Source organism: Pseudorhodobacter sp. E13 (genome assembly GCF_003991405.1).
GTDB lineage: Bacteria > Pseudomonadota > Alphaproteobacteria > Rhodobacterales > Rhodobacteraceae > Pseudorhodobacter.
This window is the reverse complement of record NZ_RPEN01000158.1, coordinates 1-57671: the sequence shown is the minus strand read 5'-3', so window position 1 is coordinate 57671 and position 57671 is coordinate 1. Positions and strand designations below refer to the sequence as shown.

Annotated in this window: 50 protein-coding genes and 1 tRNA gene (1 of these 51 running past the window's edge); 19 read left to right on the top strand and 32 right to left on the bottom strand. The window is 61.6% G+C overall.

Annotated features, from left to right (window positions below):
* The 4 genes from EGN72_RS14055 to bcp form a co-directional block, all read right to left on the bottom strand.
* A protein-coding gene (locus tag EGN72_RS14055) for a polymer-forming cytoskeletal protein (protein WP_127048643.1) crosses the window boundary here: on the bottom strand, window positions 1-146 show its 5' end (the start). Its footprint begins 391 nt before the window's first position; 146 of the gene's 537 nt are visible here — the first part of the coding sequence; its start codon is at window positions 144-146; its stop codon lies beyond the left edge, outside the window.
* Window positions 136-1473 (bottom strand): M23 family metallopeptidase, encoded by a 1338-nt coding sequence (locus EGN72_RS14050; protein WP_127048641.1) that lies wholly within the window; start codon window positions 1471-1473, stop codon window positions 136-138. The genes EGN72_RS14055 and EGN72_RS14050 overlap by 11 nt, the downstream gene beginning before the upstream one ends.
* Before the next feature lie 170 nt (window positions 1474-1643).
* Window positions 1644-2462 (bottom strand): ferritin-like domain-containing protein, encoded by an 819-nt coding sequence (locus tag EGN72_RS14045; RefSeq protein ID WP_127049372.1) that lies wholly within the window; start codon window positions 2460-2462, stop codon window positions 1644-1646.
* 51 nt (window positions 2463-2513) lie between these two features.
* Window positions 2514-2978: a thioredoxin-dependent thiol peroxidase gene (gene bcp / locus EGN72_RS14040; RefSeq protein ID WP_127048639.1), complete on the bottom strand. Its 465-nt coding sequence runs from the start codon at window positions 2976-2978 to the stop codon at window positions 2514-2516.
* A 125-nt stretch (window positions 2979-3103) separates the two neighbouring features.
* Between bcp and EGN72_RS14035 the strand changes: the two genes are divergently transcribed.
* The 9 genes from EGN72_RS14035 (at window position 3104) to EGN72_RS13995 (ending at window position 16877) form a co-directional block, all read left to right on the top strand.
* The gene (locus EGN72_RS14035) at window positions 3104-6646 is read left to right on the top strand and encodes a DUF3971 domain-containing protein (RefSeq protein WP_233587150.1); all 3543 of its coding nucleotides are present in this window, start codon (window positions 3104-3106) and stop codon (window positions 6644-6646) included.
* Window positions 6643-7701 (top strand): tRNA preQ1(34) S-adenosylmethionine ribosyltransferase-isomerase QueA, encoded by a 1059-nt coding sequence (gene queA / locus EGN72_RS14030; RefSeq protein ID WP_127048638.1) that lies wholly within the window; start codon window positions 6643-6645, stop codon window positions 7699-7701. Before EGN72_RS14035 ends, queA begins: the two co-directional genes overlap by 4 nt.
* 82 nt (window positions 7702-7783) lie before the next feature.
* Entirely contained in the window at window positions 7784-9064 is a 1281-nt protein-coding gene (locus EGN72_RS14025; RefSeq protein ID WP_127048636.1) for an MFS transporter, read from the top strand.
* Between the two features lie 84 nt (window positions 9065-9148).
* Window positions 9149-9724: a DUF924 family protein gene (locus tag EGN72_RS14020; RefSeq protein ID WP_127048634.1), complete on the top strand. Its 576-nt coding sequence runs from the start codon at window positions 9149-9151 to the stop codon at window positions 9722-9724.
* 95 nt (window positions 9725-9819) lie between these two features.
* Complete coding sequence (lpdA, locus tag EGN72_RS14015; protein WP_127048633.1) at window positions 9820-11214, top strand: dihydrolipoyl dehydrogenase; 1395 nt, start codon at window positions 9820-9822, stop codon at window positions 11212-11214.
* Window positions 11215-11305: 91 nt separating this feature from the next.
* On the top strand, window positions 11306-12484 hold the full coding sequence (locus EGN72_RS14010; RefSeq protein ID WP_127048631.1) for an MFS transporter: 1179 nt from the start codon (window positions 11306-11308) through the stop codon (window positions 12482-12484).
* A gap of 98 nt (window positions 12485-12582) precedes the next feature.
* A complete protein-coding gene (gene uvrA / locus EGN72_RS14005; RefSeq protein WP_127048629.1) occupies window positions 12583-15435 on the top strand; it encodes an excinuclease ABC subunit UvrA in 2853 nt (950 codons plus the stop codon).
* Window positions 15436-15452: 17 nt separating this feature from the next.
* Window positions 15453-16445, top strand: a complete 993-nt coding sequence (locus tag EGN72_RS14000; protein WP_127048627.1) for a DUF4105 domain-containing protein — start codon at window positions 15453-15455, stop codon at window positions 16443-16445.
* Window positions 16446-16502: 57 nt separating this feature from the next.
* Entirely contained in the window at window positions 16503-16877 is a 375-nt protein-coding gene (locus EGN72_RS13995) for a hypothetical protein (protein ID WP_127048625.1), read from the top strand.
* 18 nt (window positions 16878-16895) lie between these two features.
* Here the strand turns inward: EGN72_RS13995 and EGN72_RS13990 are convergent, their stop codons facing one another.
* The 6 genes from EGN72_RS13990 to EGN72_RS13965 all read right to left on the bottom strand — a co-directional run bounded on the left by EGN72_RS13990 (window position 16896) and on the right by EGN72_RS13965 (window position 22528).
* Entirely contained in the window at window positions 16896-17105 is a 210-nt protein-coding gene (locus EGN72_RS13990; RefSeq protein WP_127048624.1) for a DUF2892 domain-containing protein, read from the bottom strand.
* An 82-nt stretch (window positions 17106-17187) separates the two neighbouring features.
* Window positions 17188-17835: a Crp/Fnr family transcriptional regulator gene (locus tag EGN72_RS13985; RefSeq protein WP_127048622.1), complete on the bottom strand. Its 648-nt coding sequence runs from the start codon at window positions 17833-17835 to the stop codon at window positions 17188-17190.
* Window positions 17835-18707 (bottom strand): 3-hydroxyisobutyrate dehydrogenase, encoded by an 873-nt coding sequence (gene mmsB / locus EGN72_RS13980; protein ID WP_127048620.1) that lies wholly within the window; start codon window positions 18705-18707, stop codon window positions 17835-17837. Before mmsB ends, EGN72_RS13985 begins: the two co-directional genes overlap by 1 nt.
* Window positions 18704-19744, bottom strand: coding sequence for an enoyl-CoA hydratase/isomerase family protein (locus EGN72_RS13975; protein WP_127048618.1), 1041 nt, complete (start codon window positions 19742-19744; stop codon window positions 18704-18706). The genes mmsB and EGN72_RS13975 overlap by 4 nt, the downstream gene beginning before the upstream one ends.
* Window positions 19741-20886, bottom strand: a complete 1146-nt coding sequence (locus EGN72_RS13970) for an acyl-CoA dehydrogenase family protein (protein ID WP_127048616.1) — start codon at window positions 20884-20886, stop codon at window positions 19741-19743. The genes EGN72_RS13975 and EGN72_RS13970 overlap by 4 nt, the downstream gene beginning before the upstream one ends.
* Window positions 20887-21028: 142 nt before the next feature.
* Complete coding sequence (locus EGN72_RS13965) at window positions 21029-22528, bottom strand: CoA-acylating methylmalonate-semialdehyde dehydrogenase (RefSeq protein WP_127048614.1); 1500 nt, start codon at window positions 22526-22528, stop codon at window positions 21029-21031.
* Window positions 22529-22634: 106 nt separating this feature from the next.
* On the opposite strand from EGN72_RS13965, the gene EGN72_RS13960 reads away from it, so the two are divergent.
* Window positions 22635-23552, top strand: coding sequence for a LysR family transcriptional regulator (locus EGN72_RS13960; RefSeq protein ID WP_127048612.1), 918 nt, complete (start codon window positions 22635-22637; stop codon window positions 23550-23552).
* 12 nt (window positions 23553-23564) lie between these two features.
* Here EGN72_RS13960 and EGN72_RS13955 read toward each other — a convergent pair whose 3' ends face one another.
* Complete coding sequence (locus EGN72_RS13955) at window positions 23565-23873, bottom strand: hypothetical protein (protein WP_127048610.1); 309 nt, start codon at window positions 23871-23873, stop codon at window positions 23565-23567.
* A 300-nt stretch (window positions 23874-24173) separates the two neighbouring features.
* On the opposite strand from EGN72_RS13955, the gene zwf reads away from it, so the two are divergent.
* The 3 genes from zwf to pgi are packed head-to-tail and all read left to right on the top strand — an operon-like array spanning window position 24174 to window position 27915.
* The gene (gene zwf / locus EGN72_RS13950) at window positions 24174-25628 is read left to right on the top strand and encodes a glucose-6-phosphate dehydrogenase (RefSeq protein ID WP_127048609.1); all 1455 of its coding nucleotides are present in this window, start codon (window positions 24174-24176) and stop codon (window positions 25626-25628) included.
* Window positions 25625-26296, top strand: coding sequence for a 6-phosphogluconolactonase (pgl, locus tag EGN72_RS13945; protein ID WP_127048606.1), 672 nt, complete (start codon window positions 25625-25627; stop codon window positions 26294-26296). The genes zwf and pgl overlap by 4 nt, the downstream gene beginning before the upstream one ends.
* A gap of 5 nt (window positions 26297-26301) precedes the next feature.
* Entirely contained in the window at window positions 26302-27915 is a 1614-nt protein-coding gene (gene pgi, locus EGN72_RS13940; protein WP_127048604.1) for a glucose-6-phosphate isomerase, read from the top strand.
* Here pgi and EGN72_RS13935 read toward each other — a convergent pair.
* From EGN72_RS13935 to EGN72_RS19590, 13 genes are all read right to left on the bottom strand, one after another.
* The gene (locus EGN72_RS13935; protein WP_127048603.1) at window positions 27888-29105 is read right to left on the bottom strand and encodes a nucleotide disphospho-sugar-binding domain-containing protein; all 1218 of its coding nucleotides are present in this window, start codon (window positions 29103-29105) and stop codon (window positions 27888-27890) included. The genes pgi and EGN72_RS13935 overlap by 28 nt on opposite strands.
* Before the next feature lie 5 nt (window positions 29106-29110).
* Window positions 29111-29494: a hypothetical protein gene (locus EGN72_RS13930; protein WP_127048601.1), complete on the bottom strand. Its 384-nt coding sequence runs from the start codon at window positions 29492-29494 to the stop codon at window positions 29111-29113.
* Window positions 29495-29618: 124 nt separating this feature from the next.
* Window positions 29619-29969, bottom strand: a complete 351-nt coding sequence (locus tag EGN72_RS13925; protein WP_127048599.1) for a RidA family protein — start codon at window positions 29967-29969, stop codon at window positions 29619-29621.
* 85 nt (window positions 29970-30054) lie between these two features.
* A tRNA-Gly gene (locus tag EGN72_RS13920) sits at window positions 30055-30128 on the bottom strand.
* A 70-nt stretch (window positions 30129-30198) separates the two neighbouring features.
* Window positions 30199-31833, bottom strand: a complete 1635-nt coding sequence (locus EGN72_RS13915; RefSeq protein WP_127048598.1) for a VWA domain-containing protein — start codon at window positions 31831-31833, stop codon at window positions 30199-30201.
* A gap of 197 nt (window positions 31834-32030) precedes the next feature.
* Window positions 32031-32582, bottom strand: coding sequence for a fasciclin domain-containing protein (locus EGN72_RS13910; protein WP_127048595.1), 552 nt, complete (start codon window positions 32580-32582; stop codon window positions 32031-32033).
* A 95-nt stretch (window positions 32583-32677) separates the two neighbouring features.
* The gene (locus EGN72_RS13905; protein WP_158623199.1) at window positions 32678-33334 is read right to left on the bottom strand and encodes an anti-sigma factor domain-containing protein; all 657 of its coding nucleotides are present in this window, start codon (window positions 33332-33334) and stop codon (window positions 32678-32680) included.
* Window positions 33331-33876, bottom strand: coding sequence for a sigma-70 family RNA polymerase sigma factor (locus EGN72_RS13900; RefSeq protein ID WP_127048590.1), 546 nt, complete (start codon window positions 33874-33876; stop codon window positions 33331-33333). Before EGN72_RS13900 ends, EGN72_RS13905 begins: the two co-directional genes overlap by 4 nt.
* Before the next feature lie 63 nt (window positions 33877-33939).
* Window positions 33940-35982: an ASKHA domain-containing protein gene (locus EGN72_RS13895; RefSeq protein WP_127048589.1), complete on the bottom strand. Its 2043-nt coding sequence runs from the start codon at window positions 35980-35982 to the stop codon at window positions 33940-33942.
* A gap of 200 nt (window positions 35983-36182) precedes the next feature.
* A complete protein-coding gene (locus EGN72_RS13890; RefSeq protein WP_127049368.1) occupies window positions 36183-37475 on the bottom strand; it encodes an HlyC/CorC family transporter in 1293 nt (430 codons plus the stop codon).
* A 66-nt stretch (window positions 37476-37541) separates the two neighbouring features.
* On the bottom strand, window positions 37542-38477 hold the full coding sequence (locus tag EGN72_RS13885) for a site-specific tyrosine recombinase XerD (RefSeq protein WP_127048587.1): 936 nt from the start codon (window positions 38475-38477) through the stop codon (window positions 37542-37544).
* Window positions 38474-40024, bottom strand: a complete 1551-nt coding sequence (locus EGN72_RS13880) for a hypothetical protein (RefSeq protein WP_233587149.1) — start codon at window positions 40022-40024, stop codon at window positions 38474-38476. The genes EGN72_RS13885 and EGN72_RS13880 overlap by 4 nt, the downstream gene beginning before the upstream one ends.
* On the bottom strand, window positions 40014-40148 hold the full coding sequence (locus tag EGN72_RS19590; protein ID WP_255417436.1) for a hypothetical protein: 135 nt from the start codon (window positions 40146-40148) through the stop codon (window positions 40014-40016). The genes EGN72_RS13880 and EGN72_RS19590 overlap by 11 nt, the downstream gene beginning before the upstream one ends.
* Window positions 40149-40420: 272 nt before the next feature.
* Here EGN72_RS19590 and EGN72_RS13870 point away from each other — a divergent pair, with 272 nt between their 5' ends.
* The 3 genes from EGN72_RS13870 (at window position 40421) to EGN72_RS19205 (ending at window position 47435) form a co-directional block, all read left to right on the top strand.
* Window positions 40421-40957: a shikimate kinase gene (locus tag EGN72_RS13870; protein WP_127048583.1), complete on the top strand. Its 537-nt coding sequence runs from the start codon at window positions 40421-40423 to the stop codon at window positions 40955-40957.
* 5 nt (window positions 40958-40962) lie between these two features.
* On the top strand, window positions 40963-42078 hold the full coding sequence (gene aroB / locus EGN72_RS13865; protein ID WP_127048582.1) for a 3-dehydroquinate synthase: 1116 nt from the start codon (window positions 40963-40965) through the stop codon (window positions 42076-42078).
* A 335-nt stretch (window positions 42079-42413) separates the two neighbouring features.
* Window positions 42414-47435, top strand: a complete 5022-nt coding sequence (locus tag EGN72_RS19205; RefSeq protein WP_158623198.1) for a hypothetical protein — start codon at window positions 42414-42416, stop codon at window positions 47433-47435.
* 36 nt (window positions 47436-47471) lie between these two features.
* On the opposite strand, the gene EGN72_RS13855 is transcribed toward EGN72_RS19205, so the two are convergent.
* From EGN72_RS13855 to EGN72_RS13830, 6 genes are read right to left on the bottom strand one after another with little or no spacing between them, the layout of a single operon-like run.
* Window positions 47472-48212: an ABC transporter ATP-binding protein gene (locus EGN72_RS13855; protein WP_127048581.1), complete on the bottom strand. Its 741-nt coding sequence runs from the start codon at window positions 48210-48212 to the stop codon at window positions 47472-47474.
* Window positions 48209-49066 (bottom strand): ABC transporter ATP-binding protein, encoded by an 858-nt coding sequence (locus tag EGN72_RS13850; RefSeq protein ID WP_127049364.1) that lies wholly within the window; start codon window positions 49064-49066, stop codon window positions 48209-48211. Before EGN72_RS13850 ends, EGN72_RS13855 begins: the two co-directional genes overlap by 4 nt.
* A complete protein-coding gene (locus EGN72_RS13845) occupies window positions 49066-49974 on the bottom strand; it encodes an ABC transporter permease (RefSeq protein WP_127048580.1) in 909 nt (302 codons plus the stop codon). Before EGN72_RS13845 ends, EGN72_RS13850 begins: the two co-directional genes overlap by 1 nt.
* Window positions 49975-49989: 15 nt before the next feature.
* Window positions 49990-51048, bottom strand: a complete 1059-nt coding sequence (locus EGN72_RS13840) for an ABC transporter permease (RefSeq protein ID WP_127048578.1) — start codon at window positions 51046-51048, stop codon at window positions 49990-49992.
* Window positions 51045-52643 carry an ABC transporter substrate-binding protein gene (locus EGN72_RS13835; protein ID WP_127048575.1) on the bottom strand — a complete coding sequence of 533 codons (1599 nt, stop codon included), beginning with the start codon at window positions 52641-52643 and terminating at the stop codon, window positions 51045-51047. The genes EGN72_RS13840 and EGN72_RS13835 overlap by 4 nt, the downstream gene beginning before the upstream one ends.
* A 53-nt stretch (window positions 52644-52696) precedes the next feature.
* Window positions 52697-53764 (bottom strand): dipeptidase, encoded by a 1068-nt coding sequence (locus EGN72_RS13830; protein WP_127048573.1) that lies wholly within the window; start codon window positions 53762-53764, stop codon window positions 52697-52699.
* 109 nt (window positions 53765-53873) lie between these two features.
* Here EGN72_RS13830 and EGN72_RS13825 point away from each other — a divergent pair, with 109 nt between their 5' ends.
* Complete coding sequence (locus tag EGN72_RS13825; RefSeq protein WP_127048571.1) at window positions 53874-54782, top strand: LysR substrate-binding domain-containing protein; 909 nt, start codon at window positions 53874-53876, stop codon at window positions 54780-54782.
* A 10-nt stretch (window positions 54783-54792) separates the two neighbouring features.
* Here EGN72_RS13825 and EGN72_RS13820 read toward each other — a convergent pair whose 3' ends face one another.
* Window positions 54793-56016 carry an FAD-binding oxidoreductase gene (locus EGN72_RS13820; RefSeq protein WP_127048569.1) on the bottom strand — a complete coding sequence of 408 codons (1224 nt, stop codon included), beginning with the start codon at window positions 56014-56016 and terminating at the stop codon, window positions 54793-54795.
* Window positions 56017-56204: 188 nt separating this feature from the next.
* Here EGN72_RS13820 and EGN72_RS13815 point away from each other — a divergent pair, with 188 nt between their 5' ends.
* Window positions 56205-56639 carry a CBS domain-containing protein gene (locus EGN72_RS13815; protein ID WP_127048567.1) on the top strand — a complete coding sequence of 145 codons (435 nt, stop codon included), beginning with the start codon at window positions 56205-56207 and terminating at the stop codon, window positions 56637-56639.
* Between the two features lie 112 nt (window positions 56640-56751).
* On the top strand, window positions 56752-57246 hold the full coding sequence (gene coaD, locus EGN72_RS13810; RefSeq protein WP_127048565.1) for a pantetheine-phosphate adenylyltransferase: 495 nt from the start codon (window positions 56752-56754) through the stop codon (window positions 57244-57246).
* A 21-nt stretch (window positions 57247-57267) separates the two neighbouring features.
* Here the strand turns inward: coaD and EGN72_RS19315 are convergent, their stop codons facing one another.
* Complete coding sequence (locus EGN72_RS19315) at window positions 57268-57429, bottom strand: hypothetical protein (protein ID WP_199743750.1); 162 nt, start codon at window positions 57427-57429, stop codon at window positions 57268-57270.
* Window positions 57430-57671 lie beyond the last annotated feature (242 nt).

Here is a 57671-nt window from a genome sequence, read left to right as displayed (position 1 = left end):
TCAGACGACAGCACCGAGGCGGCGGCCTTGGTTTTAGGCGCGCTGGAGGTAAACTCCATCGAGCTGCGGGCCGGTGTGGTCGGCGGGGTGGTCTTGTCTGCCTCGGCCTTGGGGCCGGGTTCGTTGATTTTGCTTTTAGAAAACATCTGTCGCTGCCTTGATAAAGGTCATCGGGTTAACAGGTTTGCCCCCGATCCGAACCTCGTAGTGAAGATGAGTGCCGGTAGACCGGCCTGAGCTTCCCATATCACCGATACGGTCGCCACGCGATACCCTTTGTCCAACTTTAACACGGATATTCGACATGTGGGAATAGCTGGTTTCAATGCCGAACTCGTGCTGCACCTTTACATGCCGACCATAACCGGAATTCCAGCCTGCATAGGTCACAACACCGTCAGCGGTGGAATAGATCGGCGTGCCCGTGCTGGCGGCGAAATCGGTGCCGTTATGCATGCGTGTGCCAGCACCCTTGGGGTCGCGGCGATAGCCAAAGCCCGATGTAAAGCGGAAGGCCGATTTCACCGGCATCGCAAATGGCGATTTGGCGGCGGCCAGACGATACATATTCATCCGGTCCAGCCCCTGCAAAATCGCATTGGCGCGAATCTCGTCATTGCTCAGGCTTTCACCCTTGGTGGACAGCGAGAAGGGGGTCAGCGGGCCGCCTTGGCCCGAATAGCCGCGCCGCACCGCTTTCAGCAGATCATCGGGCGACATGCCCGCCGAACGGAACATCTTGTCCAGCGGCGCCATCGAGATCGTCACCGCCTCTTCCAGCTTGGCAAAGATCACGTCATTCTTGGTTTCCAGCGCCCGTTTCTGGGCGGCAATCGCATCGGTCTGTTCCTTGGCGGCCATGGCGACCACGGCCATGCTGTCGCGCTGCTCGGCGGTGCCAGCCAGCGCCCCGGCCAGAATTTCAACGGTGGTGGCAGCGTCACGGGCGCGACCTTCCAGCGTGCTGCCGCCCGATTGTTCCTGCAAGGACGCGGTCAGCGCCTCTTTCTCGGCGCGGGCCTCATCGCGTTCCTTGATGGTGCGGCGCAGCGTGCTTTGGATCACGTCAACGCCGGTTTCCATTTCGCGGCGGCCATCTTCCGAGGCAAGCAGGCGCGCCTGCATCTCGCTGACTTCTTTCAGCGCGAGGTTGAAGCGTTCCTGCGCGCGGGCGGCTTCTTCGGCGCGCAAGTCGCGGTCAGCCGACAAGGCGTTCAGCCGCGCTTCATACAGCGCCTGTTGCCGTTGCGCCTGTTCGCGGCCCGAGCCTGCGGAAATGGATTCCATCATCAGAATCGAAGTCGCCAGAATCGTCCAACCCAGAAACAGCGCCGACCCGGTCAGCGCGATGGCTTGGGTCATCGGTTGCAACCGGATGAAACGCGTCTCCGTATCGGATTTCAGGAACAAGCGCTGCTCGGGGAAATAGCGACCCACTACGCCGTTGATCCGATAGGAAAGTCGTTTAAGCACTGGCTTGTTTCCGGTCTTGTTGATCCCTTAGCGGCACCCGCTTTCCCAAAAGCAGGCCGAGCCACCTCGGGCAGCAATACAAAGCCCAGCCACAGGGTGCAAGAATTTTGACCACTTCCGGGCAATCCGACGCAGCGGAAAGCCAAAACAGGCAGGAAACCGCCGATAAATCAGGGCGTTCCGGCTTGGTCCTCATCCGTGTTTCGTTCGGTCAAGGGCCAGTAAAAATCCGGCGGCAGGCCCGCTTCGGCGCGCTTTTCGGTGTTGAACGGCGGCTTGAGCGTGCCGTGAAAATAGCGCCGGACAAGGCTGTGAAAGGCATCCTTTGGGTCCAACCCATCGCGGCCACACAACCAGTTGAACCATTTGGAACCATAGGCCACATGGCTGACCTCTTCGGCATAGATGGTTTGCAGCGCGGCAATCGGCCCGGCCTCGCCTGCTTTTTCAAAGATGTCGATCATGCCGGGGGTCACATCAAGGCCGCGCGCCTCCAGCACCATGGGCACCACGGCCAGACGGCCAAACAAGTCATCCACCGTATCCTCGGCGGCCCGCCACATGCCGGCATGGGCGGGCAAGGCGCCGTAATGGCTGCCCGCCGCTTCCAGACAATCGCACATCAGGTTGAAATGCTTGGCCTCATCATCGGCCGCGCGCACCCAATCGTCATAAAAGCCCAGCGGCATTGGCACATGGGTATAGCGCGCGATCACGTCCCAATGCAGATCAACGGCGTTCAGTTCAATATGCGCCACCGCATGCAACAGCGCCAAGCGCCCGGTGGGCGACCCCGGCCTGCGGCGTGGCATATCGCGTGGCGACAAAAGTTCAGGCGTGGCAGGCCGGGCCGGGCGCAGTGGCGGGGCAGCCTGCCCGATGGGCAAAGGCGTGCCCGCCTCACGCGCGGCCAGCCATGTGGCTGCATGTTTGCGCCCCAGCGCGGTTTTGGCGCGGCCATCGGCGGTGGTCAGCACCTCCACCGCCATTTCGGCCAAAGTCAGTTCGCTCACACAGCCTCCAATCCCGACGCCCCGCCTTCAGGCTTGGGCTTTCACCGCGGCCAGCACCTCTTCTGCATGGCCCTTGGCTTTCACTTTACGCCAGACCCGGGCGATTTTGCCATCCGCCCCGATCAGAAAGGTGGCGCGTTCAATGCCGAAATAGGTTTTGCCATACATCTGCTTTTCCACCCAGACGCCGTAATCTTCGCAGGTGCTGCCGGCCTCGTCCGAGACAAGGATGACGCCCAGATCGTGCTTGGCGATAAACTTGTCATGCGCCTTCACGCTGTCCTTTGACACGCCGATCACCGTGACGCCTGCCGCCGCGAAATCCGCGCCAAGGCTGGTGAAATCCTTGGCCTCGATCGTGCAGCCGCTGGTATCATCCTTGGGATAGAAATACAAAACCACAGGGGCAGGGCGCAGGGCCGACAGGGTAACGGTGCTGCCGCCATCACGGGGCAAGGTGAAATCGGGGGCGGCATCTCCGGCGTTCGGCATTGTGATCTCCTTCTGGGAAGTTTCTGGCTGATGGTCTAAGTCTTTTGCGGTAAAGGTAAAGCCACTTGCCGTTTTGGCAAATGCAGGCAGGGCCGCGCAAGAGGCGTGGGTAAGGGTAAAGGCTGATGGCAGATCCGACCAAGGATCACACAGAAAGCGGGTCCGGCGATCAGGCAACAGCGCCTGCGCGCGCGACTGAGGTTGCGCCGACTGAGGGTGCCCAGACGGAGGCCGTGGACCACAGCCCGATTTTCATCGACCTGCCCGACAACCCGCCACCCGACCTGACAGACCCGGACAATCCCGAATTTCTGGAAGGCGAAAACGCGTTCAACGGGCCAGAGGCCCCGCATCACCACCCGACCAAAGACGCCGCACGCCCCAAGCCGCACCGCTTGGCCCGGCGGCGCAAACCTGTGCGGCGCGGCAGTTTCTGGCTGATGCCCACGGTGATTTTCCTCAGCCTTGCCATGCTGTTCGCGGCCCTCGCGCTGAGCGGCAAGCCCTTGCGCCTGCCGGTCTGGGCGGTGGTCGAGGCGGAAGCCCGGATCAATGACGTGGTGGGCGAGATTGCCGGGCCGGGGACGGCGCTGTCTTTGGGCGGTGCGGTGTTCGTGGTGGATGAAGATTGGGTGCCCCGCCTGCGGCTGGAGGATGTGCGCATCCTGCAACCCGATGGCACTTCGTTGCTGTCGGTGCCGGAAATGCGCGTGGCGCTGGACCCGTCTGCGGTGGCGCAGGGCCAGTTGCGGCTGCGCAGCCTGCGGGTGATCGGGGCCAATATGGGCCTGCGGCGGCTGGCGGATGGCCGCTTTGACCTTGCGCTGACCCGCGGCATCCAACCCCGCCCGGTCGAGGGGCTTTCGGGGCTGATCGGCTCGGCGGTGACGCTGTTCGAACAGCCCGCCTTGTCGCATCTCCGGCTGATCGAGGCGCAGGCCCTGACGCTGACCGTGCAGGATGATCTGCTGGGCAGGGTCTGGCAATTGGGCGATGGGCGAATGCAGCTTTCCAACCGCGAGGACGCTTTGGCGATGGAATTGGGGGTGTCGGTGACGGGGGGGCAAACCGCTGCCGCATCTGCCGTAATGACCCTGATCGCCGCCAAGGAAGATGCCAGCGCCCGCATGACGGTGACGGTGGACCGGGTGGCCGCTGCAGATATAGCCGCGCAGGCCGCCCCGCTGGCATGGCTTGGGGTGCTGGATGCGCCGATTTCGGGGCAGATCGCCTCGACCCTCGATCGGTTGGGCGCGTTGTCGGGGCTGGAGGCATCACTGACCATCGACCAAGGCGCGCTGCGCCCCACGCCGCAAACCGCCCCCGTGGCCTTTGACGGGGCCTCGCTGTTTTTCAGCTTTGATCCGGCCCGCGAGCGACTGGATGTCAGCGAATGGACGGTGCGCAGCGCCGATGTCACGCTGTCGGCCTCGGGCCATGCCTATTTGCCGGGGGTGACGGCGGGGCGGCCCAGCGAGGTGCTGGCGCAGATACAGGTCAACAGCCTGCAACTGGACCCGCAAGGCGTGCTGGAAGAACCCGTGACGTTTGAGCAAGGCGCGCTGGATTTCCGGGTGCGGCTGGCCCCCTTTGGCATTGATATCGGCCAGATCACCTTGTTGCACCAAGGCCAGCGCCTGCAAGCCTCGGGGCAGGTGGAACCAGAGGCAGGCGGCTGGTCGGTGGCGGTTAATGCCGATCTGGACCAAATCGCGCATGACCGTTTGCTGGCGCTCTGGCCTGCGGGCGTGGTGGGCAAAACCCGCATCTGGGTGGCGGATAATGTGCATGAAGGCTTGTTGACCAATGTGCGCGCGGGCTTTCGCCTGCGTCCGGGGCAAGAGCCGCTGTTTTCGCTGGGCTATGATTATTCCGGCGCGGATGTGCGGTTCCTGAAAACCTTGCCGCCCATCCAGAACGGTCGCGGTTATGCGGTGGTGGCCGGCAAATCCTACAAGATGGTGCTGGAGGCAGGGCAGGTCGCCGCGCCATCGGGGGGGCTGGTTGATATTGCCGGATCGGTGTTTTCGGTGGTGGATGTCACCGAAAAACCCGCGCGGGCCGAAATTGGCGTGAAGGCCAAGGGCGATATGTCGGCGGCGCTGTCGCTGCTGGATGAACCGCCGTTCCAGTTCATGACCAAGGCCAAACTGCCGACCGATCTGGGGCAGGGGCAGGTAGAGGCTTCGGCTGATCTGCGATTACCGCTGAAAAAGGGCAACAAGATTGCCGATGTCGATTTCGACGTGACCGGTGTGATTACGGGCTTTCGGTCTGACCGGTTGGTGCCGGGGCGCGAATTGCGCGCGGATCGTTTGGCCCTGCGGGTGACGCCGGAAAAGCTGGAAATCAGCGGCAAGGGCGCGCTGCAATCGGTGCCCTTCGATGTGACCTATGCCAAGCAGTTTGCGCCGGAATTCAAAGGCAAATCCACCATCACCGGCACGGCAGAGCTTTCGGCCAAGGCCGCCAGCAATATGGGTGTCAGCTTGCCCGATGGGCTGCTGGCGGGGCGGGGTGTGGCCAATATCACGGTGGATTTGCAGCAAGGCCAAGCGCCGAAACTGGTGCTGCGCTCCTCCCTCGCGGGGGTGCAGATGGCGATACCCTCGCTGGGCTGGTCCAAGGGGTCGGCCAGCACCGGGCGCCTGGCGCTTGATCTGACGCTGGGCAAGCCCGCGCGGGTGGACAGCGTGGTGCTGGAGGCCGCCGGGTTGAAGGCCACGGGCAGCATCAGCCTTGCAGCGGATGGCGGCTTGGAATTGGCGCGGTTTACGTCGGTCACGCTGGGCGGCTGGTTGAATGCCCGTGCCGAATTGCGGGGCCGGGGCAAGGGGCGGCCCCCTGCGGTCGCGGTGACGGGCGGGCGGGTGGATATGCGTGGCCTGCCCGGCGCGCGCGGCGGGGCGGGAAGCAGCAGCGGCCCGATCAGCCTTGCGCTGGATCAGCTGACCGTGACCGACGGCCTTGCCCTGACCGGCTTTCGCAGCACCATCACACCGGGGCGCGGCGGCGTTTCGGGCGATTTCACCGGCCGCGTCAACGGCCAAACCCCGATCAAGGGCAGCCTTGCCCCTTCGGCCAATGGCACAGCGGTGCGCCTGCGCTCCGAGGATGCGGGGTCGGTGTTTTCAGCGGCCAAGGTGTTTCCCAATGCCCAAGGCGGCAGTATGGACCTGATCCTGCGCCCGACCGGGGCCAAGGGCACCTATGACGGCAACCTGACCATGCAAGGCATCCGCATCCGCAAAGCCCCAGCACTTGCCGAATTGATCAACGCGATTTCGGTGGTGGGGCTCTTGGAGCAGATGAACGGCTCTGGCCTGTTGTTCAACGAGGTGGAGGCGCAGTTCCGCCTGTCGCCCCGCGCGGTGCAGATCGGGCGGGCCTCGGCGGTGGGGGCCTCGTTGGGCGTGTCGGCCTCGGGGTTGTATGTGTTGCAGGGCGGGCGGCTGGATGTGCAGGGCGTGATTTCGCCCATCTATCTGCTTAACGGGATTGGCGCGTTTCTGACCCGCAAGGGCGAAGGGTTGTTCGGCTTCAACTACACCGTTAAAGGCACCGCGAAAGAGCCCAGCGTCTCGGTCAATCCCTTGTCGCTGTTTACCCCCGGCATGTTCCGCGAGATTTTCCGCAGCGCGCCGCCGCAACTGGACCCGAATGAATGAAACTGGATGATTTCGACTTTGATCTGCCCGAAACGCTGATCGCCACGCGGCCTGCGCGCCCCCGCTCATCGGCGCGGATGCTGGTGGTGCGCCCGGATGGGATGCAGGATTTGCACGTTTTTGATCTGGTGGATCAGTTGCGCGCAGGCGATCGGTTGGTCCTGAACAACACCCGCGTTATCCCGGCGCGGTTGATGGGGGCGCGGCACCGCGCGTCCGCGCAAGGCCCGGTATCGGCCAAGATCGAAGTGACCCTGATGGAACCCCATGCCGCCGGGGGCTGGCGGGCGCTGGCCAAACCCCTGCGCAAGCTGGCGGTGGGAGAGGAGATCCTGTTCAACGGCGGGCTGACCGCAACCGTGGCCGAGAAATCCGAAACCGACCTGCGGCTGGTCTTCAACGCCGAAGGTGACGCGTTTGAGGCCGCCTTGCAGGCAGCAGGCACCATGCCCTTGCCGCCCTATATCGCCGCCAAACGTGCCCCCGATGCGCAGGATAATGACGATTATCAAACCGTCTTTGCCCGCAGCCCCGGTGCGGTGGCAGCGCCCACTGCCTCATTGCATTTCGATGCGGAACTGCTGGCCGCCTTGCGCGCCAAAGGCGTAGAGATGACGGAAGTAACGCTGCATGTCGGCGCGGGCACCTTTCTGCCGGTGAAGGTCGAGGATGTGACCACCCATAAGATGCATGCCGAATGGGGCGAAGTGACCCAGCAAGCCGCCGCCGAAATCGCCGCCACCCGCGCGGCGGGCGGGCGCATCATTCCGGTCGGCACCACTGCGCTGCGCCTGATCGAATCGGCGGCGCGCGCGACCGGGCAAGTGACGCCATGGGTCGGAGAGACGGATATTTTCATCTATCCCGGCTTTGCCTTCAAAGCCACAGATGCGCTGATGACCAATTTCCACCTGCCGAAATCGACGCTTCTGATGTTGGTTGCGGCGCTGATGGGGCAGGACCGCATGAAAACCGCCTATGCCCATGCTGTTGCCCAAGGCTATCGCTTCTTCTCTTACGGAGATGCCTCTTTGCTGATACCCAGCGGCGCTTAACGCTTGCGAAATGTCGCAGGATGACCCGCGCCTGCGGGGGCGAACAGGGCAGATTGCCCGAAAGACTTGAAAGGCCAATGTGATGATATCGGTATTACGGAACTCTTGGGCGCTGCTGCTGGGCATGATGCTGTTGATGCTGGGCAACGGGATGCAGGGGTCTTTGCTGGGTATCCGCGGCGGTCAGGAAAACATGTCGACGTTTGAGCTTTCAATCGTCATGTCCTGCTACTTCCTTGGCTTTCTGTTCGGCTCGCGCATGGCACCGGATATGATCCGGCGGGTCGGCCATGTGCGGGTGTTTGCGGCCCTTGGCTCGATGATTTCGGCGGTGCTGATCATGTATGCCGTGGCCCCGAACTGGATCGCCTGGTCCTTGATGCGGGTGCTGATCGGGTTTTCGTTTTCGGGTGTCTATATCACCGCCGAAAGCTGGCTGAACGATGCCTCCACCAATGAAAACCGGGGGCAGGCGCTGTCGCTTTACCTGATCGTGCAGATGATCGGCATCATCGCGGCCCAAGCCTTGTTGAACCTTGGCGATCCGGGCGGGTTCATCCTGTTCGTGATCCCGTCGATTCTGGTGTCGCTGGCCTTTACCCCGATTCTGCTTTCCGTCAGTCAGGCCCCGGCGTTCGAATCCACCAAACCGCTTAGCTTTCGCAAACTCTATGACGCCTCACCGCTGGGCTGTGTGGGCATGTTCATTCTGGGCGGCGTGTTTTCGGCGCAATTCGGGATGGCGGCGGTCTGGGGCACGCAGGCCGGGCTGTCGGTGCGCGATATCTCTATCTTTATCGCGGGCATCTATATTGGCGGCATGGTGTTCCAATATCCCATCGGCTGGCTGTCTGACCGGATGGACCGCCGCAAGGTGATTCTGGGCGTGACCGCGCTTGGTGCGGTTGGCCTGATGATCCCGGTGATCTGGGATGTGCCGTTCTGGGCGCTTTGCCTTGTGGGGGCTTTGGGCGGGGCGGTGTCCAACCCGCTTTATTCGCTGCTGCTGGCCTATGTGAACGACTATCTGGATAAATCCGACATGGCGGCGGCCTCGGCGGGGTTGCTGTTCATCAATGGTTTGGGCGCGATTACCGGCCCGGTCATTACCGGTTGGATGATGGGGATGGTTGGCCCGCGCGGGTTCTTTCTGTTCATGGGGCTGTTGTTTGCCACCTTGGCGATCTATGCCGTCTGGCGGATGCAGCGTCGCCGCCATACCGCGGATGCCACCTCCAGCTTCACTGCCGTCTCGCCTTCGGCCACGGTGGTCTTTGTCGAAGCGGCCATGACCGAGGCCGATGGCGAAGGCCCGGAAGGCGCGGGGCATGCCCATGCCCCTGAGGCTGCGCCCAAGGTTTAGCGCGGCTTTGCGCATCAGCCCATTGAAACGCTTAGGGAAACCTGCCACGCTCCTCCATAAGGGCGCAAAGCCGGGAGGGGCGTGATGGCAGACCGGGACGAGGTGCTGGAGTTTTGGTTGCACAAGGTCGGCCCGCAGGGCTGGTATGCCGTTGACCCGGCGGTTGATGCCGAAATCGTCGCGCGGTTTCGGGCGCTGTGGCAACGGGCGGCAGATGGCGGCCTGCAAGACTGGCTGGGCGACGCGCGCGGTGCGCTGGCCTATCTGATCCTGACCGATCAATTCCCCCGCAACATGTTCCGCGGCGATCCGCGCGCCTTTGCCACCGATCCGCAGGCGCGGGCGGCCGCGCGCAAGGTCCTTGCTGCCAACTGGGATCAGCAGATTGCCACGCCGGAACGGCAATTCTGCTTCCTGCCCTTTGAACATTCCGAGGACCCGGCCGATCAGGCGCTTGCGGTGGACTGTTTCACCACACGGATGGATAACCCCGAAACCGCCCTGCATGCCCGCGCGCATCAGCAGATCATCGCCCGCTTTGGCCGCTTTCCCTTTCGCAACGCCGCCCTTGGCCGACATTCCACCGAGGCGGAAGACAGTTTCATGCGCAACGGCGGCTATGGCGCGATTGTGCGGGAATTGCAGGGGGAGGGCGCATAGCTATGCGCTGAGTGCATAGCCCCGGGGCGGCGATGTCATTGCTGGGGCGAAAAAAATAGTTTAATGGCAAACTACTTTTTCTGAGGAGGGAAAACATGGCAGCCAAGACGTTTGATGTGGTCGTAATCGGTGCAGGGCCGGGGGGCTATGTTGCCGCTATTCGTGCCGCACAACTGGGCAAATCCGTTGCGATCGTGGAACGCGAGAACCTCGGCGGGATTTGCCTGAACTGGGGCTGTATTCCGACCAAGGCGCTGCTGCGCTCTGCTGAAGTGTTCCATCTGATGCACCGCGCCAAGGAATTCGGTCTGTCAGCAACCGGCCTGTCCTATGATCTGGATGCCGTCGTTGCCCGCTCACGCGGGGTGGCCAAACAGCTTTCGGGTGGCATCGGCCATCTGATGAAGAAGAACAAGATCACCGTGTTCATGGGCGAGGCCACCTTGCCCGCCAAGGGCAAAGTATCGGTGAAAACCGATAAGGGCGTCGAGGAGCTGTCCGCCCCCGCCATCATCCTTGCCACCGGCGCGCGGGCCCGCACCCTGCCGGGGCTGGAGGCGGATGGCGATCTGGTCTGGACCTATCGCCACGCGCTGCAACCCAAACGGATGCCGAAAAAGCTGCTGGTCATCGGTTCCGGCGCAATTGGCATTGAATTTGCCAGCTTCTTCAACACCTTGGGCGCAGATACCACGGTGGTAGAGGTGATGGACCGGGTGCTGCCCGTGGAAGATGCCGAAATCTCGGCCTTTGCCAAGAAAGCCTTTGTCAAGCAAGGCATGAAGATCCTTGAGAAAACCACCGTCAAAAAGCTGGACAAGGCCAAGGGCAAAGTCACCGCCCATCTGGAAAGCAACGGCAAAACCGAGACGATGGAATTTGACACCGTGATTTCCGCCGTGGGCATCGTGGGCAATGTTGAAAACCTTGGTCTGGAAGCCTTGGGCGTGAAGATTGACCGCACCCATGTTGTGACCGATGAATATTGCCGCACCGGCGTCGACGGGCTTTACGCCATCGGCGATATCGCGGGCGCGCCGTGGCTTGCGCATAAAGCCAGCCATGAAGGCGTGATGGTGGCGGAACTGATCGCGGGCAAACATCCGCATCCGATCAAGCCGAATTCCATCGCAGGCTGCACCTATTGCCACCCGCAGGTCGCCAGCGTCGGCCTGACCGAAGCAAAGGCGAAAGAGGCGGGCCACAGCATCAAGGTTGGCCGTTTCCCCTTTATCGGCAACGGCAAAGCCATCGCCTTGGGCGAGGCGGAAGGCATGATCAAGACCATCTTCGACGCCAAGACAGGCGAATTGCTGGGTGCCCATATGATCGGTGCCGAGGTGACAGAGTTGATCCAGGGCTATGTCATCGGTCGCCAGTTGGAAACCACCGAAGAAGACCTGATGCACACCGTCTTCCCGCATCCGACCTTGTCGGAAATGATGCATGAGGCGGTGCTGGATGCTTACGGCCAAGTGATCCATATGTGATCTGACCAACAGGTCAAAAATCTTGCCCGGCCCCTTCAAAAGGGCCGGGTTTTGCATGGTAAAGCCGAAAACCTTGCGCTAAGCCTTTGACATGCGCGGCGCTTCTCCTCTTGTTATCGTTCTGATCCTCTGGGGCGCAGGCCTTGGGGCTGCCGCGCAATTTGGCAAAATCTCTATCCTGTTTGACCGGATCGCCGCGCATTATGCGGGCGCGGGTGATGTGACGGTGGGGCTGATCGTCTCGGTCGTCGGCTTTGTCGGGCTGATCTTTGGCACCACGGCGGGGCTGTTGGTGCAGCGCTTGGGCTATCGGCGGGTGCTGCTTTGGGCGCTGGCGGCGGGGGCTGCGCTGTCGGCGGTGCAGGCACTGTTTCCACCGCTGCCCGTGCTGCTGGCCCTGCGGGTGGTCGAGGGCTTCTCGCATCTGGCCATCGTGGTGGCCGCCCCGGTGATGATCGCCCAAACCGCCAGCCTCCGCTATCAGGGCCTTGCGATGACGCTATGGTCCAGCTTTTTCGGCCTGTCATTTGCGCTGACGGCAGCGCTTGGCCTGCCTTTGGCGCGGGCCTATGGCGATGGCGCGCTGTTTCTGGCCCATGCCGCCTATATGCTTGTTTTTGCTGGTTTTATCTGGTTGGCCTTGCCCAAAGATAGCCCGCAAGAGACATCCTTTCCGCGCCTGTCCAGCCTTGTTGCGCAACATGGGGTGATCTACCGCTCGCCCCGCTTGTCAGCCCCGGCGATGGGCTTCTTTTGCTACACGCTGACCTATGTGGCGCTGCTGACGCTGCTGCCCCCGATGATCGGCGGGCCGCATCAAGCACTGATCGCCACGGCGATGCCGCTGGTCAGCATTGCCGTTTCGCTTAGCTTGGGGGTCTGGCTTTTGTCGCAGGCCCCGGCGGTGCGGATTGTGCAGGCAGGGTTCGCGGTGGCCGCAGGGGCGACGCTTTGGCTGTGGGCGGTCTGGGGGCAGGGCTGGCCCGTGGTTGCCGCCGCCCTGACGCTGGCGGCCAGTTTGGGCGTGGTGCAAGGGGCCAGTTTCGCCGCGATTGCCCAGTTGAACCCCACCGCCGATGGCCGCGCCCGTGCCGCAGGTGCGATTGCGCAATTGGGCAACCTTGGCACCACCAGCGGCACGCCTTTGCTGGCGGCGCTGATCGCCGGGCAAGGCGTGGCCGGGATGGCGCTTTTCGTGCTGATCCCCAGCCTTGCGGGCATCGCCTTGCACCAGTATCAGGCCCATCGCCGCCGCATCCTGCCAAATTAATCCGGCTAAATCGGCGATGTTCACCAATCGTTCACCTTTTTCGATTGGAGACTCATCCGCAATCGCCTATCTATACCCGGTCAAACCGGGGGCGACTTATGGCCGAGCAGAAATTTATCGAGGTGCGCGGCGCGCGCGAGCATAACCTCAAAAGCGTCGATGTGGATATTCCGCGCGATCAGCTGGTGGTGATCACCGGGCTGTCCGGCTCGGGCAAATCCAGCCTTGCCTTTGATACGATCTATGCCGAAGGTCAGCGCCGCTATGTTGAAAGCCTGTCGGCTTATGCGCGGCAATTCCTTGATATGATGGGGAAACCCGATGTTGATCACATCTCGGGCCTGTCGCCTGCCATCTCGATCGAACAGAAAACCACCTCGAAAAACCCGCGGTCCACCGTTGGCACCGTGACCGAGATTTACGACTATATGCGCCTGTTGTTCGCCCGCACCGGCACGCCCTACAGCCCCACCACGGGCAAGCCGATCACCGCCCAGCAGGTGCAGGACATGGTTGATATCATCATGGCGATGGAGGAGGGCACGCGCGCCTATCTGCTGGCCCCGATCATCCGTGACCGCAAAGGCGAGTATAAGAAAGAGTTTCTGGACCTGCGCAAGCAAGGGTTCCAGCGCGTGAAAGTGGATGGCCAGTTCTATGAGCTGGAGGATGCGCCCACGCTCGACAAGAAATTCCGCCATGACATTGACGTGGTCGTCGACCGGATCGTGGTGAAAGAGGGGATTGAGACGCGGCTCGCCGACAGCCTGCGCACCGCGCTCAACCTTGCGGATGGTATCGCCATTCTGGAACTGGCGAATGAGGAGGCAACGCGCACCACCTTCAGCGAGAAATTCGCCTGCCCGGTGTCTGGCTTCACGATCCCGGAAATTGAGCCGCGCCTGTTTTCCTTTAACGCGCCCTTTGGCGCTTGCCCGGTTTGCGATGGTTTAGGGGTTGAACTGTTTTTCGACGAACGCCTGATCGTGCCCGATCAGAACCTGACATTGGCGCAAGGCGCGCTGGCCCCCTGGGCAAAATCCAAAAGCCCGTATTTCATTCAAACCATTGATGCGATTGCCAAACATTACGAGTTTGACAAAAAGCTGAAGTGGAAAGACCTGCCCGCCTTTGCCCAGCAAGTGTTCCTGCACGGCTCTGGCGAGGAAGAAATCAAGTTCCGCTATGACGAGGGCGGGCGGATTTATCAGGTCAGCCGGGTGTTCGAAGGTGTCATTCCGAATATGGAACGCCGCTTCCGCGAAACCGATAGCAATTGGGTGCGCGAGGAGTTTGAGCGTTACCAGAACAATCGTCCCTGCGGGGCCTGCAACGGCTATCGCTTGCGCCCTGAGGCACTGGCCGTGAAAATCGGCGGCCTGCACGCGGGCCAAGTGGTGCAAATGTCGATCGCCGAGGCGCATGACTGGATCAGCGGCGTGCCAGAGCATCTGACCAACCAAAAGAACGAAATCGCGCGGGCCATCCTGAAGGAAATCCGCGAACGCCTTGGTTTCCTTGTGAATGTTGGTTTGAACTACCTCAGCCTGTCGCGCAATGCGGGCACGCTGTCGGGCGGGGAATCGCAGCGTATCCGGTTGGCCAGCCAGATCGGGTCGGGGCTGACGGGGGTGCTTTATGTGCTGGACGAACCCAGCATCGGCCTGCATCAGCGCGACAATGACCGCCTTCTGACCACGCTGAAAAACCTGCGCGATCAGGGCAATTCGGTGCTGGTGGTGGAACATGACGAAGACGCGATCCGCGAGGCGGATTATGTGTTCGACATGGGGCCGGGGGCCGGGGTGCATGGCGGCACGGTCGTCTCACACGGCACGCCCGCGCAGGTGATGGCCGACCCGGCCAGCCTGACCGGGCAATATCTGCAAGGCACGCGCGAAATCTCGGTGCCGAAGGTCCGGCGCAAAGGGTCGGGCAAAAAGGTGACGGTGGTGGGGGCCACGGGCAACAACCTGCAAAACGTCACCGCCGATTTTCCGCTGGGCATGTTTGTCTGCGTCACGGGCGTTTCGGGCGGTGGCAAATCCACCCTGACCATTGAAACCCTGTTCAAAACCGCAGCGACACGTTTGAACGGCGCCCGCGAAACCCCCGCGCCCTGCGAGACGATCAAAGGCTTTGAACATCTGGACAAGGTGATCGACATTGATCAGCGCCCCATCGGGCGCACGCCACGGTCCAACCCTGCGACCTATACCGGGGCCTTCACCCCGATCCGCGACTGGTTCGCGGGCCTGCCCGAGGCGAAGGCGCGCGGCTATGCGCCGGGGCGGTTCAGCTTCAACGTCAAGGGCGGGCGGTGTGAGGCCTGTCAGGGCGATGGCGTCATCAAGATCGAGATGCATTTCCTGCCCGATGTCTATGTCGAATGTGAAACTTGCAAGGGCAAGCGCTATAATCGCGAAACCTTGGAAATAAAGTTCAAGAACAAAAGTATAGCGGACGTTCTTGATATGACGGTTGAAGATGCGCAGGCGTTTTTCCAAGCCGTGCCAAGCATCCGTGAAAAGATGGATGCGCTGATGCGCGTGGGGCTTGGCTATATCAAGGTGGGCCAGCAGGCGACGACGCTTTCGGGCGGCGAGGCGCAGCGCGTCAAACTGTCCAAGGAGTTGAGCCGCCGCGCCACGGGCCGCACGCTTTATATTCTGGACGAACCCACCACGGGCCTGCATTTTGAAGATGTGAAAAAGCTGCTGGAGGTGCTGCACGAGCTGGTAGATCAAGGCAACACCGTGATCGTGATCGAACATAACCTCGATGTCGTGAAAACCGCCGATTGGGTGATTGATATCGGCCCCGAAGGCGGTGATGGCGGCGGCCATATTGTTGCCACAGGCACCCCCGAAGATGTCGCCAAGGTCGAGGCAAGCCATACTGGGCGCTACTTGCGGGATATGTTGAAACCTCGGAAACTGGCAGCGGAATAGGGCACAGGGGTTTAGGTTTGGAACGATTTTTCACGGGTATCGGCCGCGGGCTGCAATTGCTTTTGGCCTTTGGCCTGTTGTTCTGGGCCGCTATGGCGGTGCATTTCCAACTCTCCCCGCCGTTTCGGATTGCGGCGATTGCGGCGCTGGCGGCGGTGGCCTTGGTGATCTTGTTTCTGGCGGGGCGCGGCAAGTGGCGCGGCGTCTGGCGCTGGATGGGCTTTTCCGCCATCGTCATTTTCGGCTGGTGGTTCACCGTGCGCCCCAGCAATGACCGCGACTGGATGGTCGAAGTGTCGCGCGGCGTCACCGCCGAGGAGGTGCCCGAAGGCTTGCTGGTGCGCAATATCCGCAACTTTGACTGGACGAGTGAAACAGAGGCGACCCCGGCGTGGTATGACGCGGTGGTTGACCCCGACAAGATTACCTCTGTCGATATGTTGCTGTCGGTCTGGGATCATCCCGATATTGCCCACACGCTTGTCAGCTTTGGCTTTGAGGATGGTCAACATATTGTTTTCTCGGCTGAAACCCGCAAGGAAAACGGCGAAAGCTATTCCACTCTGGGCGGGTTTTTCCGGCTGTTCGAACTGTCGCTGATTGCGGCGGATGAACGCGACATTGTCCGCCTGCGCACCGATTTGCGGGGCGAGCAGGTGGGCCTTTACCCGATTGATATCACACCAGAGCAGCGCAAAACCCTGTTCATGTCTTTCATCGACTATGGCAATGGGCTGGCAGCACAGGCCGAATGGTATAACACGCTGACGACCAATTGCACCACGGTGCCCTATTTTCTGGTGGCGAAGTTTTCTGACCGGGTGACGCTGGATCGGCGCATGATGCTGCCGGGGCGTTTGCCGGAATATTTGCAGGATCTGGGCGTTCTGGCCAAAGGGCAGGATATGGCACAGGTGCGCAAACGCGCGCGGCTGGGCAGCCTTGGCCCCGCCGTGCCAGATGGCAAAGCCTTTTCCAAACAAATGCGCCGGGCCTGGGCCACGCCCTGATATTGCCCGATTTGCCTGCCAAAGTGCCGCCCATACCAGCAAGGGAAAGGGCATGACATGCGCAAACTGATCTATACGACTGCCTTGGGCGCGCTGGTCGCGGCCCCCGGTCATGCGGGCCAGCCGATCAAGGAAAGTCTGGTCGAATGTGCCGTTCTGGTTGAACTGCTGCTGGGCGAGCAAAGCTTTGTTCCCGGTCAGGATGAGATGTTGGACATCTATACCAAAGCCGCTGTTTCCATGCGGGCCGAGGCCACGCGGCAGGCCGATGCGGGCTATGTCTCGCAGGTGTCAGCGGTGAAGCGCGATCTGTGGCATCAGCGTTGGGACGAAGGCCAATGGGATGACCCGAACAATCGCGCCGATCTGGCCGAATGGTGGACCTATTGCTTCAAACTGGCCAAGCATCTGGATTTGAAGCTGGAGCCATAGGCCCCAGCCTCTGCCGTTTCAGCGTTTGCTCAGCGGGCAGCTTGAAATCCCGAAGATCGAATAAAGCGGGCAGGTTTTCATCAACCCGGTGCCAAGCGCGATGACGCCCAGCACGATGAACACCCAACGATAGCCCATCCCCGGCATCAGGAAATAAGCGGCCAGCAGGGCCACCCCAACTGCGATGCGCAGGATGCGGTCTATGCCGCCGACGTTGGTTTTGAACATGGTATCTGCCTTTCCATTCAGCCCGATTCTGGGCGGTATGGCGGCAGGTTACGGCCTGCGGGCGGCGCTGTCTGTGATCTGGTCACATGGCGGTTTGTGCAAGGCGGCGCAAAGCGGCGCTGTCGGTCAATTGCACCCGTCCGCGATCGGTTGTCACCCAACCTTTGCGGGCAAACCCGTCAAGCCTGCGCGAGATCACCTCGCGGGCGGAACCGATGCGCGCCGCCAGATCGGCTTGGGTCGCGGTCACGGCACCATCCACCGCAAGGTCCAGCAGCGCTTGCGCCAGCCGCGCCTCGACCCGCGCAAAGGCCACGCGTTCCAGCACATGGGTCATATCGGCCATGCGCTGCGCAAAGGCGCGAAAGACATAGTGGCGAAAGCCTGCATCCTCATCCATCAGGCGGCGGAACATCGGGGCGGGGATCATGGCGATGCGGCAAGCGGTTGCGGCCACTGCCTCGCCGGAATAGGGTTCATCGCCCATCAGGCCCAGCGTGGTTTGCACACAGCTTTGCCCCGGCTCTACGGCATACAGCAAAATTTCCCGCCCGGTGGGGCCTGTCAGATGCACATCAATCCGCCCCGAGAGCACCACGGCAAAGCCTTGAGGCGTCTCGCCGGGGTGGAAAATCGCGGTGCCTTGGGGGATGTCAGCGACAGGCAGCGCCTCCAGCCGGGCCAGATCACCTGCGTTCAGGCCGGGGAAACTGCTGGCCGCCCATCCCATCAACCGCGCCCGCGCGCCTCAAACCGGGGCAGCATGGCGGAAAAGTCGCGGCCCTTGCCATCCTCTTCCTCGACAAAGCGCGCGTAAAGCGCGGCGGCCATCTGGCCCATCGGGGTATCGGCATCCACGGCCTCTGCCGCTTGCTGGCTCAGCCGCAAGTCCTTCAGCATCAGTTCCGAGGCAAAGCCGGGCGCATAGCCATTGTCGGCAGGGCTTTTCGGCCCCACACCGGGGGCAGGGCAATAGGCGTTCATTGTCCAGCTATAGCCTGACGAGGTGCTGACCACATCAAACATCTTCTGCCGGTCCAGCCCCAATTTATCAGCCAAAGCAAAGGCTTCGCAGGTGGCGATCATGGTGACGCCAAGGATCATGTTGTTGCAGATCTTGGCCGATTGGCCCGCACCCGCATGGCCGCAATGCACGGCCTTCTGGCCCATGATGTCAAACAGCGGTTTGACCTTGGCAAAGGCTTCCTCGGACCCGCCGACCATAAAGGTCAGCGTGCCTGCAGTCGCGCCGCCAACCCCACCTGAAACCGGCGCATCCAGCGCGCCCAAGCCTGCCGCTGCCGCCTCGTCGGCCACCGCGCGGGCCGAGGCCACATCGACAGTCGAACAATCACACAGCACCGCCCCCGCAGCCATCGCCGGGATCACCTGAGCCGCGACGCTGCGCAAAATCGCACCATTGGGCAGCATGGTGATGACCACATCCGCGCCCTTGGCAACGGCTGCCGCAGTCTCGGCCTTGGCCACACCTGCGGGCATCGGGGCGGCAAGGTCAAACCCTGTGACCGTATGCCCCGCCGCAACCAGATTGGCCGCCATCGGCCCGCCCATATTGCCCAAACCGATAAATCCGATGTTCATGCCTCATCCTCCCATGTCCAGGCCTGCTTGCCCAAAGGCTTCAGCATGGCGGCAACCTCTGCCGTGCTGACGGCCTCAATACTGTCATGCAGCCAGTTCGGCTGGCGATCCTTGTCAATCACTGCTGCCCGGATGCCTTCCAGAAAATCGCCCTGTTCCTGCGCGCGGTAGGTATAGCGGAATTCCAGTTCCAGCGCGCGGGGCAGGGTGGGGGCATCGCCCAAGCGGTGCTGCATCTCAATCGCGGCGCAGGCGGCCAGCGGTGACACGCGCCCCAAGGCCTTGGCCGCCGCTTGGGCAAAGGCGCTGTCATCCCCGCGCAGCGACCGCAGAATATCGCCCAAAGTCTCACCGCCGAAATGCTGGTCGATCTGCGGCTGTTGCGCGGCCAAAACCCCATCAGGCGCCTGTGCTTGAAACGCCGGCAAGGCTTCGACGCCGTCTTGCACCAAAGCTGCGATCAGGCGCGGCCAATCGGCCTCGGGCACAAACACATCCGCAAAGCCCGCATAAATCGCATCCGCAGGCCCCATGCGGGTGCCCGTGGTGCCCAGATATTCGCCCAGACGCCCCGGCCCCAAAGCCAAAAGGAATGACCCGCCCACATCGGGCACCAACCCGATCCCACATTCCGGCATGGCAATCTGGCTGCTGCTCCCGACCACCCGGTGCCGCGCATGGCAGCCAACGCCCACACCGCCGCCCATGGTAAACCCCTGCATCAGGCTGACAATCGGCTTGTCATAGCCCGCGATCCGCAGGTTCATCCGGTATTCCTTGCGCCAGAACTCCTGCCCATGCGCAAAATTCCCGGCCCGGCCTGCGGCATAAAGTTCCGCAATATCGCCCCCGGCACAAAAGGCGCGCTCTCCCGCCGCGTCGATCACCACCAGATCAACCGCGTCATCCTTGGCCCAGGCGATCAGCGCCGCATCCAGTGCCACACACATCGGCTCGCTCAGCGCGTTCAGGGCGGCGGGCCGGTTCAGCGTGACCCGGCCACAGCGCCCCTCAACCCGGATATCAATATCGCTCATGCGCGCTCCGCCAACATCTGACGGCTGATGATCAGACGCATGATCTCATTCGTGCCTTCCAAAATCTGATGCACCCGCAAATCCCGCACAATCTTTTCGATCCCGTAATCGGCAAGGTAGCCATAGCCGCCATGCAGCTGCAAGCAGCCATTGGCCACCTCAAAACAGGCATCCGTCACATAAAGCTTTGCCATGGCACAGAATTTCGTGGCCTCCGGCGCGCCTGCGTCCAAAAGCCCCGCCGCATGGCGCAGGAAAACCCGTGCGGTTTGCAAACGCACCTCCATATCGGCCAGCCGGAATTGCAGCGCCTGAAACTGATCGATGCTTTTGCCAAAGGCCTTGCGCTCGCCCATATAGGTCAAGGTCGCATCCAGCGCCGCCTGCGCCCCGCCCAAGGCACAAGCCGCAATGTTCAAACGCCCCCCGTCAAGCCCGGCCATGGCATAGGCGAAACCGCGGCCTTCCTCGCCCAACAGGTTTTCTTGCGGCACCAGACAATCATCCAACTGCACCTGACGCGTCGGCTGCGACCGCCAGCCCATCTTGTCCTCAAGCCCGCCAAACGACAGCCCCGCCGCACCATCCTCCACGATCAAGGCCGAAATCCCCTTCGGCCCCGCATCACCCGTCCGGCTCATCACGATATAGGCGTCGGAATAGCCGCCCCCCGAAATGAACGCCTTTGTCCCGGTCAGCCGATAGCCCTCATTGCCCTTCACAGCACGGGTTTTCAACGCCGCCGCATCCGACCCCGATCCCGGCTCGGTCAAGCAATAGGAAAACACCGTCTCCATGCTGCACATCTTGGGCAACCAGCGCGCCTTGGCCTCGGCAGACCCGAACTTGTCAATCATCCCGCCGCACATGTTATGGATCGACAAGAACGCCGCCACCGACGGGCAGGCCATCGACAAAGCCTCAAACACCAAAGTCGCATCCAGCCGCGACAGGCCAGAGCCGCCGAAGTCCTCCGACACATAAATTCCACCCAAACCCAGCGCCGCTACGTCCGGCCAAAGGCTTTTGGGAATATCGCCCGCTTTTTCCCACGCCCGCGCAAAGGGCGCGATTTTCTCCGCGCCAAACCCCTGCGCCATTTCAAAAATCGCTTGCTGCTCTTCGGTCAGGGACGTGTTCATTGCGGGGCCTTTTCAACAGGGATCAGTCAGAATTGAACGTCTGTTTAATTCATAACTTTTTCAACACTGTTTCAAGCTTTTCATCTTGGTGAAAATACCTGCGGGGGGTCCGGGGGGCGGCGAAGCCCCCCGGCGCGCGTCATCAATCCATCGCTTTGAAGTTGAACGCCGCACCTTCCTTGATGCCGCTGGGCCAGCGCGAGGTCACCGTTTTCGTCCGCGTGTAAAAGCGGAAGGCATCCGGCCCGTGCTGGTTCAAATCGCCAAAGCCCGATTTCTTCCAACCGCCAAAGGTGTGATAGGCCAGCGGCACCGGGATCGGCACGTTGATGCCCACCATGCCCACATTGATCCGCGCTGCAAAATCGCGCGCAGTGTCACCATCGCGGGTAAAGATCGCGGTGCCATTGCCATATTCATGGTCCATGGCATAGCCGATGGCTTCCTCATAGGTCTTGGCGCGCACAGTCGACAGAACCGGCCCAAAGATTTCCTTGCGATAGATGTCCATATCGGTGGTCACATGGTCAAAAAGATGCGGCCCGACGAAATATCCCTGCTCATAGCCTTGCAGCTTGAAATCACGCCCGTCGACCACCAGCTTCGCCCCCTGCGCCACGCCGCTTTCGACCAGCTTCAGAATGTTGGCCTTGGCGGCGGCGGTCACAACCGGGCCATAATCAATATCATTGCCCGCCGTATAGGGCCCGACCTTCAGCTTCTCGATCCGCGGGATCAGCTTTTCGATCAGCGCATCGGCCGTGGCATCCCCCACAGGCACCGCCACCGAAATCGCCATGCAACGCTCGCCCGCAGCGCCATAGCCGGCACCGATCAACGCATCGGCGGCTTGGTCCAGATCGGCATCGGGCATGATGATCATATGGTTCTTGGCGCCGCCAAAGCATTGCACCCGCTTGCCGTTGGAACAGCCGCGCCCATAGATATATTCCGCAATCGGGGTCGATCCGACAAAGCCCACGGCCTGAATGACCTCATTGTCCAGAATCGCATCGACCGATTCCTTGTCGCCGTTAATCACCTGCAACACGCCATCCGGCAGGCCCGCCTCCTGGAACAGTTCCGCCAGAATCAGCGGCACCGAAGGGTCACGCTCTGACGGTTTCAGGATAAACGCGTTGCCGCAAGACAAGGCCGGGCCCATTTTCCACAGCGGGATCATCGCCGGGAAGTTGAACGGCGTGATACCGGCTGCCACGCCCAAGGGCTGACGCATGGAATACATGTCGATGCCGGGGCCGGCGCTGTCGGTAAACTCGCCTTTCAGCATCTGTGCGGCGTTGATGCAATATTCGATCACTTCCAGCCCACGCTGCACATCACCCTTGGCATCGGGGATGGTCTTGCCATGCTCGCGGCTCAGCGCCTCGGCCAGCTTGTCCATATCGCGGTTGATCAGGCCGACCATCGCCATCATCACGCGCCCCCGCTTTTGCGGGTTGGTCGCAGCCCAGGCCGCTTGGGCACGGGCGGCATCCGCCACCGCCGCATCCAGCTCCGCCTTGGAGGCCAGCGGAACCCGCGCCTGCACCTCACCCGTTGCCGGGTTGTAAACATCGGCAAAGCGTCCCGATGTGCCTTTGACATGTTTGCCGTTGATCCAGTGGGTCAGTTCTTGCATGGCATCCTCCCAAGAGTGAATTTTCCCCAGTGTAGCCTTGCAATTTTGCCCGATAAAGAGGCAATATTCCAAAAGCGTTTTGCAATTATGCAAAGGTGGGGCGGCTATGGATTGGGATGATCTGCGGATATTTCTGGCGGTGGCGCGGGCCGAAAGCCTGTCCGGCGCGGGCAAATCCTTGCGCATTGACCCTGCTACAGTCGGCCGCCGCATTGCGCGGCTGGAAGCAACGCTGTCGGCCCGCCTGTTCACCAAAACCCCGCAAGGCTATGCCCTGACCGCCGATGGTCAACGCCTGATGGACCCGGCCTTGGCCGCCGAGGCGGCCCTTGCCGCCGCCAGCGACAGCCTGCACACCCATACCGAGGCGCTGACCGGGCAAATCCGGCTGGGCGCGCCCGATGGCAGCGCCAATTACCTGCTGCCCCAAGTGCTGACCCAGATCAGCGCCGAAAATCCGGGGCTGGAGGTGCAGCTTGTGGCGCTGCCACGCGTTTTCAACCTGTCAAAGCGTGAGGCGGACATGGCCATCGCCGTCAGCCGCCCCGAAACTGGACGGCTGACCGTGCAGAAACTGACCGATTACCGCCTGCATCTGGCCGCCTCACGCAGCTATCTGGCGCAACACCCGCCGATCCAGCGGCGCGAGGATCTGCGCGCGCATCGCATTGTCGGCTATATCCCCGATATGATCTTTGACAAGGAACTGGATTATCTGGGCGAATTCGGTGCCTCTGCGCCCGATATCTCGTCAAACTCGGTGTCGGTGCAAACCCAGTTTCTGCGCGCGGGGGCAGGGGTGGGCATGGTGCATGACTTCGTGATGCCCTTCGCCCCCGAACTGGTGCATGTGCTGCCCGAAGCCCTTGCCCTGACCCGCAGCTTCTGGCTGGTGCGTCATGCCGATGACGCCAAGATCGCCCGGCTTAACCGCTTTGCCGAATTGTTGGCGACAGGCGTTCGAAAGGAAGTCCAAAAGCTGGAGGCAGGCGATGCGGCACCCCCCTCCAGCCAGTTTTTGTGATAGGGCGCGTATTTATCGCGTGATAACCGTCAGCGCGTCATTCAGGGCGGCACTTCGTTTCACCAGATCGGCAAGCGGTTTGACCTGCGGTCGCGGCAAGTCCCGCGATTGCGACAGCCGTCCGGCAAGGCGATTCAATTCGACATTGGTGCGCATCAGCTTCGCCGCGTCGCCTTGAATGGCGCGATATTGTCGCTCGAACTGAGTATAATGCTGCACCCATTTCCGCATTGCAGCTTTCACCTCTTCATCTTCAATTTCCGTAATTTCAATCGGCTTTTTATCATTTGTAAGTGGAAAACGTGGCAATCTGATCTCCATCCCGGGGGAAATCCCCGAAAGAAATATGCGCCTTTCCTCTGAGTCGCACAAAGAGATTGTTTGTCCGGTGTTCTTGCTGCGAAATCCTGACCTGACGAGACGGCCTATCCGCCGGATTTCCCGCTGTTTTGCGGGTTCAGAGGCCGGTTTGCGCGTCGGCACAGTTTTGCTGCATCCGCGAAATTCGGTTCAGTCTGTGACATCTGAGTGCTAGACATGTAAGGCATGAATGGGTAAACCCCTGCTCGTTAGCGCTAACAAAGCGGAATTGATACAGTCCGACACCCGGAGAGGAAGCCCATGGTCTCGCGCGTCATCCCAGTTGAACCCTTCGATCTTGTGGTATTCGGCGGCACGGGCGACCTGTCGCAGCGCAAAATCCTGCCCGGATTGTATCGGCGCTTCTGGGCCGGGCAAATCCCGGCGGACAGCATGATCATCGGGGCGGCCCGTTCGGAAATGGATGATGCGGGGTTCCGCGATCTGGCCCGCGCCGCGATCATGGAATTCGTGGCCGAGGACAAGCGCGACCCCGAGATGATCGAGGCGTTTCTGGCGCGTCTGGGCTATGTCGCGATTGATGCCAAAGGCACGGGCGGCTGGGCCGAGCTGAAAAAGCGGGTGCGCAAGGATGTTGTGCAGGCGTTCTATTTCTCGGTCGCACCGTCACTGTTTGGCGATCTGGCGCAGCGCCTGCACGATCACAAGATTGCCGATGCCAACAGCCGCATCGTGGTGGAAAAACCCTTTGGCCGCGATCTGGAAAGCGCCAAGGCCCTGAACGCGGGGCTGGCCAAGCATTTCAACGAAGCCCAGATTTACCGGATTGACCATTATCTGGGCAAGGAAACCGTGCAGAACCTGATGGCGGTGCGCTTTGCCAACATCCTGTTCGAACCGCTGTGGAAATCCGAATATATCGACCATGTGCAGATTACCGTGGCCGAAACCGTCTCGGTCGATGGGCGCGGGGCCTATTACGACAAATCGGGCGCCATGCGGGATATGGTGCAAAACCATATGATGCAGCTTTTGTGCCTGATCGCGATGGAGCCGCCCTATCACTTTGATCCCGATGCCGTGCGCGATGAAAAGCTGAAGGTCATTCGCGCGCTGGACCCGGTGCCTGCCGATGACATCGTGCGCGGGCAATATCTGGCGGGCAACGGGCAGGGCGGCTATCTGGAACATGCCGAGGACGCTGCCAGCAAGACCGAAAGCTATATCGCGATGAAGGTGCATATTTCCAACTGGCGTTGGAAAGGCACCCCGTTTTACCTGCGCACCGGCAAGCGGTTGCGGGCGCGGGCCTCGGAAATCGCGATCACCTTCCGCGAGCCGCCGCATTCGATCTTTGACGATGCCGAAGGCTGGCGCGAAAATGTGCTGGTCATTCGCTTGCAGCCGAATGAAGGCATGAACCTGATGGTGATGATCAAGGAACCGGGGCCGGGCGGCATGCGCCTGACGCAGGTGCCGCTGGATATGTCTTTTGCCGAAGCCTTGGGCGAAGATGGCGCCGATATTCCCGATGCCTATGAACGGCTGATCATGGATGTGATCCGTGGCAACCAGACCCTGTTCATGCGCGGCGATGAGGTCGAGGCGGCATGGGCCTGGACCGACCCGATCATTCAGGGTTGGGAAAAACGTGGCGACAAACCCAAAGGCTATGATGCCGGATCCTCTGGCCCCGAAGATGCGTTGATGCTGATGCACCGGGACGGGCGCCGCTGGCGGGAGATACGCGAATGAACCTGATCGAATACGCAGATCGCGAAATGATGATGATGGCGCTGGCAAACAAGATCGCCGGCGAATTGGGGACAGCCCTGCGCAGTCACGGGCGGGCAAGCCTGTCGGTGCCCGGTGGCACCACGCCCGGCCCGGTGTTTGACATGCTGTCGGCGGTTGATCTGGATTGGGCCAATGTCTCGGTCTTTCTGAACGACGAACGCTGGGTGGATGAAACCAGCCCCCGCTCCAACACCCGGCTGTTGCGGCAGCGCCTGTTGCAAAACAAGGCCGCAGTGGCGCAGCTTGTGCCGCTTTATGCACCCGCCGAGACGCCCGAAGACGCGATGGCGGCACTGTCCAAGGGCATTGCCCCGCATCTACCGATCTCGGTTCTGCTGCTGGGAATGGGGGCCGATATGCACACAGCCTCGCTGTTTCCCGGTGCCGACCGGCTGGAGGAGGCTTTGGCCGATGACGCGCCGCTGTTGCTGCCGATGCGGGCCGATGGCGCGGGAGAGCCGCGTATCACCCTGACAGCGCCGGTGCTGCGCGGGGCGCTGAACACACATATCCTGATCACGGGCGCGGATAAACGCGCGGCGCTGACCCGTGCGGCCAGCCTGCCTGCGCGCGAGGCCCCGGTGCGCGTGGTTCTGGATGACGCAACGATCCATTGGGCGGAGTAACCCTTATGAAACAGCATTGGCAGGCGCTTCGCGCCCATCACGCAACCCTTGCGGATGTCAGAATTTCTACCCTGCTGGAAGCCCCCGCGCGGGCGGCGGAATTTTCCGCCCGTCATGGGGAAATGCTGTTCGACTTTTCCAAAACCTCTTTGGATGCCAAGGGTTTGGCCCTTTTGCTGAATCTGGCGCAGGCTGCTGATGTCGAAGCCAAGCGCGAAGCGATGTTCCGTGGTGACAAGATCAACGTCACCGAAGGCCGCGCCGTTTTGCACACCGCGCTGCGCAATCTGAACGCCGCGGTGACGGTGGACGGCGAAAACGTCATGCCGTCTGTGCGCGCCACCTATGCCCGCATGGTCGAATTTGCCCGCGCGATCCGCGAGGGAGAGATCAAGGGGCAGGGCGGGGCCTATACCGATGTGGTGAATATCGGCATCGGCGGGTCCGACCTTGGGCCCGCGATGGCCTATCTGGCGCTGACCCCCTATGCCGACGGGCCGCGCTGCCATTTTGTCAGCAATGTCGATGGTGCGCACATCCATGACACGTTGCGCGGGCTGAACCCAGAAACCACGCTTGTTATCGTGGCCTCCAAAACCTTCACCACCATCGAAACCATGACCAATGCGGAAACCGCGCGGGACTGGATGGCGGCCAAGGTTGCCGACCCTGCTGCCCAGTTCGCCGCTGTCTCCACCTCGGCGGATCGCACGGCGGCCTTTGGCATTGATGCCTCGCGCGTGTTTGGCTTCGACGATTGGGTCGGCGGGCGCTATTCGATGTGGGGGCCGATTGGCCTGTCCTTGATGCTGGCCATCGGCCCTGCAGGGTTTGACGATTTTCTGGCCGGGGGCGCGGATATGGACGCGCATTTCCGCCATGCGGCCCCGGCGCATAACCTGCCGATCCTGCTGGCTTTGGTCGGCATCTGGCACAATCAGATTTGCGGCTATACCACCCGCGCCGTGCTGCCCTATGACCAGCGTTTGTTGCGCCTGCCCGCCTATTTGCAGCAGTTGGAAATGGAAAGTAACGGCAAGCGCGTTTCCATGGATGGCAGCGATCTGGAAGAACAGTCCGGCCCCGTGGTCTGGGGGGAGCCGGGCACCAATGGTCAGCACGCGTTTTATCAGTTGATCCACCAAGGCACCCGCGTTGTGCCCTGTGAATTTATCGTGGCCCGCCAAGGGCATGAGCCTGATCTGGCGCATCAGCATCTGTTGCTGGTCGCCAATTGCCTTGCCCAATCCGAGGCGCTGATGCGCGGCCGTTCCTTGGCCGAGGCGACCGGGATCATGGCAGCGAAGGGCCTGACCGGGGCCGAATTGGACCGCCAGGCCCGCCACCGGGTTTTCCCCGGCAATCGCCCCTCTACCACTTTGGCCATCCCGCAGCTGACGCCTTTCACGCTTGGTCAGATTATCGCGCTGTATGAGCATCGGGTTTTTGTCGAAGGGGTCATCCTTGGGCTGAACTCCTTTGATCAATGGGGGGTGGAGCTGGGCAAGGAACTGGCGGTTGCCTTGCAGCCGATCCTTGAAGGTCGCGCCTCGATTGAGGGCAAGGATGCCTCGACCAAGCTGCTGGTGGATTACCTGACCACCGCGCCAAAGGCCTGACGGATCGGGGCCAGATGGTCGCGCAGGCTTTGCGCCGGATCATCTGGCAAAGCGGTGCGCAGGGTCCGGGCCGTGGCCCGCGCCGCCGCTTGGGCCTGCGGGTCGGCATAGGCCGCGCGGATGGTATTTATCAGGCTGTCCGCACCGCGATCTTGCCATGCGATCACCCGGCACACACCTGCCTCCTTGGCGCGGCGGGCGTGGTAAAGCTGTTCCAGATGTTGCGGCATGGCGACCTGCGGCAGGCCCGCAAACAGCCCAAGGCACAGAATGCCATGCTGCCCGGAATGTAGCAAAAGCCGTGACTTCTCGGCAATCCGGCCCACCGGAACAGGCGCGCTTTCCACAATGATTCCAGCGATTTGCAGACGTTTCTTCAAGTCATTTGTGATCTGCGGAACAAAGCAGCGCAGCGGCAGGTCCAGCCCGCACAAGCCCCCAACCAGATCAGGGTTCTGAAATTCGGTGGTCGAGAAATAGGCGAATATCTCGGTGCCATCTCTGGCCAGTTGCGGGGCGATATCGGCCAAAGGCGTGATATGCCGCTGGTGGCGATGGGCGGCGAAAGGGTCCAGCATCGGCAGGCTGCGCACCAAGGTCAGGTCAGCGCGATAGATCGCGGCAAGCCGGGGCAGCGGCGGCAGGCCATGCGCGGCCCCGGCCACATTCACATTGGCCAGCAAGCGGCTTTCGCTGTGCAGGGTTTCGGTGAATTCCGGTAGGAAAGGCGGGCAGCGGTCCAGAGTGTCGGGCAAAATACCGTAACCTGTGCCTGTCGCGATGATGCGGATCGGATAGGCCCGCGCGGCCAGTGCCTGTGCCGCCAGCATCGCCGTGGGCGCGTAATCGGCGACCAGCACCTCTATGCCGCGCTGCACGATCAGCGTCACCCACCAGCCAATCGCTGCGCGCAGGCGCTCAGGGTCGGCAAAGCCCAGATCGCCAAGGTAATCGGCCCATGTGGCAGTGGGCACAGCACCCGGCCCTTGGCGGCGGCGGCGATCATAGGCCAGCGCCACGCCGGGAAAGCAGGTGGCGTTGATATCGGCAAGCTCGGCGGCATGGTCCATCCGCGCTAGGGCGGCATCATAGTCGAAACCGGGGCCAAGAGCCTGCGCAATGCTGCGCAAGGTCAGGATATGGCCACGCCCGGCCCCCGCCTCATTCGCCAAAAGCACGCGCGGGCGCATCGGGGCTACACCGGGTAGTCCGGGCCGCAGCCCCCGGTTTCGCCGCCCGTAGGTGGCGGGGGGGGCGGGGGCACAAGCACTGTGGCCGGGGTGCCATCGTCCTTCATCGGCGATATGCAATTCCGCACGATCAATTGCGGGTTGCCAAAGCGCGCGCGCGCCCAATCGGTTGCGGCATCGGTATCAAACAGCACGCGCTGCGTGACACCCGCCTCACCAAGGCGAAAGACGGAACGTTTGCCCGCGTCGGTCACGATCAGGGCAGGCCGAAAGGCCCCATTGTCGAGAACCGAGCAGCGCGTGACCGAAACGCTGGCGGGGGGCACACAGGCCGCGCAAAGCGTGGTTGCGCCCAGAACGGCGGCCTTGAAAGGGGAGGCGTAATCCATCGGAAAGGTCCTTATGCAAACACAAGGCGCCCCGATCGAAAGAGGGTCGCGGCCCTTGCCCGGACAGGTTATCCAGAACCAGCGGGCCGCGATGTCACTTGGGGAACAGGCGTTCCCGCAGGGGTTACGGCAGGGCCGCCGTCACGATCACCTCGACCTTATAGGCCGGGGCGGCGAGTTTTGATTCGCCCGTGGCCCGGCCCGGCGTGTGGCCCTGTGGCACCCACGCATCCCAAACCGCGTTCATTTCCGCGAAATCGGCCATATCGGCCAGCCAGATCTGCACCATCAGCATCCGGGTCTTGTCGGTGCCAGCGGCAGCCAGAAGGCGGTCTACCTCGGCCAGACAATCCTGCGTTTGCTGGGTCACGGAGGCACCGGGCGTGCCAACCTGTCCGGCCAGATAAACGGTGCCATTGTGGATGACGGCCTCGCTCATGCGTTTGCCAATGCCGATGCGGGTAATCTCTGCCATGGGATGCTCCTCGTGTCATGGAATGCCCCTGCCTAACGCGCGGCGCAGGCCAAGAAAAGGGGCGATCATACGGGCAGAGGAAAGATGGAGCGGGTGAAGGGAATCGAACCCTCGTATTCAGCTTGGGAAGCTGCTGCTCTACCATTGAGCTACACCCGCATCTTGCGCTGAAATAGGCCAGCCGCGCGCCGCCGTCAAGCGGGTTGCGCGGCTGGTGGGATTTTGCCGCCTAAGGGACGGTGATTTCCGTGCGCTCACCCGCGATCACGGTGGCCGGCGCTTCGGATTTTACCCCATCGCGTTCGGCCACGGCGATGTAATCGCCTGCGGGCAGGGTGGTTTGCGCCGCCTCGCCATAGTCATAGCGCACCGATGTGCGGTTGCCTTGAATATCAGGCTTGGCCTTGAACACTTCAATCACCCGCGCACCGGGGGCCGCAATGGCCAGAACTCCGGCGTTCAGCACGATTTTCACATCCACCCGCTCATTCGGTTTGACGGTAAAGGCGGTTTCGGCATCGGCTTCTTCCTTGTCGCCCACCGCGACATAATCACCGGGGGGCAGGGTGAAGTTTTGCGCCGCGCCATAACCGCCCGCGACCCGCTCGCGGCTGCCATCAAGGGCCTTCTTGGCGGCATAGACGTCGATGGCTTGGCCGACATCCTCCATCAGCATGTCGGGGGTGTAATAGGTATCAATCACCGCAAGCCCAGAGGCGACCACCACATCCAGCGTCACATCCGCACCTGCATCAATCACCGCCACAGCGCGGGCCGAAGCGTTGCCCATGCGCACCGTCACCTCATATTCACCAACGGGCAGGATGCGGGTTTCAACACCGTAATGGCCAGAGCTGATGCCACCGCTGCCGGTAAAATCGACCGGGCTGCCATCAACCGGCGCCCCCCCCGCTTCGGCAAGGGGCCGCACCGTCAGCCGCCCGGCGTTCAAAATCACCTCGGGTTGGGCCAGCGCATCGGCGGTCAGCACCACCTCTTGCTCGGCAGAAACAAGGTCTTTGGTCACGACCAGCAAATAGGTGCCGGGTTCGACAAAGCGCGGCTCGGTGTCATAGGTGCCGCTGACCAAATCGCCGCGCGCCCCATCGACCAGCGAGAACAGTTCCACCGCAGGGCGCAATTCGGCGGCCACATCGGGGCCACCGGCCACCAGCCGCACGAATGGCGCGAAATTTTCGGTCACAGCGGCGGGTTTTTCAGGTTCCGGCGGGGCCACCACTTCGGGGGCGGCGGCCACGGTGGTTTGCAACGCTTGCGTCAGGCTGCCTGCATCCTTGGCCTCGATATATTGCCCGCCCGTCGCCTCGGCAAGGCAGGCCACCTGCTTGCCTTCTTCGGCGGTCAGGCCAAAACCCACGACATGGGCGGTAAAATCCACGCCCGAGGCTTCAAGTTCGGCCCCCAGCGCGCAGGGATCGGCCTCGCAGGTTTCAATGCCGTCGGTAATCAGGATCACGGTGGCCTTTTCTTCGGTTGAGCGCAGATCAGCGGCGGCGCGGCGCACCGCTTCGGTCAAGGGCGTTTTGCCCAGAAACTGCATGGCATTGGCCGCCGCAGCAATCGCAGGCCCGCTGCCTTTGGCGGGGGGCACAATCAGTTCAATATCGCTGCATTCGCCTTTCTGGCGGTGGCCATAGGCGATCAGCCCCAGTTCGGTATCGGGCGACAGGCCCGCCAAAACCCCGGCCAGCGCCTCACGCGCGATTTCTAGCTTGGGGCGACCGTCAATCTGGCCCCACATGGACCCAGACCCATCCAGCACGATGATGGATTTGCCTTGGGCAAACAGGGGGGAGGCAAAACTCAGGACAAAAAATGCACATAAGGACGCGATTAACCGCATTGGACTTCCTCGCAAAATAAATCTGTCAATGCGGGCAGGCTAATTTGGGGAAAGCACCAAATCAAGAGGCATGAAAAAAACGCCCCCGGAGCCAAATCCGGGGGCGGTTGCGGTTGGGTCTGACCTTTGCGCAAACCCACCCGCCAGCAAGACGCACCAGGGGGACAGGAGGCGCGCCTTGCGTAAAGCGCGGGTGCTTACATCGCGGGCAAAAGCACCTTGTCGATCACATGGATCACGCCGTTGGACTGTTTCACATCGGCGATGGTCACATTGGCCACATTGCCCTGACCGTCCTTGATCATGATCTTGTCGCCTTCATACATCGCCGTGAATTCGCAGCCACCCACGGTCGTCACCGGATGCGCGCCTTTGTCGTCATCCACCATTTTCATGATCGCGTCCGACATAGCATTGGCCGCAACCACATGGCAGGTCAGGATTTTGGTCAATTGATCCTTGTTTTCCGGCTTCAGCAGGGTTTCCACCGTGCCTTCGGGCAGGGCTGCAAAGGCGTCATTGGTCGGGGCGAACACGGTGAACGGGCCTTCGCCTTGCAGCGTTTCCACCAGCCCGGCCGCCTGCACAGCCGCAACCAGCGTGGTGTGATCGGCAGAGTTCACGGCATTTTCAACGATGTTCTTGTCTTCGAACATCGCGGCACCACCCACCATCGGGTTTTCAGCAAGGGCCATGCCCGACATCAGGGCGAAAGCGGCGGTCAGCGAAGCGATACGTGTGGTCATCATAGTGTTTCTCCGGTTCTGCCAAGGGCCATTCCCTTGGGTCTGCTCGGAGTTACGGGCGGTGGGCGGGGGAAGTTTCAGCACCCCCGAAAATAATTTCAAATATTTTCGATCACGCCTGTCACCAGCACTGGCCCGGTCGGCGCCCCGGTGGGGGAGCCGCCTGTCGGTTCCAGACTGATCGCCAGCACCATGCCCGCGCCAAGGGCTGCCGTGGCCAGCGTGACGCCATCACCTTCGATCAGACCAAGCGAGACGGGGGCCGCATCGCCCACGATCAACCACAATTCATGCACGCGGCCAGCTTCGGCGGCGGGGCCAGCGATACGGGCCACGCGCAACTCTTGCCCGCGCAACGCCACCTCATAGCGCAAGGCGCTGCCTTCGGCGGCCAGCGTGGTCAGCGGGGTAAAGGGTTGCGGCGCGGGTGAAAAGATCACCAGAACCGCCACGCCCAGCGCCGCTGCGGCAGCAGCCCCGGCAAACCAGCTTTTCCAGAAGGGCTTTTTCTGGGGCGACACGCCGAACAACCGCGCCTCGATCTTTGGCAGCAGGTCGGGGGCAGGGGCGTCGTCATAGCCTGCGTTCAGGCCCGACAACCGCTGTTCCCAGCGCGCCACGGCCAGCGCGAAATGCGCATCGCGGCGCAACCGGGTGGCCGCCGCCTCGCGCTCGGCCAAGGGCAGGGTGCCCAGCACATATTCGGCGGCCAGAACATCGGTTTCTTCTTCTTTGGGGATATCGGGTGTGGTCATTGGTCCAGACACTCCCGCAGTTTCAGCAGGCTGCGGCGCAGCCATGTGCGCATCGTGTTGATCGGCACGCCAAAGCGCTGCGCCAAGGCTTCATAGGACAAGCCGTCCAGATAGGCCCCTTGCACCGCCGCCGCGCGATCAGCCTCCAGTTCGGCAAAGCATTTCACCACGCGCCGCGCCTCGCCCTCGGCCACCAACCCGGCCAAGGCGCTGCGGCTGCCATCCGCCAGTTGCGCCACTTCTTCGCCATCGTCATTCCCGGCCCGTGGCGGGCGGGCGCGCAACCGGTCAATCGCATGGTTGCGGGCGATGGCAATCAGCCATGTCATGCCACGCCCTTTTTCCGGGTCAAAGCGCCCTGCACGCAGCCAGACGCGGGTGTAAATCTCTTGCAATGCGTCCTCCGCCTCTGCTCGGTTTCCCAAGATACGCAGCAGAACGCCCATAAGTTTCGAGGAGCTCGCGGAATAGATGTCGCGAAACGCCGCGCGGTCTTGCGCGGCGATCTTGATCAGCAGCTCTGCGATCGGGTCATCAGTCATCGGGCCACGCGCGACATTTCCATTGCCCGCCAACCTAACACCGATGCCCCTTTGGTCAATGCTTTACCCACGCCGCCGCCGCCGCCCGCCTTCGGCCTCGGCCCCGCCGCCCCCGGTGTTGAAGTTCACATCGGGCAGGGTGAGAATGGAAAACAGGTTCGGAAAGCCTTCGACCGCGTTGGGAATGTTGGAGGCATTGACGAAATGCTCCTGAAAGCGCGGCTCGATAGCAGTTTCAACCTTGTGAATCTGGCTGACGGTATATTCCACTTCGGCCCGCGCCGCACGGTTCAGAAGCGCAATCCGCGCCCCCGTGCCCGCCGCATTGCCCGCCGATGTCACCTTGTCTAGCGGCACATCTGGGATCATGCCCAGAACCATCGCATGTTTGGGGCTGATATGGGCACCAAAAGCCCCGGCCAGCACGATGCGGTCCACCTTATCGACGCCGAACTTATCCATCAGCAGCCGCGCACCGGAATAAAGCGCGGCCTTCGCCATCTGAATCTCGCGGATATCGCGGTTGGTCACGGTGATCAGCGGCCCGCCATCGGCAGTGCCATCCCAGACCAGATAGGAATGTGTGCGCCCATCCTTGAAACAGCGCGCCGTCCCGGTTTGCTCAGGCGAGCCGATCAGCCCCGGCCCGTCCACAATGCCCGCCATCCGCATTTCGGCGACCATCTCAATGATGCCAGAGCCGCAAATACCGGTGATCCCGGTGGTGGCAATCGCGGTATCAAACCCATCCTCATCCGACCACAGGTCCGACCCGATCACCTTGAAGCGCGGCTCTTTGGTGACGGGGTCAATCTCCACCCGCTCAATCGCGCCGGGGGCGGCACGTTGGCCCGAACTGATCTGCGCACCTTCAAAGGCAGGCCCGGTAGGGCTGGAACAGGCCAGCACCTTTTCGGTATTGCCCAGCAAAATCTCGGCATTGGTGCCCACATCCACCACCAACAGCAGGTCTTTGGATTTCTCCGGCGCTTCCGACAGCGCCACAGCGGCGGCATCCGCCCCCACATGGCCCGCAATGCAGGGCAGCAGGTAAACCCGCGCCGATGGGTGAAGCTGCAAATCCAGATCGCGGGCGGTCAGATGCAAACTGCCCGAGGTCGCCAGCGCGAAAGGTGCTTGCCCCAGCTCGAACGGGTCAATCCCAAGGAACAGATGATGCATGACCGGATTGCAGACAAACACCGCATCCATGATCAGCGCCTGGTCCACCCCCGCTTCGGCGCTGATCTGCGCGAACAGCGTGTTCATCCCGGCCCGCACCGCCGCTGTCATTTCCGCCGCACCGGTTTTGTTCATCATGGAATAACTGACGCGGCTCATCAAATCTTCGCCAAAGCGGATTTGCGGGTTCATCAACCCCGAGGAGGCCAGAACCTCGCCCGAGCGCAGATCGCACAGATGCCCGGCGATGGTGGTCGACCCCAGATCCACCGCCAAGCCGTAAATCCCGCCCTCATAAAGCCCCGGCCACAGATGCATGATGCGCGGCACATCGGCGTCATCAATGCGGTGCAGTGCCACCGTCACCTTCCACTCGCCCTTGCGCAGAATGGGCTGCAAGGTGGTCAATACCGACAAATCGGCGCGCACGGCGTCAATCTGCCACTGATCGCGCAAGGCATTGGACAGCCGCTCAAAATCCCCCGAAGGGTCGTGCATGTCCGGCTCCGCCACTTCGACGTAATGCAGCGTGACCGATGGGTCGAGCGTGATCTGCCGCGCCTCGGCCCGCTTGCGGATCACCTGCTTGTGGACCTGACTTTCGGGTGGCACGTCAATGACCACATCGCCCTGCACCTTGGCCTGACAGCCCAAACGCCGCCCGTCGATCAGGCCGCGCTTGGATTTATAGCGCTCCTCCACCGCGTTCCACTCTGACAGCGCACCATCAGAGACCGTCACCCCATGCTTGGCAAATTCGCCATAGCCCGGCGTGATCTGGCATTTGGAACAAATCCCGCGCCCGCCGCAAACGCTGTCCAGATCAACCCCCAAAGACCGCGCTGCCGCCAGAACCGGCGTGCCAAGCGCAAAGCGCCCGCGCTTGCCCGAAGGGGTAAAGATCACAAGTGCGTCGTCGCTCATCTTATTGTTTCCTGCCCGAATTCATGACTGTCCCATTCTGCCTTTCTAGGCCGTATCACAAGCGCTTCAACGCCTTAAAGCGGCAATTCAGCCACCAGTTTCGCCGTCAAAGGCCCCGCGCCGCTTCTGATTTCATCTTGGCAAAAATACCTGCGCCGCAGGCCCCGGCCTACGACCAGCGCAGCCGCCGGTTATGCGCGTCACAGCGGTCGGATTTTCAGCGCGGTCAGGCGGTTTTCCTTGCGTGTCACCACCTCAAAGCGGAAACCGTGAAAGCTGAACACTTGCCCCTCGCTCGGGATCAGTTGCGCCTCATGGATCACCAGCCCGGCGATGGTATTGGCCTCATCATCGGGCAGACCCCAATCCGTAATACGGTTCAGGTCGCGGATCGTCATCGAGCCTTCGACCAGAAAATCACCATTCTCGGCCCGCGCCAGTGATTGATCTTTCTCCACCGTGTCAAACTCATCGCGAATCTCGCCGACGATTTCTTCCAGAATATCTTCCAGCGTGATCAGGCCACGCAGCGCGCCATATTCATCCACCACCAGCGCAAAATGCGTGCGCCGTTTCAGGAATTGCCGCATCTGTTCGTCCAGCGGCGTGGTTTCCGGCACGAAATAGGGCTTCATCGCCACTTTCAGAATATCCAGATCGGTCAGCTTGGCGATCCGCCCCGCGCCCGAGCGCAGCAGCTTGTCCACCTCGCGCAGCAGGTCCTTGGCATGCACCACACCCAGAATATTCTCATCATCGCCGCGATAGACCGGCAAACGCGTATGCGGCGAGGCAAGCACCTGGCTCAGAATATCGCCGGGGGTCTTTTCGGCGTCGATCATCTCGATCTCGCGGCGGTGGCGCATGATTTCCTCGACCGTGCGATCGTTGAGGTCCAGCGCACCCAACAGGCGGTCGCGGTCTTCCTTTTCCACCGCGCCTTCGGAATGGCCCAGCGCGATGGCCCCGGCGATTTCTTCGCGCAGGGCAAGGAATTTGCTGTCAGGATCGGTGCGCACGCCGAACAGATACAAAATCCCCCGCACCAAGGCCCGCACCAGCGTCACCACTGGCGAAAAGATCGGGATGATCAGCCCGATCACCGGGGCCACACGGCTGGCCGCCGTTTCGGCATTGGTGATCGCATAGGTTTTCGGCAGCACCTCGGCAAAGATCAGCACAAGTGCGGTCATAATCAAGGTCGCAAAGGCCACGCCGCTTTCGCCAAACAGCCGCGTCATCAGCGCAGTCGCCAAGGACGCCGACAGAATGTTGACCACGTTATTGCCCAAAAGCAGCGCGCCGATCAGCTTTTCATTGTCCTCGGTGACATTCAGCGCCTTTTCCGCACCTTTCGACCCCCGGTCCGCCTGCGCCCGCAACTTCCCGCGCGAGGCCGCCGTCAGCGCGGTTTCGGACCCGGAAAAGAAGGCTGACATCACCAAAAGCCCCAGAATCGCGCCTGCTGTCAGCAAAAGGCCCGTATCAAACATCGTATCGGTCACATCCGTCCCCATTATAACGTCTCTGTCCCATGTCGCAGGTTGCAGCGCCTTTGCCTATCCCTTGCGGGCCAGCGGGTGATGCTCCAGCACCAGTGATTTCAGGTGTTCGTCCAGAACATGGGTGTAAATCTCGGTGGTGGAAAGGTCTGCATGGCCCAAAAGCGTCTGGATCACCCGCAAATCTGCCCCCCCGGCCAGCAAATGCGTGGCAAAGGCATGGCGCAAGGTGTGCGGGGTCACGCTGGCCGGGTCCAGCCCGGCTTGGGCGGCAAAGCCTTTGAGCAGCACAAAAAATTGTTGCCGCGTGATATGGCCCGCCGCGCCACGCCCCGGAAACAGGAATTTTGACGGCTTCTTGCCCTTGGCGGCCCCGGCCTCTTCGGTCGCATCGCGCAAGATCAGCCAATCTGCAAGCGCCTGTTTTGCGGGCGGTGACAGGGGCACCATGCGTTCCTTGCCGCCCTTGCCCCGCACCAAAATCATCGCGGGCGCACCGCGCACGGCGGCCACGGGCAATTCCACCAGTTCCGACACCCGCATCCCCGTGGCATAGATCAGTTCCATCAGGCATGCATTGCGGGCCTGTTCCTCGGGCGTGCGCCCGCTGTCTTTGGCGGCACGCAGCAAAGCCTCTACCTGCGCCAGTTCCAGCGTTTGCGGCAGTTTCGCGGCCTGTCCCGGCCCCTTGATCCGCAGACCGGGGTTTTCGCTGCGCCAGCCTTCTTCAAAGGCAAAGCGGTAAAGCTGGCGGATCGCGGACAAGCGGCGCGCGCGGGTGGCTTTGGACAGGCCCTGCGCCTCGCAAAAGATCAGATAGTCCTCAATCTCGGCGCGGGTTGCCGCGTCAAAGCTGCTGGCCCGCCGTTCCAGCCAGCTTGCAAAATCCTGCAAATCGCGGCCATAGGCCAAAAGCGTGTTGCGAGCGGCATCCAGTTCGGCGGCTTGCGCCTCCAGAAAACTGGAAATCCATCTGTCGGATTCCGCGCTCATCCGCGCCGTTCCAGCAGCATCAACTCCAGCGCCACGCGGCGCGAAAGATCCTCCAGCCCGACATGGCGAAACAGGGCCAGCCCCTCGGTCACACCGCGTAAATCACCGTGCAAACCGCGTTCAATCCGGTCCACGGCGTGCAAGATCGCCTCTCCCAGCCGCTTTTCGGCCAAAAGCGCCATCAGATCGGCAGGCGGCGTGGCGCGCACAAAAGCGGGGGAAATGGCGCGCGACAGGCTGTCCAGCGGTGTCACCCCTTGCAGGTTGCCCCGCGCCAGACCGATCAGAAACGCCTCGTTGATATCGGCGGCGGTGCGGGCATTGGCCGCCGTTTCATACTGGCCCGACAGCAAGGCAATCCGAAACGCCAGCGCACCGGCCTCACCCGTCAGGGGCAGGCGCAGCAGACGTTCGGCAAAGAGTTCCGCAAAAGGCACTTCCAGCGCCGCCGAGGCCATCATCGCCCAAGCCTTGGGCAAGGCTGCGGCCACCGCACCGGGGTCTGCGGCTTGCAAGGCGGTATCAAAATGCTGAAACGCCTCTACCCGGTCCCAAACCCCGCCAGAGGCCGCAGGCAGGCGTTCGGTATAGATGCCCAGCAGGCGGTTCGGGTCCAGCACCGAGGCGCGGGCCAGACGCTCTGCCGCCTCAATCTGGGCTTTCCAGCCAGCGGTTTCGCGCAATTCGGCATGGGAAAAGGCCAGCGGAAGCGGGGCCGTGGGCAGGCCTTCGCCAATCGCTTCCAGCATCCGCCATGCCAAAGGCGTCACGGGCGAGGGTGGCTCCAACGCCGGTTCGCCTTCGAACAGGTCCGGGTCCAGAAACCGGGTCAGCAGCGCGTCTTCGGATTCGTTGACATAGCCCAAAGCCTGCGCCATGCGCAGCGTCAGCGCAGAGCCGCCCCAATCGCCTGAACGGGCAAGGCAAAAGATGCGGGCCGGGTAGGTGGGGGCCAGATCGGGCCGGTCGCGCAACTGGGCGCAGGCGGCATCTTCCTGCCCGGTCAGCATGGCGATATCAAAATAACGGCGGAAAATCTCGGGCGTCATCTTGCCCGAGGCTTCGATCAGCGCATTCGCCTCCTCCAGCGCGGCCATATCCAGCAGTTTGTCGATCCGGGCGCGCAGCAAAATCCCGCGCCCCGCAGAATCGGCAGGCGGCGTCGCCTGCGCCAGCATCAAGGTTTGCATCAGCCGTTGCAGCGAGGGCAGATCGTCATCTCGCCGGATCGAAATCAGCGCGGCAATCTTTTCGGTTTCGCCCAACCCCCAAAGATCATTGGGAAAACCCGTCACCCGCGCGGGCAAAACGCCTGCGGCATCCGGGGTCGGGCCATCCAAGGTGGACACGATGACATTTTGCGGCAAAGCCCCCCCGGCACTGGCCACCCCCGGTTCGGGCGGCGGCAAGGGCTTGGCGGGCGTGGAAACCGAACTGGACAGCCAGTCAATCGCAGACAGGGGCTCTTCGGCCAAGGCAAGGCCGGGCATCAGGCCAAGCAGCAGGGCCGACACACCGCCCCACATGCGCGCGCCGTCAGTTGACATCCAGAACCACCGGTTTGGTCACATCGGTCTGCATGGGCGACAAATCGCCCAGATAGGCAAACCCTGTCAGACCAATAGCCCCCAAAACCACCAAAATCGCGATCCCTTTAACGATCAGCTTCATCTTCTTGCTTTCTTGCCAAACCTCATGCGCCGAAATTAACCCGTCTTGCGCGCGCAGGGCGCGGCGCGAAGCCAAGCTGTTCGGTCTCTCCTGCACAGCTATATAGCCATTCTTAGCCGAGTTCACGCCCCCGCGCAAAAAATTGCGCATGTTCCGGCAAGGCTTCGCCCAAAAACACCGCCATGCCCCCGGCGCGGGGCTGGACAGGCAGCAACCCGGCCCGCTATTGGGAAAGGAAAGGCACACGGCGTAGCAAGGGGGGCGATTTCGGGATGCGGTTGAAGAAATCGGTCGTCATGGTGGGGATGATGGGGGCAGGCAAAACCGCCATCGGCACCCAGCTTGCCAAGCTTTTGTCCGTGCCCTTCATCGATTCCGACGATGAGATCGTTCTGGCCGCCAATCGCAGCATCGCCGAGATATTCGAACGCGATGGCGAGCCGTTTTTTCGCCAGAAGGAATCGCAGGTCATCGGGCGCTTGCTGGAAGGGCCAAGTGCGGTGCTGTCCACCGGGGGCGGGGCGTTTATGTCAGAGCATAATCGCGCGATGATTGCGCAAAAAGGTGTCTCGGTCTGGTTGCGCGCCGATCTGGACTTGCTGTGGAACCGGGTGCGGCACAAAAACACCCGGCCCTTGTTACGCACGGCCAATCCGCGCGCGACGCTGAAAGAGATTTATGACAAGCGCGTGCCGGTTTACGCCTTGGCCGATCTGGCGGTGGATGCCGAGGCGGATCTGTCCATTGATGATATGGCGCGCCGTGTGCTGGGGGCGCTGTCCACCCGCGCTGATGTGTTGGAAGGATAGGGGCTATGACCACCGATATCGTTCGTGTCGATCTGGGCGCGCGCAGCTATGACGTGCGCATCGGCAATGGCTTGATCGACCGGGCAGGGGCCGAAATCGCCCCGTTCCTGCGCCGCCGCGGCGTGGCAATTGTCACCGATGAAACCGTGGGCGGCCTGCATCTGGCACGCCTTCAGGCGGCGCTGTCGGCGCATGGCATCGACAGCAGCGCGCTGGCCTTGCCACCGGGCGAAGGCACCAAAGGCTGGCCGCAGTTTTCCCGCACGGTGGAATGGTTGCTGGACCAAAAGGTGGAACGCAAGGATCTGGTCATCGCCTTTGGCGGCGGGGTGATCGGCGATCTGGTCGGCTTTGCCGCCGCCGTGTTGCGCCGGGGCGTGGGCTTCGTGCAAATCCCCACCTCGCTTCTGGCGCAGGTTGACAGTTCGGTCGGCGGCAAAACCGGGATCAATGCCCCGCAAGGCAAGAACCTGATCGGCGCCTTTCACCAACCCACCCTCGTGCTGGCCGATATCGGCTTGTTGGGCACGCTGACCCCGCGCGATTTCCTGTCGGGCTATGGCGAGGTGGCGAAATACGGGCTGCTGGGCGATGAAACCTTTTTCGACTGGCTGGAGGTAAACGGCCCGGCGCTGGCGGCAGGCGATAGTGCCGCGCGCCAATATGCCGTGCGCCGCTCGGTCGAGATGAAGGCCGAGATTGTCGCGCGCGATGAAACCGAAGAAGGCGACCGCGCGCTGCTGAACCTTGGCCATACCTTTTGCCACGCGCTGGAACAGGCCACCGGATATGGGGATCGTTTGCTGCATGGCGAAGGCGTTGCCATCGGTTGCGCGCTGGCGTTTGAGCTGTCGATGCGGCTGGGCCTGTGCAGCCAAGAGGCCCCAAGCCGCGTGCGCGCGCATCTGCGCCGGATGGGTATGAAAGTGGATATTGCCGATATTCCCGGCGATCTGCCGGGGGCCGAGGCGCTGCTGGACCTGATGGGGCAGGATAAAAAGGTGGTTGATGGCCAGCTTCGCTTTATTCTGGCAAAAGCCATTGGAAACAGCTTTGTAGCCGCTGATGTGCCCAAGGATGTGGTGCTGACCCTGCTGAAAGACGCGCTGCGCGGGCGCTAAAATACCGTCAAAACCTGAATTCTTCGATTGTCAGATCACGTTTTCGTGGTAACAAAACCTAATTGCATTGACGTTTTGCATCCGTCATTGGGCCGGTTTTCGCGGTTGGGGATGCGTTTTTACTGGGTGATTTCACGGGCCAAGGGGGAGGGCCGCAGGCGTATTCCGGGCAAATCTGAACCATATTTCAGCCTTGCGGGCGTTTTGGCCCCGCTCCGTCCTGCTCTGTGATCCCTGTCACCCTGCGCGTTTGAACCTGTCGGTTCAGATGCTTTTGATCGCAGCACAGCCCGGTTTTTCGGGTCGCATGGTTTATTTGAGTAAGGAGATTTGAGATGGCGAAGAAATCCGCAGCCGATATCAAGAAAGAAGCCGACGAGATCAACGAACATATTGCCAAGGCGCGCAAGAAAACGCTGAATTTCGCGTTGCTGATCGCCAAAGAGGGCGTGATCCTTGAGGCGCATCCGACCAAAGGCCCGGATGTCATGCGCAGATTGGCCAAGGGGCGCGGCGGCGGCCCCAAGGGCACCCAAGGCCAGATGAATGTGCGCGGCAAGAACATCGAACTGACCTGCGAGGATGAAGATTTTCCGCCAAACCTCGGAAAAGTCGCGAAAAAATACTTTTCGGAACTGGGGATCGCCTTTCGTGTGATCCTGTTCGGGCCAACCGGGCAACCCGTTGGTGAGGCGGACGATGAAGACGATGACGTCACCGAAGACACCAAAGCGCCCGCTGCCAGTGAGGGTGGCGGCGATAGCGGCGGGGACGCGCCCGTGGCGCAAGGCACCGGCGGCGATGATGACGCTGCCAAAGCCAAAGAGGATCAAGAGCGCGAAGAATTGAAGAAACGCGCAGAAGCCCTTGAAAAAGAGATCAAAAAAGCCGCCGAGAATATTGGAGAGGCCGGGGCCGCCTTGGGCGAGGCCATCGCCGATTTCCTGAAAGCCGGGGTCGAGGACAAGCTTGACGCCGCCAAGGACGCGCTTTCCGAAATTCAGGCCAAGCTGGAGGAGGCCAAGAAAAAAGCAGGCTCCGTCAACCCGGATGCGCTGCGCGACGCCTTGGCCAAGGAATTCGGAGAGATTGAAGACAAGGTCGATCTGCTGGTCGAAAACGGCCAGAAAGGCGTGTCCAAAAAAGCCGAACAATTGGCCGCGATGTTCCAAAAAGAAGTCTCGGGCGATCTGAAAAAGGCAGGGGCTGTGTTGTCCTTGCTCAAGACTTTTGTGCAGACCGAGGTGTCCAAGCTGGAACAGGCCGGCAGTGCCGTGGGCAAAGGTGCCAAGGCGGTGGGTGATGCCGCCGCGGGCGTGGCCGATGGCGTTGGCAAAGCCGTGGAAAACGTCGGTGACGCCGTGAAAAAAGGCGCCGGAGAGGCCAAGAAAACCGCGCAAGGGGTGTTTGACAAGATCGGCAAAGCGGCGAAAGGCGTGTTTGGCAAAGTGTCGGGCGCGGCCAATGGCATCGCGCGGGCAGCGTCGAAAGTGGCGGGCAAACTGGCCGAAACCGCATCAAATGCAGCAAACGCGGCCGAGGTTGCAGCCCAGACCGCGCAAGGCGCCGTGGCGGGTGCAGGCCAGGCCGTAGCCGCAGCCGGGGCGCAAGCCGGACGCGCGGTGGATCAGGTCGGTGATGCCGCAGCAGAGTTTGCCAAGAAGGCCAAAGAAGCCGTAGAGGCCGCCGAAGCCGCTGCCCGCACCGCCGCCGCAGAAGCGGAAAAAGCCGCAAAAGACGCCGCCGCTGCCGCACAGCGCGCCGCCGAAGCCGCGCAAACCGCCGTGGATGAGGCGGATGAGAAAGCCGCCAAGGCTGCCGATGCCGCCGCCGCTGCGGCCCGCAAACTGGCAGAAGCGGCGCGCCAAACGGCGGAAACGGCTGCGAAAACGGCAACGGACAACGTGCAATTGGTCGAAGATGCCACCAATGCCGCCATAGATACCGCCCAACGTGCCGCGCAAGAGGTGGAAACCAAGGCGCGTGGCTTGCTGGGGGGCATTGCCGATATGATCTCGCGCGTTGCGGGCGGGGCCGAAGACGGGGCAGAATCGCTTGTCGGTCAGGCCCGCGATGCGCTGCGTCAGGCGGGTGAGGTGGCAAATCAGGCCGCACAGCGCGCAGGCCAGATTGGTGAAGCCGCGCAAGGGGTTGTGGGGCAGGTGCAATCTGAAATCGAAGCCAAGGTAGATGAGGCGATTGCCGCCGTCACCGCCATTGCCGAACGTCTGGCCGAGGCCGGGCGTCAGGCCGAACGGGCGGCGAATGAAGCGGCCTCTGCTGCGCGCTCGGTCGCGCAAGAAGCCGTTTCGCGCGCCTCAGATGCTGCGCAAAAGGTCAATGATCTGGCGACGGAAGCTGGCACCGCACTGGCAGATGCCGCGCGTCAGGCCGCAACCGCAGCGCAGACCGCAGCACAAACCGCCTCTGAGGCGGCCCAAGCCGCCGAAGACGCCGCCGCCCGCGCCGCAGAGGCCGCAACCCGTCTGGCGCAAGCTGTGTCGCGTGCCGCCGATGGGGTGATTGACCGCGCCACCGAAGAGGCCGCCCGCGCCGCCGAGGAGGCCGCGCGTCAGGCCCGCGAAAGAGCCGAAGCCGCCGCCCGCGAGGCGTTGGAAAAGGTGGCCGAGGCCGAACGGCTGGCCGAGGACCTGCTGGCCCAAGCGCAAGCCGAAGCCGACCGCAAACTGCAAGAGGCGCAAGCCCTGTTTGACCGCGTCACCAACCCCCTCGGGCGTGCCGCCGATGTTGTTGGCAACGAAGCGAAAGAAATGCTCGATCAGGCCACCGCCGCCGGGGGTGAGATTGCCGATTTCTTTGGCGGCTTGCTGGGCGATTTCGGCAATGCGGGCGGGCGCATACAGCAAGGTGCCGCACGCCTTGCCGAAGAATTACGCCGCCGCACCCAGCAAGGCGTTGATACCGCGATTGATGCCATCGAACGCACCCGGCTGGAGATCGAGGAGCGGGTGCGCAGCAAGATTGCCCGCATCGAGGCCCGCGCCGAACAGATCGCCGCCGAAGCACAGCGCCGCGCCGAACAGGCCAAAGCCGATGCCGAGGCCCTGCTGCGCGAAGCCGAAGCTGCCGCGCAGGACGCGGTGGAAGATGGCGCCGATCTGGTCAGCGATACGGTCAACACAGCGCTGGAGGCTGCCAAGATCGCCGCCGCCGCTGCTGCCGCTGCGGCCATTCAAGCTGCCGCCGAAGCTGCTGCAATCCGTGCCGCCATTCAAAAGATGAAGGATGAGGCGCGCGAGCGGGTCGAAGACTTCCTTGAAGATTTCTCGGAAGAAGCCATCGAGGCGGCGGAAACTGCGGCGGATGAAGCTGCGCGCGCTGCGGAAACCGCCCTGAACGATGCCCGTACGCGGGCAGAGGAGGTAAAGCGCGAAGCCCAGGCCGTGCTGCAAGCCATTGAAGCGGAGGTCGCGCGCAAGCAGGCCGAGGCCGAGGCGCTTTTGGGTCAGGTCGAATCTGCGGCCACGGGCTTGCTTGGCGGCATCGGCAATTTCGTTGCCGGGGCTTTTGACAATGCGCAAGAAAATGCCAACCGCTTGATTGATTTTGAGAAAAAAGTGCTGGGTGGGCTTGGCAAAGCCTCGGGCAAGTTGTTCGACAAACTCAGCGGGATGTTGGCCGAAAAGAAGCAGCGCGCCGAAGGTCTGATCGGCAATATCACCGATGCCGTGCGCGATGCCTTGTTCGGCCAGCAAAAGTCGGTGCAGGAATTCCGCGCCGAAGCGGTGGCGGAACTGGCCAAGATCGAGGCCGCATTGGCCGAAGGCGACAAGCTTGCGGAGGATACGGCGAAAGCCCAACTCGATTTTGCCAGCACCGTTGGCGAAACGCTCGCGAAAGAGTCGATCTACCAGTATCAGGACTTGATTGATGCAAGGGTCAAAACCCGCTCTGATGCCATGTATTGCGTCAATGATACCAAAATCTGGATCAATGATATTGATCGCTCGCTGATCACGCTGGAAGACCGGATCCGCAACAAGCTGGACCCAAGCCAAGGCACGATTGACCAGACCAATGCCCAGCGCGCGGTGGAAGGCATCCGCGAGGAAACCGCCAAGGCGCTGGCCTTCGTTGAAGCGGCAAAGGCAGAGAACAAGGCGTTGATTGCGCTCTTTGCCGATGAGGAGAAAATGCTGGAGGAAGCCATCGCCGAGGTCATCGGCGAGGCCAAGGAGATCGAGAAGCAGCTTGAATCCGCACTTGCCGAAGCTGAAAACGCCACCGAGGCAGGCCAGATCAAAGCCCTGAAAGACAAGGCGTTGAATCTGGGCATCGAGATTGATCAGCTGTTGCTGACCGTCAATGAATATGGCGGGCCGATGATCGAAGACTGCATGAAAACCCTGACCGAGATTTCCGGGCGGATTGATGATCTGAAACAAGCCGTCCTGCGGCTGGAGGCGATTGCCGAAGTGGCCGAGGAAGAAGAGGCCGATCAGGATGAGCTTGGCACCGTTCCGACCGAGGAAGAAGACGAGGCCCCGGCGGCGGGTGGCGGCGAAGGCGGCGCAGGGGCTGGCGACGAAGCTGGCAGCGGGGCCGAAAGCCCCGCAGCCCCCGCAGGCGAAATTGCCGAAGCCGTTGGCAGCGGCGCGCCGAACAAGCCTGCCGATGTCAACACGATCAAAGGCTTGCTCAACGACTTCTGCAAGCTGTTGAACTACCCGACCCTGACGCTGGACGGCAAAGCCGACAAAGCCTGCATCGACAATATCCGCCTGTTCCAAAGCCTTGTCGTGAAAATCCGACCCGATGGTGTCATCTCACCGGGCAAAACCACCTTCAAGGCATTGAAGGCCGGGCCGGGCGCGGTGAAGGATGACTTTCCCACCGCGCGCGAAGATGGCGACACCACCGAATATCCGCCGAATGTCACGGGTGATATTGCGGGGGTGAAAGACCATGTTCTCAATGTGTTGAAAGCGGTTTCCTCGCATTACAAAGGGGCCAAGATTCATGTCACCTCGGGCCTGCGCGATGCCGATGATCAAGCGCGGGTGATGTGGAAATACTGGGTTGGCAACCTCAAGAACGGCGAGATTTACGGCTATCTGCGCCGCAACCCCGATATCCTCAAGGCCTTGCAAGATCATTACAAGGCGGGTGAGGAAGCGGAGTTCAAGAAGATCGTGGTCAAACATGCGGCCAGCCTGTCGGACCATCTTTATGGCCGGGCGGTGGATGTGCCGATCAACCTGAACCCCAAGCTGGTGGCCGCGATCAGCAGCATCCTGCGTAAAGTGGTGGAAAAGAGCTGCATCCATTTTGATGACCGCGACCGCACCGTGCCCAGCACGATCGACGCCAGCATCACGGATAAATGGCCGAAGTAAGCCATTGGCGCGCGCCGTCAAACGCGCCCGCCAAACCTAAAGTGAGGCTTCCAGCAGGCTGCGCGAATAAGGATGGGTGGCGGCGTTGCGGCGCAGCGCCTCTACGCCCATCACCTCGACGATCTGACCGTCTTTCATCACCGCCAATCGTTCGCACATATGGCCGACGACGGAGAGGTCATGCGATACCATCACATAGGTCAGCCCGCGGTCGCGGCGCAGATCGACCAGCAGGTTCAGGATTTCTGCCTGCACCGACACATCCAGCGCCGAGGTGGGTTCATCCAGCAGCAGCAGGTCCGGTTCCGGCGCCAAGGCCCGCGCGATGGCCACCCGCTGCCGCTGCCCGCCTGACAATTGATGCGGATAGCGAAAGCGGAATTTCTGGCCCAGCCCCACATCCTCCAGCAATTTCACCACGCGGGCGTCAATATCGGCAAAGCCATGCAGATGCAGGGTTTCGCCCAGCACCTGATCGACCGAATGGCGCGGATGCAACGAGGCATAGGGGTCTTGAAACACCATCTGCACGGTTTTGTAAAAGCTGCGCGGGCGCTTGGCCGTCAGCGCCGCACCATCCACCGCCATCCGCCCCGACCAGTTGCGCGCCAGCCCTGCCACCGCGCGCAGGATGGTGGATTTGCCCGACCCGCTTTCCCCCACCAGCCCGAAGCTTTCGCCCCGTGCCACGCTGAACGAAGCCGCTTTCACCGCATCCACCCGGTCGCGCCCATGACCGAACCAGACGTTCAGCGCGTCGATCTCCAGCATGGTCATAGCCGGCCACTCACACTTGGGGCCTCGGACCAGGCCGGGTCACGTTGCAACACCTCCAGATGGTCGCGCGGCGCATCCAGCCGGGGCAGGGAGTTCAGCAAGCCCCGCGTATAGGGGTGTTTGGCCTCTGACAACTTATCCGCCTCACATATTTCCACGATCCGCCCCGCATACATGATCAGCACGCGGTCACAGAAATCGGCCACAAGGTTCAGGTCATGGCTGATGAAAATCAGCCCCATGCCACGATCCTTGACCAGCTTGTCCATGATATCCAAAACCTGCCGCTGCACCGATACATCCAGCGCGCTTGTCGGTTCATCCGCGATCAGAATTTCAGGATTGGGGATCAGCATCATCGCGATCATGATCCGCTGCCCCATCCCGCCCGACATCTCATGTGGATAGGCGCGCATCACGCGGTCGGGGTCGCGGATGGAAACCGCCTCCAGCATCTCCAACGCTTTGGCATAGGCATCCGCCTTGCTGGCGCGGTTGTGCTGGCGATACGCCTCGATGATCTGATCACCGATGGTCATCACCGGGTTAAGCGAGAATTTCGGGTCTTGCATCACCATCGAAATCCGCTGCCCCCGCACGGCGCGCATCTCTTTTTCGGTCTTGTCCATCAGATTGACGCCGCCAAGGCTGATCTGTTTCGCCTCAACCATCCCCGGCGGGCGGATCAGCCGCAGGATGGCGCGGCCCGTCATGGATTTGCCCGAACCGCTTTCCCCCACAATCCCCAACCGCTCGCGGCCCAAGGTAAAGGACACGCCGCGCACCGCATCAAACACGCCTTGGCGGGTGGGAAACCGCACCCAGAGGTCCTCGACATCCAGCAAGGGTTCCATCATTCGCCCCCCTTCGGGTCCAGCACGTCGCGCAACCCATCACCCAGCAGGTTGAAGGCGAGCGAGACGGTAAAGATGGCAAGGCCCGGCATGGTGGCGACCCACCAATGATCGAGGATGAACCGCCGCCCTTCGGAAATCATGGCACCCCATTCCGGGCTGGGCGGCTGTGCGCCAAGGCCCAGAAAGCCAAGCCCTGCGGCGGCCAGAATGATGCCTGCCATATCCAGCGTCACCCGCACGATCAGGCTGGAGATACAAAGGGGCCAGATATGCCGCGTGATGATGCGCATCGCCCCCGCACCCTGCAACTGGATGGCGCTGATATAATCGGCGGAACGGATGGTCAGCGTTTCGGCCCGCGCGATGCGGGCATAGGGGGGCCAGGCGGTCAGCGAAATCGCCAGCACGGCGTTTTCAATCCCGGCACCAAGGGCGGCCACAAAGGCCAGCGCCAGAACAAGGCGTGGAAAGGCAAGGAAAATATCGGTGATGCGCATCAACACCACATCGACCCAGCCGCCAACATAGCCCGACACCGTGCCCACCAGCAGCCCCGCAATCGGCGCGATCAAGGCCACCAGTGCCACGATATACAGCGTGATGCGGCTGCCATAGATCAGCCGCGACAGGATATCCCGGCCAAGGCTGTCGGTGCCCAGAATATGCCCGTCTGTCCCCAAAGGGGCCAGACGGTTGCCCAAATCCTGCACAAAGGGATCATGCGGCGAGATCAGCGGTGCCGCCGCCGCAATCGCCACCAGCGCCACCAGAATCCACAAGCCGATCATCGCCATCGTATTGCCGCGAAACGACAACCAGCCCTGATACAGCGCGGAAAGCTTGGCATGTCTGCGCGATGTGGGCGTATCGGTCAGCAACCATTGCCGCAAGGTTTGCTCGGCCATTCTCTTCCCTTCCAATTAGCGCGCGCGAGGGTCAAAGACCTTGTAAAGCAGGTCCGAAAAGATGTTCAGCAGGATGAAAATCAACCCCACAACCACCGTGCCCCCCAGCACCGCATTCATATCCGCCGACAGCAACGCGGTGGTGATATAGCTGCCGATCCCCGGCCAGCTAAAGATGATCTCGGTCAGCACCGACCCTTCCAAGAGCCCGGCATATGACAGCGCGATCACGGTTATCAGTTGCACGCGGATGTTGCGGAAGGCGTGTTTCCACACCACATCCCATTCCGACATGCCTTTGACGCGGGCAGTGGTGATATATTCCGCGCTCATCTGTTCCAGCATGAAGCTGCGGGTCATCCGGCTGATATAGGCCAGCGAGTAATAGCCCAGAAGGGAAGCAGGCAGCACGATATGGCTGAAGGCGTCTTTCAGCACGGTCCAGTTGCGGTCAAGGATACTGTCGACCAAGATCATGCCCGTCACACTTGGCACGACATCTTCATAAAAGATGCCCACGCGCCCCGGCCCGCCAACCCAGCCCAAGATGCCGTAGAACACCAAAAGCCCCATCAGCCCCAGCCAGAAAATCGGCATGGAATATCCCACCAGCGCCACAACGCGGGCAAGCTGGTCAATCCACGACCCTTTGCGCACCGCCGCCACCACGCCCAAAGGCACGCCCAGCACGATGCCAAAGCACACGCCCAGCGTTGCCAGTTCCAGCGTGGCGGGGAAAACCCGCGCGATATCTTCGGCCACGGGGCGCGCGTTCAGCAAGGACATGCCGAAATCGCCGCGCATCACATCCCAGACGTAATAGCCGAATTGCACGATCACCGGCTTGTCCAGCCCAAGCTGGTAATACACCGCGTCATAGGTGGATTGCGAAGCGCGTTCGCCCACAATCGCCAGCACCGGGTCAATCGGCATCACCCGCCCGATGATGAAGGTGATAAACACCAGCCCCAGCATCGTCACTGCGATGGAACCAAGCGTTTTGATCGAGGCCGTCACCCAAAGGGGCAGGGACGCGCGTTGCCGCGCGCCCCCTTCATGATTGGCCGATGTCATTCCTTGACGACTTTGCTGTAATCGGCGGAACCGATCGCCTCACCGGTGGTGAAGTTTTTCACATTGTCGCGCACGCCATCCTGTTCGATCTGCTGGAACATGATGACAAAGGGCGAGGTTTCGCGGAATTTCGCCTGAATTTCCTGATACATGGCGATCCGCTTGTCGCGGTCCACTTCGGTCACGGCGGCTTCGGTCAAGGGGGTCAGCCCATCGGTATCCCATGCCAGACGCCATGCCAGCAGGCCGGTGGCTTTGGCCTCCAGACTGTTGTCGGGGTTATAGGCGAATGTGCCGGCATTGGTCTGCGGATCGGGATAATCCGGGCCCCAGGCTTCCAGCGACATATCCAGTTCGCGCGCGCGATACCGGTCCAGAATCTGCTTGCCGGTGCCCACGGTGATGTTCACCTTGATGCCAGCCTGTGCGGCGGTGTTCTGGAAGCTCTGCGCAATCTCAATCCGTTCCTGCGCCTCGCGCACGCCAACTTCGATTTCCAGATTTTCCACACCCGCCTCGGCCAACAATTCCTTGGCCTTTTCGATGTTCAGGCTGAACGGGTTTTCGGTCGAGGCCCCCAGATAGGTTTTCGGCAAGAAGTTCTGATGCGTCGTGTATTGCCCATTCAGAAAGCTGTTCTGCATGCCTTCATAATCGACCAGATATTTGAACGCTTGGCGCACTTGCGGCTTGGACAGCACCGGATGCGTCTGGTTCAGGCCCAGATACATCAGGCGGCCTTTCAGCTCCTCCTGCACGACGATACCAGCCGCATTGCGCACACCGGCAATATCTTCGGGGTTGAGGTTGCGGGCCACGTCAATGTCACCAGCCTCCAGCAGCAAACGCTGGCTGGCGCTTTCCGCGACATGGCGCACGATCACGCGTTCCATTGCGGGCGCACCGCCGTAATAGTCGGGGTTGGCCTGCAAGGTCACGGATTCATTGGGCTTCCAGCCGACCAGCGTATAGGGGCCAGAGCCTGCGGAATTGGTGGCAAGCCAGGCATTGCCCATATCGCCATCCACCTCATGCTCCATCGCGGTTTTCATATCGACGATGGAACCGATGGTCGCCGTCAGGCAGTTCAGCACGAAAGATGTCGCATAGCGCTTGTCGGTCTTGATGGTCAGCGTGTTGCCATCGGCCTTGATCGTCTCGGCCACGTTTTCGGGGGTAAAGCCGAATTGCGTCAGAATGAACGCAGGTGTCTTGTTCAGGATCACGGCGCGGCGCAGCGACCATTCGGCATCCGGTGCCGTCACCGGGTTGCCGGATTGAAACTTCACCCCTTCGCGCATGGTGAATGTGATGGACATGCCATCTTCCGACACGACCCAGCTTTCCGCCAGATCCGGCACATAGCCCTTGTCGAAATCCAGCGGGTCAAAGTTGACCAGCTTGCCATAGATGTTCTGGTTCACGTCCGAGCCCGCAAATTCAAAGCTTTGCGCCGGGTCCATCGTGGTAATATCGTCAATCCGGTTGGCCACCACCAGCATATTGGCAGGGGTTTCGGCCAGCACAGCGACCGACGTAAAGCTGAGCGCGACGGCCATCGTCGCCCCGGCGAGTGTTTGGGTCCACATCTTCATAATTACATCCCTCTTTCTGTTAGACGTTGCAGAGCGGCTGTCGGGGCAGGGGGTTAGCCCCCCCAGGTTTTTTCCAGAACCCGAAGCCAGTTTTCATGGCACAGCTTGGCAATCAAGGCGTCACCATAGCCGTGGTCTTGCATGGCACGGCGCAGGGCAGGCAGCCCCGACACGCGCGTCACATCCTCTGGCACAACCGCGCCATCGTAATCCGATCCAAGGCCGACGCGATCTTCGCCGACCTGCGCGATCAGATGGTCAATGTGCCGTAGTATCTGCGTCAGCGGCACATCTGCCAGCATTTTGCCATCCTCTCGCAGGAAGGCGACCGCAAAGTTCAACCCCACCATACCATCAGTCTCGGCAATTGCAGCAAGTTGTTTATCGGTCAGATTTCGGCTGTGATTGCACAGAACATGGGCATTTGAATGTGTGGCGACCAAAGGCGCGTCGGAATGGCGGGCCACATCCCAAAACCCTGCCTCGTTCAGATGCGACAGGTCCAGCATGATGCGCAACTGATTGCAGCGCTTGACCAGCCGCAGCCCTGCATCGGTCAACCCGGCCCCGGTATCGGGACTGCTGGGAAAGCGGAAAGGCACGCCGTCGCCGAAAATCGTGGGCCTGCTCCAGACCGGGCCAAGCGACCGCAACCCCGCCTGATACAGCACTTCCAGCGTATGCAGATCGGCATCAATCGCCTCGGCCCCTTCGATATGGAAAATCGCGGCCATGACGCCCGAGGCCAGCGCCGCGCGAATATCGGCCACCGTGCGGCAGATTTTCACCGCGCCCAACCGCTCCAACTCAAACAAAATCGCGGCTTGGGCCATGACCACGGGAAAGGCATCTTCCCAATCAATCGCATCGGGCAACACAAGCTGATATTCCGGCTTGGTCATCTCTTCGAATTTCACCGCCAGATCGGTGGGCGAGGGCACAAAGACCGCAAAGAAGCCGCCACCAAACCCACCCGCGCGCGCCGCAGGCACATCCAGCGCACCGGGGCAGCCCGCGACAAAGCTTTCTGCCGCCGCCACGCCACCCGCGCGATAGAGTTTCAGCAATACGTCATTATGGCCGTCAAAAACCAGCGGATGCAGAGAATCTGTCAAAGCCATGCCCCCAAGGATAGCGAATGGCCAAAGGCTACGGCATTTTTTGTCATGCACCAGAAAAAAGAGTATGATAAAAGCGCATAGCATTATGACCTTTTGGTAAAAAATCAGCATGGCCGCACGCATATGGCACAGCTTGCCCGAATATCAGGCCCTGCGGGCGGTGATGGAATCGGGCACCACCTCGGCTGCCGCGGCACGGCTGGGCCTGTCGCAATCGGCGGTCAGCCGGTCGATCAGCAGTCTGGAGGCGCGGATCGGCCAGATTCTGTTTGAACGCGATGCCGGGCGCCTCGTCGCCACGCGTGAAGCGGTGCAGTTGAACCACAGGCTCGACCCGTTGTTTGAGGCCCTGAACCGGCTGTCCGGCCCCCCCGAACGCGCGCGCGAAACCCTGCGCCTGATCGCGCCGCCGACCTATGCGCATCGGTTTTTGACCACGCATATCGCCAGTTTCATCCAGACCAATCCGCACGCCTATATCAGCCTTGAGGTGGCGCAATCGGATGAGGTTATTCGCGGCATCGTCGAAAACCGCTTTGATCTGGGGCTGACGGGGGTGGAACTGTCGCGCGATGGTATCCGGTTGACGCCCTATCGCACCTCCAGCGCGGTGTGTGTGCTGCCCAAGGGCCATGCGCTGGCGCAGCAAAGCGTGATCCGCCCGCAAGACCTGCATGACCAGCCGCTGATCGCGCTGACCCATCGCCACGCCCGCCGCGCGCAACTCGATACGATTTTTCAAGCCGTGGCAGCCGTGCCGATTGTGCTGGCCGAGGTGGCAACCTCTTTTGCGGCGGTGGATATGGTCAGCGCGGGGCTGGGGCTGACGGTGGTAAACCCGTTCCCGATCTATAGCTATCGCAGCAAGGATCTGGCCTTCCGCGCCTTTGACAGTGATCTGACCTATCGCAGCTATTTCGTGGCCTCTGACGCGCGGCCCCAATCGGCCACCGCCCGCGCCTTCATGCGGCATTTGCGGCTGCACACGCCGATAGACCCGTTCTCGGAAAAGGCGTGAAGGCCCGCCGTCAGATGATCGCGGTTTCCCGGTAGGGTTGCCCCCGTCTGATCCGGGCATAGCCCAGCGGCGTCATATCAAGGCTGCGATAGGCACCGTATGTCACCCATTCGGCAATGGCGCGGCCCATGGCAGGGGATTGCTGCAACCCATGGCCGGAAAACCCGTTCAGGAACAGGAAATTCCCCACCTCATCATGCGGGCCGACCACCGCGTTATGATCCAGTGTGTTCATGTCATATTGGCCCGCCCATTCGCGGATGACCTTGATCGTCTCAAACTGCGGGATGCGGGTGGCGATGGCGGGCCAGATATGATCCTGCCACAGCGCGGGGTCCATGCTGAAATCTGTCGGGTCGGCGGCGGGGTCGATAGCGCTGTGCCCGCCCGCCATATAGGTGGTTTTGCCATCCTGCCGGACATGCACGCCCGAAGGGTCAATGGTCAGGGGCAGCGGCCTGTCCAGCGGCTCTTGCGCCGAAAACACCCAAGTATAACGTTTGCGCGGCTCAACAGGCAGGGGGATGCCCAACAGCCCCGCAATCCTTGCCCCGCGCGTGCCTGCCGCATTGATCACCGTGCCGCAAGCAATCACCTCCCCCGAGGCCAGCGTGACGCTGTTTACCCGGTCGCCTGCGGCGTTTTTCTGCAAGGACACAACCTCATTCGCCACATAGTCCACCCCAGCGCGCCGGGCGTTTCGGCGAAACAGATCGAACAGGGTGATGCCGTCGAAATAGCCTTCGTCCACCGTGTTGATACTGCCCAGCACCAGATCATCCACCGCATAGAACGGGTAGGCGGATTTGATCTCCTCTGGCGTCAAAAGCCGGGTTGCGGCTCCGGCGGCGCGCTGCACGGCGGCACTGTCGCGCAGCGTTTTGGCAAAGGCGTCATCCGCGGCAAGGTAAAGATAGCCGAAATTCTGGATGCGCAGCTTTGGCGCTTCGGCCTCTGGCCCCATGAAGGCGGGCAGGTTTTGCACGAATTCCGCCCCGAATTGCGAGATTTTCACATTCAGCGCGGTGGAAAACTGCTGGCGAATACAGGAATTGGTATGCGAGGTGGCGGCGAAAGCATAACTCGGGTCCCGCTCTACCACCAGAACCGAGCCGGTGAAATCGGGGGTGTTGGCCAGAAACCATGCCGCCGAACTGCCCATCATCGCCCCCCCGATGATCACCACATCATAGCGGTTGCGTTTTGGCGGGTCGGTGCGCAGCGGGGCATTCATGCGGGGCCTGTCAGCTTGGGTTTGCCCAAGTTACAGCGCCCTTTCCATGCCAAGGCAAGCCCCATTCCACGCCCGTGGCCTGCGCGCATCGCCTGCGAAACAATCGTTAACTTTCAGCAACGTGCTTGACATAAAATGTCGCGTGGTTACGCTTTGATCCCAGCGCAGACCGTCAAGGGAGAAACATCATGCTCGTGCAACAAATCTTGAAATCCAAGCCCGGCGAAGGTGTTTTTACTGTCAAACCCGGTATCACGCTCAGCGAGGCCGCGCAGGTCCTGTCGGAAAAGCGGATCGGGGCGCTGATGATTTCCAATGATGGCACCAAACCGCTGGGCATTTTGTCCGAACGCGATATCGTGCGCGAACTGGGCAAACGCGGCGTTGTGTGCATGTCCGACCCGGTGGACAGCATCATGACCACAAAACTTGTGACCTGCGCACGCAACGACACGGCAGATCAGGTGATGCAGAAAATGACCGATGGCCGTTTCCGCCACATGCCCGTGATGGATGGCGATGCGATGGTGGGCCTGATCTCTATCGGTGATGTGGTCAAGGCACGCTTGTCCGAACTGGCGATGGAAAAAGACGCGCTGGAAGGCATGATCAAAGGCTTCTGACCCGGCGCGCCGTTGAATTTTCGGCACAGGGCCGGGGGCCAAGGGGGCAGAAAACACCCTTGCAATCCCCGGCGCAATATTGTTGCGTGCGGCAGCGATAGGAGGAGCCGCCATGCGAACCGGACTATACCCCGGAACCTTTGACCCGATCACCTTGGGTCATACCGATATCATCCAGCGGGCCATGGCGCTGGTGGATGTGTTGGTGATTGGTGTGGCGATCAACCGCGACAAGGGGCCGCTGTTCTCGCTGGAAGAACGCGTCGCCATGGTCGAGGCGGAATGTGCCCCCATCGTCGCCAAAACCGGCGGTAAGATCATCGTGCACCCGTTCGAAAACCTGCTGATCGACTGTGCCCGCGATGTCGGTGCCAGCGTGATCGTGCGCGGTTTGCGCGCGGTGGCCGATTTTGAATATGAATTTCAGATGGTTGGCATGAACCGCGCGCTCGACAGCTCGATCGAGACGGTGTTCATGATGGCCGATGCGCGGCGGCAGGCCATTGCGTCAAAACTGGTGAAAGAGATTGCACGGCTGGGGGGCGATGTGTCGAAATTCGTTCCCCCCGCCGTGCGGGATGCGTTGATCGCGCGCTATGCCCGCTAACGGGGCAGGGCGCGCGGCCCCTTAGCCGTAAACGGATTGGCGCGCGATCTTGTCGGCGTCGCCGCGATAGATGCCAAGGTCAAGCGCGATATCCAGCGGCAGCCGGGCAATTTCATTCCGGGTGATGACAAATTTGGCATAGTTGCGCAGCGCTGTCTGGGCGCGAAGGATCAGGTTTTTCATGGTTCTTCTCACATACATCTGAAAACCGGCCCCATGCCGCGTTTTCCTGCTGCCTATATCGGCCCGAATGCTTGCGCTAACAATGGCCAGAACCGTGATCCCGCCATGCGCCAGATGCATGGCTTGGCCCAGGCTAGGGTCAGGACCCATTGATTTGCTTGAGGCTGCCGTCGCTGCGTGATTCAAGGCCCCTAGCTACGGGGGTGATCATGAGCAATCTATTCTGGCTGACGGACGAGCAG

Excerpts from the sequence above, each read along its gene's own strand:
- lpdA (WP_127048633.1), top strand. The coding sequence starts at position 9,820 with ATGGCAGCCAAGACGTTTGATGTGGTCGTAATCGGTGCAGGGCCGGGG.
- EGN72_RS13825 (WP_127048571.1), top strand. The coding sequence starts at position 53,874 with ATGGCCGCACGCATATGGCACAGCTTGCCCGAATATCAGGCCCTGCGG.
- EGN72_RS13960 (WP_127048612.1), top strand. The coding sequence starts at position 22,635 with ATGGATTGGGATGATCTGCGGATATTTCTGGCGGTGGCGCGGGCCGAA.
- EGN72_RS13910 (WP_127048595.1), bottom strand. The coding sequence starts at position 32,582 with ATGATGACCACACGTATCGCTTCGCTGACCGCCGCTTTCGCCCTGATG.
- EGN72_RS14025 (WP_127048636.1), top strand. The coding sequence starts at position 7,784 with ATGATATCGGTATTACGGAACTCTTGGGCGCTGCTGCTGGGCATGATG.
- EGN72_RS19590 (WP_255417436.1), bottom strand. The coding sequence starts at position 40,148 with ATGAAGCTGATCGTTAAAGGGATCGCGATTTTGGTGGTTTTGGGGGCT.
- EGN72_RS13930 (WP_127048601.1), bottom strand. The coding sequence starts at position 29,494 with ATGGATTACGCCTCCCCTTTCAAGGCCGCCGTTCTGGGCGCAACCACG.
- EGN72_RS13890 (WP_127049368.1), bottom strand. The coding sequence starts at position 37,475 with ATGTTTGATACGGGCCTTTTGCTGACAGCAGGCGCGATTCTGGGGCTT.
- EGN72_RS13905 (WP_158623199.1), bottom strand. The coding sequence starts at position 33,334 with ATGACCACACCCGATATCCCCAAAGAAGAAGAAACCGATGTTCTGGCC.
- coaD (WP_127048565.1), top strand. The coding sequence starts at position 56,752 with ATGCGAACCGGACTATACCCCGGAACCTTTGACCCGATCACCTTGGGT.
- EGN72_RS13935 (WP_127048603.1), bottom strand. The coding sequence starts at position 29,105 with ATGCGCCCGCGCGTGCTTTTGGCGAATGAGGCGGGGGCCGGGCGTGGC.
- EGN72_RS13900 (WP_127048590.1), bottom strand. The coding sequence starts at position 33,876 with ATGACTGATGACCCGATCGCAGAGCTGCTGATCAAGATCGCCGCGCAA.
- EGN72_RS13850 (WP_127049364.1), bottom strand. The coding sequence starts at position 49,066 with ATGGAACCCTTGCTGGATGTCGAGGACCTCTGGGTGCGGTTTCCCACC.
- EGN72_RS13985 (WP_127048622.1), bottom strand. The coding sequence starts at position 17,835 with ATGGGATGGGCGGCCAGCAGTTTCCCCGGCCTGAACGCAGGTGATCTG.
- uvrA (WP_127048629.1), top strand. The coding sequence starts at position 12,583 with ATGGCCGAGCAGAAATTTATCGAGGTGCGCGGCGCGCGCGAGCATAAC.
- EGN72_RS13975 (WP_127048618.1), bottom strand. The coding sequence starts at position 19,744 with ATGAGCGATATTGATATCCGGGTTGAGGGGCGCTGTGGCCGGGTCACG.
- EGN72_RS19315 (WP_199743750.1), bottom strand. The coding sequence starts at position 57,429 with ATGAAAAACCTGATCCTTCGCGCCCAGACAGCGCTGCGCAACTATGCC.
- EGN72_RS14035 (WP_233587150.1), top strand. The coding sequence starts at position 3,104 with ATGGCAGATCCGACCAAGGATCACACAGAAAGCGGGTCCGGCGATCAG.
- EGN72_RS13840 (WP_127048578.1), bottom strand. The coding sequence starts at position 51,048 with ATGACATCGGCCAATCATGAAGGGGGCGCGCGGCAACGCGCGTCCCTG.
- EGN72_RS13880 (WP_233587149.1), bottom strand. The coding sequence starts at position 40,024 with ATGTCAACTGACGGCGCGCGCATGTGGGGCGGTGTGTCGGCCCTGCTG.
- EGN72_RS13870 (WP_127048583.1), top strand. The coding sequence starts at position 40,421 with ATGCGGTTGAAGAAATCGGTCGTCATGGTGGGGATGATGGGGGCAGGC.
- EGN72_RS13835 (WP_127048575.1), bottom strand. The coding sequence starts at position 52,643 with ATGAAGATGTGGACCCAAACACTCGCCGGGGCGACGATGGCCGTCGCG.
- EGN72_RS13955 (WP_127048610.1), bottom strand. The coding sequence starts at position 23,873 with ATGGAGATCAGATTGCCACGTTTTCCACTTACAAATGATAAAAAGCCG.
- bcp (WP_127048639.1), bottom strand. The coding sequence starts at position 2,978 with ATGCCGAACGCCGGAGATGCCGCCCCCGATTTCACCTTGCCCCGTGAT.
- EGN72_RS13970 (WP_127048616.1), bottom strand. The coding sequence starts at position 20,886 with ATGAACACGTCCCTGACCGAAGAGCAGCAAGCGATTTTTGAAATGGCG.
- aroB (WP_127048582.1), top strand. The coding sequence starts at position 40,963 with ATGACCACCGATATCGTTCGTGTCGATCTGGGCGCGCGCAGCTATGAC.
- EGN72_RS14020 (WP_127048634.1), top strand. The coding sequence starts at position 9,149 with ATGGCAGACCGGGACGAGGTGCTGGAGTTTTGGTTGCACAAGGTCGGC.
- zwf (WP_127048609.1), top strand. The coding sequence starts at position 24,174 with ATGGTCTCGCGCGTCATCCCAGTTGAACCCTTCGATCTTGTGGTATTC.
- EGN72_RS13855 (WP_127048581.1), bottom strand. The coding sequence starts at position 48,212 with ATGACCATGCTGGAGATCGACGCGCTGAACGTCTGGTTCGGTCATGGG.
- EGN72_RS13845 (WP_127048580.1), bottom strand. The coding sequence starts at position 49,974 with ATGGCCGAGCAAACCTTGCGGCAATGGTTGCTGACCGATACGCCCACA.
- EGN72_RS13830 (WP_127048573.1), bottom strand. The coding sequence starts at position 53,764 with ATGGCTTTGACAGATTCTCTGCATCCGCTGGTTTTTGACGGCCATAAT.
- EGN72_RS14010 (WP_127048631.1), top strand. The coding sequence starts at position 11,306 with ATGCGCGGCGCTTCTCCTCTTGTTATCGTTCTGATCCTCTGGGGCGCA.
- EGN72_RS13995 (WP_127048625.1), top strand. The coding sequence starts at position 16,503 with ATGCGCAAACTGATCTATACGACTGCCTTGGGCGCGCTGGTCGCGGCC.
- EGN72_RS13885 (WP_127048587.1), bottom strand. The coding sequence starts at position 38,477 with ATGAGCGCGGAATCCGACAGATGGATTTCCAGTTTTCTGGAGGCGCAA.
- queA (WP_127048638.1), top strand. The coding sequence starts at position 6,643 with ATGAAACTGGATGATTTCGACTTTGATCTGCCCGAAACGCTGATCGCC.
- EGN72_RS13990 (WP_127048624.1), bottom strand. The coding sequence starts at position 17,105 with ATGTTCAAAACCAACGTCGGCGGCATAGACCGCATCCTGCGCATCGCA.
- EGN72_RS19205 (WP_158623198.1), top strand. The coding sequence starts at position 42,414 with ATGGCGAAGAAATCCGCAGCCGATATCAAGAAAGAAGCCGACGAGATC.
- EGN72_RS13925 (WP_127048599.1), bottom strand. The coding sequence starts at position 29,969 with ATGGCAGAGATTACCCGCATCGGCATTGGCAAACGCATGAGCGAGGCC.
- mmsB (WP_127048620.1), bottom strand. The coding sequence starts at position 18,707 with ATGAACATCGGATTTATCGGTTTGGGCAATATGGGCGGGCCGATGGCG.
- pgl (WP_127048606.1), top strand. The coding sequence starts at position 25,625 with ATGAACCTGATCGAATACGCAGATCGCGAAATGATGATGATGGCGCTG.
- EGN72_RS14045 (WP_127049372.1), bottom strand. The coding sequence starts at position 2,462 with ATGGCGGTGGAGGTGCTGACCACCGCCGATGGCCGCGCCAAAACCGCG.
- EGN72_RS13915 (WP_127048598.1), bottom strand. The coding sequence starts at position 31,833 with ATGCGGTTAATCGCGTCCTTATGTGCATTTTTTGTCCTGAGTTTTGCC.
- EGN72_RS13820 (WP_127048569.1), bottom strand. The coding sequence starts at position 56,016 with ATGAATGCCCCGCTGCGCACCGACCCGCCAAAACGCAACCGCTATGAT.
- EGN72_RS13895 (WP_127048589.1), bottom strand. The coding sequence starts at position 35,982 with ATGAGCGACGACGCACTTGTGATCTTTACCCCTTCGGGCAAGCGCGGG.
- EGN72_RS13815 (WP_127048567.1), top strand. The coding sequence starts at position 56,205 with ATGCTCGTGCAACAAATCTTGAAATCCAAGCCCGGCGAAGGTGTTTTT.
- pgi (WP_127048604.1), top strand. The coding sequence starts at position 26,302 with ATGAAACAGCATTGGCAGGCGCTTCGCGCCCATCACGCAACCCTTGCG.
- EGN72_RS13965 (WP_127048614.1), bottom strand. The coding sequence starts at position 22,528 with ATGCAAGAACTGACCCACTGGATCAACGGCAAACATGTCAAAGGCACA.